Source organism: bacterium (genome assembly GCA_030693425.1).
Lineage (GTDB): Bacteria > Patescibacteriota > Minisyncoccia > Minisyncoccales > GWA2-46-15 > GWA2-46-15.
The window spans coordinates 226792-279938 of record JAUYAM010000002.1 but is presented as its reverse complement, the minus strand read 5'-3'; the positions used below and the strand labels follow the sequence as shown (position 1 = coordinate 279938).

The 53147-nt window shown below is 45.6% G+C and carries 74 protein-coding genes and 1 pseudogene (2 of these 75 only partly in view); 66 read left to right on the top strand and 9 right to left on the bottom strand.

Going from position 1 to position 53147, the window contains the following annotated elements; all coding sequences use genetic code 11:
- On the top strand, positions 1-29 hold the 3' end of the coding sequence (locus tag Q8N16_01975) for an EF-Tu/IF-2/RF-3 family GTPase (protein MDP3093508.1). Its footprint begins 229 nt before the window's first position; the window shows 29 of its 258 coding nt (coding positions 230-258); its start codon lies beyond the left edge, outside the window; its stop codon occupies positions 27-29.
- A 117-nt stretch (positions 30-146) separates the two neighbouring features.
- On the opposite strand, the gene Q8N16_01970 is transcribed toward Q8N16_01975, so the two are convergent.
- Genes Q8N16_01970 through Q8N16_01950 form a run of 5 tightly spaced genes read right to left on the bottom strand, consistent with a single transcriptional unit; the run spans position 147 to position 2974 of the window.
- Complete coding sequence (locus tag Q8N16_01970; protein MDP3093507.1) at positions 147-599, bottom strand: hypothetical protein; 453 nt, start codon at positions 597-599, stop codon at positions 147-149.
- Entirely contained in the window at positions 596-1252 is a 657-nt protein-coding gene (locus Q8N16_01965) for an orotidine 5'-phosphate decarboxylase / HUMPS family protein (GenBank protein MDP3093506.1), read from the bottom strand. Before Q8N16_01965 ends, Q8N16_01970 begins: the two co-directional genes overlap by 4 nt.
- A gap of 41 nt (positions 1253-1293) precedes the next feature.
- On the bottom strand, positions 1294-1968 hold the full coding sequence (locus Q8N16_01960; GenBank protein MDP3093505.1) for an orotidine 5'-phosphate decarboxylase / HUMPS family protein: 675 nt from the start codon (positions 1966-1968) through the stop codon (positions 1294-1296).
- The gene (locus Q8N16_01955; GenBank protein MDP3093504.1) at positions 1949-2536 is read right to left on the bottom strand and encodes a hypothetical protein; all 588 of its coding nucleotides are present in this window, start codon (positions 2534-2536) and stop codon (positions 1949-1951) included. The genes Q8N16_01960 and Q8N16_01955 overlap by 20 nt, the downstream gene beginning before the upstream one ends.
- Positions 2537-2545: 9 nt before the next feature.
- On the bottom strand, positions 2546-2974 hold the full coding sequence (locus tag Q8N16_01950) for a DUF4395 family protein (GenBank protein MDP3093503.1): 429 nt from the start codon (positions 2972-2974) through the stop codon (positions 2546-2548).
- Positions 2975-3557: 583 nt separating this feature from the next.
- Here Q8N16_01950 and Q8N16_01945 point away from each other — a divergent pair.
- From Q8N16_01945 to Q8N16_01900, 10 genes are all read left to right on the top strand, one after another.
- The gene (locus tag Q8N16_01945; protein MDP3093502.1) at positions 3558-4847 is read left to right on the top strand and encodes a hypothetical protein; all 1290 of its coding nucleotides are present in this window, start codon (positions 3558-3560) and stop codon (positions 4845-4847) included.
- A gap of 151 nt (positions 4848-4998) precedes the next feature.
- Positions 4999-5166 carry a DUF5679 domain-containing protein gene (locus Q8N16_01940; GenBank protein MDP3093501.1) on the top strand — a complete coding sequence of 56 codons (168 nt, stop codon included), beginning with the start codon at positions 4999-5001 and terminating at the stop codon, positions 5164-5166.
- A 315-nt stretch (positions 5167-5481) separates the two neighbouring features.
- On the top strand, positions 5482-5859 hold the full coding sequence (locus tag Q8N16_01935) for a type II toxin-antitoxin system RelE/ParE family toxin (GenBank protein ID MDP3093500.1): 378 nt from the start codon (positions 5482-5484) through the stop codon (positions 5857-5859).
- Positions 5852-6151, top strand: a complete 300-nt coding sequence (locus Q8N16_01930; protein ID MDP3093499.1) for a helix-turn-helix transcriptional regulator — start codon at positions 5852-5854, stop codon at positions 6149-6151. The genes Q8N16_01935 and Q8N16_01930 overlap by 8 nt, the downstream gene beginning before the upstream one ends.
- A gap of 285 nt (positions 6152-6436) precedes the next feature.
- The gene (locus Q8N16_01925; GenBank protein MDP3093498.1) at positions 6437-7003 is read left to right on the top strand and encodes an NYN domain-containing protein; all 567 of its coding nucleotides are present in this window, start codon (positions 6437-6439) and stop codon (positions 7001-7003) included.
- A gap of 184 nt (positions 7004-7187) precedes the next feature.
- A complete protein-coding gene (locus Q8N16_01920; GenBank protein ID MDP3093497.1) occupies positions 7188-8030 on the top strand; it encodes a formylglycine-generating enzyme family protein in 843 nt (280 codons plus the stop codon).
- Positions 8020-8895 carry a ComEC/Rec2 family competence protein gene (locus tag Q8N16_01915; GenBank protein ID MDP3093496.1) on the top strand — a complete coding sequence of 292 codons (876 nt, stop codon included), beginning with the start codon at positions 8020-8022 and terminating at the stop codon, positions 8893-8895. The genes Q8N16_01920 and Q8N16_01915 overlap by 11 nt, the downstream gene beginning before the upstream one ends.
- Before the next feature lie 80 nt (positions 8896-8975).
- Positions 8976-10043 carry a nucleoside monophosphate kinase gene (locus tag Q8N16_01910; protein MDP3093495.1) on the top strand — a complete coding sequence of 356 codons (1068 nt, stop codon included), beginning with the start codon at positions 8976-8978 and terminating at the stop codon, positions 10041-10043.
- Positions 10044-10281: 238 nt separating this feature from the next.
- Complete coding sequence (locus Q8N16_01905) at positions 10282-11145, top strand: hypothetical protein (protein MDP3093494.1); 864 nt, start codon at positions 10282-10284, stop codon at positions 11143-11145.
- 141 nt (positions 11146-11286) lie between these two features.
- Positions 11287-11646, top strand: coding sequence for a hypothetical protein (locus tag Q8N16_01900; protein MDP3093493.1), 360 nt, complete (start codon positions 11287-11289; stop codon positions 11644-11646).
- Between the two features lie 283 nt (positions 11647-11929).
- Here the strand turns inward: Q8N16_01900 and Q8N16_01895 are convergent, their stop codons facing one another.
- From Q8N16_01895 to Q8N16_01885, 3 genes are read right to left on the bottom strand one after another with little or no spacing between them, the layout of a single operon-like run.
- A complete protein-coding gene (locus Q8N16_01895; protein MDP3093492.1) occupies positions 11930-12283 on the bottom strand; it encodes a Type 1 glutamine amidotransferase-like domain-containing protein in 354 nt (117 codons plus the stop codon).
- A gap of 31 nt (positions 12284-12314) precedes the next feature.
- Positions 12315-12494, bottom strand: a complete 180-nt coding sequence (locus tag Q8N16_01890; protein MDP3093491.1) for a hypothetical protein — start codon at positions 12492-12494, stop codon at positions 12315-12317.
- Between the two features lie 3 nt (positions 12495-12497).
- A complete protein-coding gene (locus Q8N16_01885; GenBank protein MDP3093490.1) occupies positions 12498-13370 on the bottom strand; it encodes a hypothetical protein in 873 nt (290 codons plus the stop codon).
- 505 nt (positions 13371-13875) lie between these two features.
- Here Q8N16_01885 and Q8N16_01880 point away from each other — a divergent pair.
- From Q8N16_01880 to Q8N16_01630, 51 genes and pseudogenes are all read left to right on the top strand, one after another.
- The gene (locus Q8N16_01880) at positions 13876-14475 is read left to right on the top strand and encodes a site-2 protease family protein (GenBank protein MDP3093489.1); all 600 of its coding nucleotides are present in this window, start codon (positions 13876-13878) and stop codon (positions 14473-14475) included.
- A 68-nt stretch (positions 14476-14543) separates the two neighbouring features.
- Positions 14544-14954 carry a 30S ribosomal protein S12 gene (gene rpsL, locus Q8N16_01875; protein MDP3093488.1) on the top strand — a complete coding sequence of 137 codons (411 nt, stop codon included), beginning with the start codon at positions 14544-14546 and terminating at the stop codon, positions 14952-14954.
- Between the two features lie 8 nt (positions 14955-14962).
- Positions 14963-15427, top strand: coding sequence for a 30S ribosomal protein S7 (rpsG, locus tag Q8N16_01870; GenBank protein MDP3093487.1), 465 nt, complete (start codon positions 14963-14965; stop codon positions 15425-15427).
- A gap of 96 nt (positions 15428-15523) precedes the next feature.
- Positions 15524-17632: an elongation factor G gene (gene fusA / locus Q8N16_01865; protein ID MDP3093486.1), complete on the top strand. Its 2109-nt coding sequence runs from the start codon at positions 15524-15526 to the stop codon at positions 17630-17632.
- A 75-nt stretch (positions 17633-17707) separates the two neighbouring features.
- Positions 17708-18907, top strand: coding sequence for an elongation factor Tu (gene tuf / locus Q8N16_01860; GenBank protein MDP3093485.1), 1200 nt, complete (start codon positions 17708-17710; stop codon positions 18905-18907).
- An 83-nt stretch (positions 18908-18990) separates the two neighbouring features.
- A complete protein-coding gene (gene rpsJ / locus Q8N16_01855; GenBank protein ID MDP3093484.1) occupies positions 18991-19299 on the top strand; it encodes a 30S ribosomal protein S10 in 309 nt (102 codons plus the stop codon).
- 443 nt (positions 19300-19742) lie between these two features.
- Positions 19743-20348, top strand: coding sequence for a 50S ribosomal protein L3 (gene rplC, locus Q8N16_01850; protein MDP3093483.1), 606 nt, complete (start codon positions 19743-19745; stop codon positions 20346-20348).
- A 22-nt stretch (positions 20349-20370) separates the two neighbouring features.
- The gene (gene rplD / locus Q8N16_01845; GenBank protein ID MDP3093482.1) at positions 20371-21030 is read left to right on the top strand and encodes a 50S ribosomal protein L4; all 660 of its coding nucleotides are present in this window, start codon (positions 20371-20373) and stop codon (positions 21028-21030) included.
- Between the two features lie 5 nt (positions 21031-21035).
- On the top strand, positions 21036-21440 hold the full coding sequence (gene rplW / locus Q8N16_01840; protein MDP3093481.1) for a 50S ribosomal protein L23: 405 nt from the start codon (positions 21036-21038) through the stop codon (positions 21438-21440).
- Positions 21441-21443: 3 nt separating this feature from the next.
- Positions 21444-22220 carry a 50S ribosomal protein L2 gene (gene rplB, locus Q8N16_01835; GenBank protein ID MDP3093480.1) on the top strand — a complete coding sequence of 259 codons (777 nt, stop codon included), beginning with the start codon at positions 21444-21446 and terminating at the stop codon, positions 22218-22220.
- 12 nt (positions 22221-22232) lie between these two features.
- Positions 22233-22592 carry a 30S ribosomal protein S19 gene (rpsS, locus tag Q8N16_01830; GenBank protein MDP3093479.1) on the top strand — a complete coding sequence of 120 codons (360 nt, stop codon included), beginning with the start codon at positions 22233-22235 and terminating at the stop codon, positions 22590-22592.
- Between the two features lie 20 nt (positions 22593-22612).
- Positions 22613-22933, top strand: a pseudogene (rplV, locus tag Q8N16_01825) (50S ribosomal protein L22).
- A 197-nt stretch (positions 22934-23130) separates the two neighbouring features.
- Positions 23131-23796 carry a 30S ribosomal protein S3 gene (gene rpsC / locus Q8N16_01820; GenBank protein MDP3093478.1) on the top strand — a complete coding sequence of 222 codons (666 nt, stop codon included), beginning with the start codon at positions 23131-23133 and terminating at the stop codon, positions 23794-23796.
- A gap of 113 nt (positions 23797-23909) precedes the next feature.
- Entirely contained in the window at positions 23910-24317 is a 408-nt protein-coding gene (rplP, locus tag Q8N16_01815) for a 50S ribosomal protein L16 (protein MDP3093477.1), read from the top strand.
- Positions 24318-24436: 119 nt separating this feature from the next.
- Positions 24437-24646: a 50S ribosomal protein L29 gene (rpmC, locus tag Q8N16_01810; GenBank protein ID MDP3093476.1), complete on the top strand. Its 210-nt coding sequence runs from the start codon at positions 24437-24439 to the stop codon at positions 24644-24646.
- A gap of 4 nt (positions 24647-24650) precedes the next feature.
- The gene (rpsQ, locus tag Q8N16_01805; GenBank protein MDP3093475.1) at positions 24651-24887 is read left to right on the top strand and encodes a 30S ribosomal protein S17; all 237 of its coding nucleotides are present in this window, start codon (positions 24651-24653) and stop codon (positions 24885-24887) included.
- A 73-nt stretch (positions 24888-24960) separates the two neighbouring features.
- Entirely contained in the window at positions 24961-25332 is a 372-nt protein-coding gene (gene rplN, locus Q8N16_01800) for a 50S ribosomal protein L14 (GenBank protein MDP3093474.1), read from the top strand.
- A 128-nt stretch (positions 25333-25460) separates the two neighbouring features.
- A complete protein-coding gene (rplX, locus tag Q8N16_01795; GenBank protein ID MDP3093473.1) occupies positions 25461-25766 on the top strand; it encodes a 50S ribosomal protein L24 in 306 nt (101 codons plus the stop codon).
- Between the two features lie 79 nt (positions 25767-25845).
- On the top strand, positions 25846-26400 hold the full coding sequence (rplE, locus tag Q8N16_01790) for a 50S ribosomal protein L5 (GenBank protein ID MDP3093472.1): 555 nt from the start codon (positions 25846-25848) through the stop codon (positions 26398-26400).
- A 2-nt stretch (positions 26401-26402) separates the two neighbouring features.
- The gene (locus tag Q8N16_01785; protein MDP3093471.1) at positions 26403-26588 is read left to right on the top strand and encodes a type Z 30S ribosomal protein S14; all 186 of its coding nucleotides are present in this window, start codon (positions 26403-26405) and stop codon (positions 26586-26588) included.
- A gap of 82 nt (positions 26589-26670) precedes the next feature.
- The gene (gene rpsH / locus Q8N16_01780) at positions 26671-27057 is read left to right on the top strand and encodes a 30S ribosomal protein S8 (GenBank protein ID MDP3093470.1); all 387 of its coding nucleotides are present in this window, start codon (positions 26671-26673) and stop codon (positions 27055-27057) included.
- A 122-nt stretch (positions 27058-27179) separates the two neighbouring features.
- Complete coding sequence (gene rplF, locus Q8N16_01775) at positions 27180-27743, top strand: 50S ribosomal protein L6 (protein MDP3093469.1); 564 nt, start codon at positions 27180-27182, stop codon at positions 27741-27743.
- A gap of 28 nt (positions 27744-27771) precedes the next feature.
- The gene (gene rplR, locus Q8N16_01770; protein ID MDP3093468.1) at positions 27772-28122 is read left to right on the top strand and encodes a 50S ribosomal protein L18; all 351 of its coding nucleotides are present in this window, start codon (positions 27772-27774) and stop codon (positions 28120-28122) included.
- 12 nt (positions 28123-28134) lie between these two features.
- A complete protein-coding gene (locus tag Q8N16_01765) occupies positions 28135-28671 on the top strand; it encodes a 30S ribosomal protein S5 (GenBank protein ID MDP3093467.1) in 537 nt (178 codons plus the stop codon).
- A complete protein-coding gene (rplO, locus tag Q8N16_01760; protein MDP3093466.1) occupies positions 28640-29077 on the top strand; it encodes a 50S ribosomal protein L15 in 438 nt (145 codons plus the stop codon). The genes Q8N16_01765 and rplO overlap by 32 nt, the downstream gene beginning before the upstream one ends.
- Before the next feature lie 8 nt (positions 29078-29085).
- A complete protein-coding gene (gene secY / locus Q8N16_01755; protein ID MDP3093465.1) occupies positions 29086-30363 on the top strand; it encodes a preprotein translocase subunit SecY in 1278 nt (425 codons plus the stop codon).
- Positions 30364-30488: 125 nt separating this feature from the next.
- A complete protein-coding gene (locus tag Q8N16_01750) occupies positions 30489-31199 on the top strand; it encodes a nucleoside monophosphate kinase (protein ID MDP3093464.1) in 711 nt (236 codons plus the stop codon).
- Between the two features lie 28 nt (positions 31200-31227).
- Positions 31228-32040: a M24 family metallopeptidase gene (locus tag Q8N16_01745; GenBank protein ID MDP3093463.1), complete on the top strand. Its 813-nt coding sequence runs from the start codon at positions 31228-31230 to the stop codon at positions 32038-32040.
- Between the two features lie 63 nt (positions 32041-32103).
- Positions 32104-32358, top strand: a complete 255-nt coding sequence (locus Q8N16_01740) for a hypothetical protein (protein ID MDP3093462.1) — start codon at positions 32104-32106, stop codon at positions 32356-32358.
- A 91-nt stretch (positions 32359-32449) separates the two neighbouring features.
- Positions 32450-33166 (top strand): glycosyltransferase family 2 protein, encoded by a 717-nt coding sequence (locus Q8N16_01735; GenBank protein MDP3093461.1) that lies wholly within the window; start codon positions 32450-32452, stop codon positions 33164-33166.
- A 19-nt stretch (positions 33167-33185) separates the two neighbouring features.
- On the top strand, positions 33186-34259 hold the full coding sequence (galT, locus tag Q8N16_01730) for a galactose-1-phosphate uridylyltransferase (GenBank protein ID MDP3093460.1): 1074 nt from the start codon (positions 33186-33188) through the stop codon (positions 34257-34259).
- A complete protein-coding gene (locus Q8N16_01725; protein MDP3093459.1) occupies positions 34256-34702 on the top strand; it encodes a small multi-drug export protein in 447 nt (148 codons plus the stop codon). The genes galT and Q8N16_01725 overlap by 4 nt, the downstream gene beginning before the upstream one ends.
- A gap of 29 nt (positions 34703-34731) precedes the next feature.
- Positions 34732-35475 carry a triose-phosphate isomerase family protein gene (locus Q8N16_01720; protein ID MDP3093458.1) on the top strand — a complete coding sequence of 248 codons (744 nt, stop codon included), beginning with the start codon at positions 34732-34734 and terminating at the stop codon, positions 35473-35475.
- A 100-nt stretch (positions 35476-35575) separates the two neighbouring features.
- Positions 35576-36508 (top strand): hypothetical protein, encoded by a 933-nt coding sequence (locus Q8N16_01715; GenBank protein ID MDP3093457.1) that lies wholly within the window; start codon positions 35576-35578, stop codon positions 36506-36508.
- Between the two features lie 71 nt (positions 36509-36579).
- The gene (locus tag Q8N16_01710) at positions 36580-37080 is read left to right on the top strand and encodes a ribonuclease H-like YkuK family protein (protein MDP3093456.1); all 501 of its coding nucleotides are present in this window, start codon (positions 36580-36582) and stop codon (positions 37078-37080) included.
- A 44-nt stretch (positions 37081-37124) separates the two neighbouring features.
- Positions 37125-38357 (top strand): tRNA 2-thiouridine(34) synthase MnmA, encoded by a 1233-nt coding sequence (mnmA, locus tag Q8N16_01705; protein MDP3093455.1) that lies wholly within the window; start codon positions 37125-37127, stop codon positions 38355-38357.
- Between the two features lie 74 nt (positions 38358-38431).
- Positions 38432-38584, top strand: a complete 153-nt coding sequence (locus Q8N16_01700; GenBank protein ID MDP3093454.1) for a type II toxin-antitoxin system HicB family antitoxin — start codon at positions 38432-38434, stop codon at positions 38582-38584.
- Positions 38585-38978: 394 nt separating this feature from the next.
- The gene (locus Q8N16_01695) at positions 38979-39332 is read left to right on the top strand and encodes a hypothetical protein (protein MDP3093453.1); all 354 of its coding nucleotides are present in this window, start codon (positions 38979-38981) and stop codon (positions 39330-39332) included.
- A 297-nt stretch (positions 39333-39629) separates the two neighbouring features.
- On the top strand, positions 39630-41480 hold the full coding sequence (locus Q8N16_01690; GenBank protein MDP3093452.1) for an alanine--tRNA ligase: 1851 nt from the start codon (positions 39630-39632) through the stop codon (positions 41478-41480).
- Between the two features lie 82 nt (positions 41481-41562).
- The gene (locus tag Q8N16_01685; protein ID MDP3093451.1) at positions 41563-42888 is read left to right on the top strand and encodes a hypothetical protein; all 1326 of its coding nucleotides are present in this window, start codon (positions 41563-41565) and stop codon (positions 42886-42888) included.
- Positions 42889-42942: 54 nt separating this feature from the next.
- The gene (gene infA / locus Q8N16_01680; GenBank protein ID MDP3093450.1) at positions 42943-43179 is read left to right on the top strand and encodes a translation initiation factor IF-1; all 237 of its coding nucleotides are present in this window, start codon (positions 42943-42945) and stop codon (positions 43177-43179) included.
- 219 nt (positions 43180-43398) lie between these two features.
- On the top strand, positions 43399-43512 hold the full coding sequence (rpmJ, locus tag Q8N16_01675; GenBank protein MDP3093449.1) for a 50S ribosomal protein L36: 114 nt from the start codon (positions 43399-43401) through the stop codon (positions 43510-43512).
- A 95-nt stretch (positions 43513-43607) separates the two neighbouring features.
- On the top strand, positions 43608-43997 hold the full coding sequence (rpsM, locus tag Q8N16_01670; protein ID MDP3093448.1) for a 30S ribosomal protein S13: 390 nt from the start codon (positions 43608-43610) through the stop codon (positions 43995-43997).
- Between the two features lie 128 nt (positions 43998-44125).
- A complete protein-coding gene (rpsK, locus tag Q8N16_01665) occupies positions 44126-44572 on the top strand; it encodes a 30S ribosomal protein S11 (protein ID MDP3093447.1) in 447 nt (148 codons plus the stop codon).
- Between the two features lie 4 nt (positions 44573-44576).
- Positions 44577-45224, top strand: coding sequence for a 30S ribosomal protein S4 (rpsD, locus tag Q8N16_01660; GenBank protein MDP3093446.1), 648 nt, complete (start codon positions 44577-44579; stop codon positions 45222-45224).
- A 79-nt stretch (positions 45225-45303) separates the two neighbouring features.
- Positions 45304-46083 (top strand): DNA-directed RNA polymerase subunit alpha, encoded by a 780-nt coding sequence (locus Q8N16_01655; protein ID MDP3093445.1) that lies wholly within the window; start codon positions 45304-45306, stop codon positions 46081-46083.
- Positions 46084-46091: 8 nt separating this feature from the next.
- Positions 46092-46439 (top strand): 50S ribosomal protein L17, encoded by a 348-nt coding sequence (rplQ, locus tag Q8N16_01650; protein MDP3093444.1) that lies wholly within the window; start codon positions 46092-46094, stop codon positions 46437-46439.
- 3 nt (positions 46440-46442) lie between these two features.
- The gene (gene rplM, locus Q8N16_01645) at positions 46443-46790 is read left to right on the top strand and encodes a 50S ribosomal protein L13 (protein MDP3093443.1); all 348 of its coding nucleotides are present in this window, start codon (positions 46443-46445) and stop codon (positions 46788-46790) included.
- Positions 46787-47272, top strand: a complete 486-nt coding sequence (gene rpsI / locus Q8N16_01640; protein ID MDP3093442.1) for a 30S ribosomal protein S9 — start codon at positions 46787-46789, stop codon at positions 47270-47272. The genes rplM and rpsI overlap by 4 nt, the downstream gene beginning before the upstream one ends.
- A gap of 10 nt (positions 47273-47282) precedes the next feature.
- Entirely contained in the window at positions 47283-47459 is a 177-nt protein-coding gene (locus Q8N16_01635) for a hypothetical protein (GenBank protein ID MDP3093441.1), read from the top strand.
- The gene (locus tag Q8N16_01630; GenBank protein ID MDP3093440.1) at positions 47460-48155 is read left to right on the top strand and encodes a PD-(D/E)XK nuclease family protein; all 696 of its coding nucleotides are present in this window, start codon (positions 47460-47462) and stop codon (positions 48153-48155) included.
- On the opposite strand, the gene Q8N16_01625 is transcribed toward Q8N16_01630, so the two are convergent.
- Positions 48152-49531: a hypothetical protein gene (locus tag Q8N16_01625; protein ID MDP3093439.1), complete on the bottom strand. Its 1380-nt coding sequence runs from the start codon at positions 49529-49531 to the stop codon at positions 48152-48154. The genes Q8N16_01630 and Q8N16_01625 overlap by 4 nt on opposite strands.
- A gap of 260 nt (positions 49532-49791) precedes the next feature.
- Here Q8N16_01625 and Q8N16_01620 point away from each other — a divergent pair, with 260 nt between their 5' ends.
- From Q8N16_01620 to Q8N16_01605, 4 genes are all read left to right on the top strand, one after another.
- Complete coding sequence (locus Q8N16_01620) at positions 49792-50802, top strand: rod shape-determining protein (protein MDP3093438.1); 1011 nt, start codon at positions 49792-49794, stop codon at positions 50800-50802.
- 163 nt (positions 50803-50965) lie between these two features.
- Positions 50966-51940, top strand: coding sequence for a hypothetical protein (locus tag Q8N16_01615; protein MDP3093437.1), 975 nt, complete (start codon positions 50966-50968; stop codon positions 51938-51940).
- 16 nt (positions 51941-51956) lie between these two features.
- Positions 51957-52514: a ribosome-recycling factor gene (locus Q8N16_01610; GenBank protein MDP3093436.1), complete on the top strand. Its 558-nt coding sequence runs from the start codon at positions 51957-51959 to the stop codon at positions 52512-52514.
- Between the two features lie 159 nt (positions 52515-52673).
- Positions 52674-53147 carry the beginning of a M50 family metallopeptidase gene (locus Q8N16_01605; GenBank protein MDP3093435.1) on the top strand. It continues 597 nt past the right edge of the window, so 474 of the gene's 1071 nt are visible here — the first part of the coding sequence; the start codon lies at positions 52674-52676; the stop codon falls past the right edge of the window.

The following is a 53147-nucleotide window of genomic DNA, read 5'->3' as shown; positions in this document are numbered from 1 at the left end:
AAAGGGAAACTGTTCTGAATTTCATCTGACTTTGCTCAAAGCATTTTAAGCGGAAAACAGGGGGGCTCAAATTCTCTGTTTTTGGGCGGCAGAGTTAGTTTTAAATTCTTCTGAAGCCGTGATTTTATCTTGGCTAAACGAAGAAACTAGAGAGCGTTGAGAAGACTATAAAGCGGCTGGATGGCAGTGATGGAGAAAAAACCGATCATCGCCCCCAGAACAATCATGAATATCGGTTCGATCAGGGTGAGATAGCGGTCTTCTCTGTTGCTGATTTCTATCAGTTTGTCTTTAAGCGTCTGGTCTTCCGGGTTTTCCAGAAGGGCTTGTTTGATCCTGTTTTCTTGCCAAGTCAATTTATTGATGAGATTCCAGGAATAAAAGTTAATCAGAAGAATAAAGGCCGAAAACGCGATCGTGGCATAAAGAAGCTTGGCCTCTATTGTTTTCACTTGCTCTGGAATTATCTCAATCAGCGTCTTTTTCATCTCGGGAAAAATAACGAAGTTGAATAATAAAATAACAGCGAGGGTACCGATGCTTGTCAGGAGCAGGCGAGCTTTCAATAAATGTCTTGAAGGCATTTCTCTTCTGATCATTTGATCTCTTTAAGGAATTCTCTGGCCAGATCGGTGGTCTTGGCCGTCGGCTGGTAGAACTCTTTCCAAACGACGACAATGTCGGCGTCGTTGAAAATGGCTCGCTGGACTTCTCTGATGGTGTCTCCGCCGGCCACCGCCACCAAACAGCCATAGTTTCCTTTCAGTTGCTTTATCTGGTAATAGGGGATTTGTCTTTCTTTGGAAAACTCGGTTTCGTCGACCCCTCGATGCAGGACAACGACATCCGGGGGCGTTTTTAATTTCCGCAAAGTAAGGACAGGATTTTCAACATTCATCATGTCAACCATCGAGTCGACTCCGACTTTGCGGCATTCATCAATAAACAGGTCTATTGTTTCAATTGGAGAAACTCCGAGGCAGGTGATTCCCGAGGCTCCGGCCGCCGAGGCCATTTTCACTTCTCTGGGGGCCAGATCGGCGGTTTTTAAGTCGGCGACAACGTAAGTCCCCGGCCCCGCCCAGGCTTTGATTTTGGAGATTGCCTTGGCGCCGTAGATTTTAATCAGGGGGGTGCCGGCCTCGACCAGAATTCTTTCTGAGGCGGGCAATTGCCTGATGATTTCTTCCGCTTCCTCGAGAGTGCTGTTTAGGGCAATCTGGAGATATTTTTGCTTTTTATCGAGAATCATTTTATAAGCGAAGCTTGAAAACTACGTTTTAAAGCAAGCTTTCAAACTTTGTTTATAAGCTCTAAAAATTCTTTGGCTAACTCGGCCGTTTTTTCAGGAGCTTCGTAAAAAGCCCGCCAGACAATCGTTATATTGGCATCGTTGAAAAACGAGCTGGTGACTTCTCTGACGGTTTCTCCTCCGGCCACGGAAACCAGGATGTTATTGTAGGTTCCCTTGACTCGGCGGATGTTGCGGAGGGGAAGCTGTCTTTCCCGGTTTAGATCGGCCTCGTCAACGCCGCGGTGAAAGACGACGATTTTCGGCAGCTTTCTCAATTTTTGCAGGACCTCAAATGGAAACTCGACATTCATCATGTCAACCATTGAATCAATATTGGCCATTTTGCATTTATTAATAAATTCAGAAATGGTTTCAATTGGCGCTAGTCCCAAACAGGTAGCTGCTGAAGCTCCGGCCAAAGAAACCGCCTCAACTTCAGTTGAGCCTCTGTCCATGCATTTGAGGTCGGCCACAATATAGCCCGGCTTTTGCAGTTTTTGTTCCCAGCAATCTTTTAAAAAAGTGATTCCTTTGACACCGTACCTTTTAATTAAAGGAGTGCCAGCTTCAATTAAAATTCTATCGGAAACAGGCAAAAAATTAATCATATGCCTGACTTCGGGCAAGGAGCGGTTAAAGGCGATTTGCAGATATTTAAATCTTGGATTTAGCATTTGTTTTTGCTTTTTCCAACTCTTCTTCTAGTTTTCTGATTTTCTCCTTGAGCTCAATCATCCTTAATTCCCGGCCAACAGCCAGTCTATTAATCTTTTCCAGCTCTTCTAGTTTTTCTTCCAACTCTGTGGTTCGTATATCAACTTTCTGGCCAAGATTTTTGGTCAAATTCTCCAATTCCTTAGTTCTTTCTTTGATTTTCCCTTCAAGAGAGGCTTTGGCCTCCTCCAGAGCGATTCTTGCTAGTTTTTCGGCAAAATTCGCTTCGATGATCTTTTCCGTAGTTCGGGTCGTGAAATAACCGTAAGCTAAAACTAAGATAAAAACAATAAAGACATGGGCGCGAGTGATTTTGCCATCTATCAAAAAAGCAAGAACAAAAGAAATAAGCGCTAACAGTAAACTGATGCCTAGGTACTGGGCAAAAGGACACTGGCGGAATCTTAACTCGCAAAACCAGCAGCGTTTAGCCGGCGGATACCCAAGCGTAGTTGCTAACCAGCAGTTCTTATTAATATAGGTTGGAGTACCGATCGTTTTCGGGGTCGGCTGTTTTAGCTTTTCCATAGTTTTTTTTCACTTTCTCAAAGCCTTTTTGATAGTAGCGTACATTATTGAAGCAACGCAAGCTCCGGTGATTCCGGCGAGGAGCATTAAAAACGAATTGAGCAAAACCATTGCCCAACCAAAAGACACCCATTTATCAAGTCCAAAGAGCAGAGCCGGGATAAGCAAGAACGAGGCGCCCAAGCCACAGGCAAGAGAAAGTTCAGCCGAGTCTTTGGCAACCGGCTCTTCTTCTTTGCTCTTCAGGAGTTTTTTGAGGAAATTGAGGTGGAGCTGATAGACGATATTATACTTTAAAGAAATCGCTGCCATGGCCATAATAATTCCCAGAACAAAGACCAGCCACTGGTTTTGAAGGAAGTAGGCAAGCAAAGCAACAATGCCGAAAAAGCTCCTGGCAAACCTAAGAGAACTATTATACGCAAAACAAGGATTCATATTATTATAATTTTACTTTTTAATTATGATGACCTTTTTATATTGTATCACACCCGCGTCTTTGGGTCATGCAAGACTTTACAAACAAAGACTTTTCTGATTTGATGATGATGAGAGGAGGCTAATATGCCTAGAGGAGTCGGAGTGGGCGGAGTATGGGAGTCGCCCCTAATAGTAGTCCTTATATGCAGTGGACAGGAGGGAGGAGAGCGCCACTATTGGACAGAAGACCGTACGAAAACTGGATGGGGGCAAATAGGAGGCGTTATCTGTCCGAGATGCGGCGCGACAGCAAAGGGCATAATGTTTGGCGAAGGCGATGAAGAAAGCTTTAAAGCCTACATGGCCAATCTTCGACAAACGCCAATCTTGTACGTTGCGATGAATATAGAGTAGTCATCTACGCTGTAAAGTCTGCCAAGTGGGAAAATTCACGAGGCAGATTTTATTTCCTGTCCGTGAAAATCACGGCTTTGGCCGTGGATGAAGCGGCGGGAAAGAACTCGCCGAAGGCGAAGCCTGAGGATACCACGGGCTTGCCCGTGATAGTTCATTTATCGGAAAATATGCTAGAATCGAAGATATGATTCGGAAGAAGATTTCAGTTATTCTATTTTTGTCAGTTTTACTTGCCGGCGCTTTTCTCGCCAGCCAGGTTTTAGCGGATAACGATATTTCCCCACGCACCAGAGAGCCAAAAACTTTAGCAATCGGCGAAGGGCTCTCGGTGCGGGGTTCCGCCACGCTCACAAGGGTTGATGCTAATTTGCCAAACAATAGTGATTCCTCCTTGCGAGCGCGGCTTCATTTTTTCTACGGTTCCACCTGTCCTCGTTGCCAGGATGCCGAGGCTTTCCTTAAAACCCTGAAAGCAGGTTATCCGGATCTAAATATAGTTTCCTATGAGGTTTTCGGCAGCCAGGAAAACGCCAGACTTTTTGAGAAATTTTTGAAAGCGGCCGGCGAAGAAGAAACTCTTAGGGTGCCGACGATTTTTATCGGCGGGAAAACCGTCATTGGCTACGGCGGAGATCAGACTACCGGCAAGGAGATTGAAGAGGCGGTCAGGTTTTGCCTGGAGAATTCTTGCCCTGACCCTCTGGACAAAATCGAGAAAGAAGAGCCAAAGGTTTTTAAACTGCCTTTGATCGGCGAGTTCGACCCCAAAAAGATTTCTCTGCCGGTATTGGCAGTAGTCGTTGGTGTAATGGACGGATTCAATCCTTGCGCTATGTGGGTTTTGCTTCTTTTAATCTCTTTGCTTCTGACGGTCAACTCCAAGAAAAAGATTTGGCTGGTTGGCGGCACCTTTATTTTAGCTTCCGGCATTCTCTACTTTCTTTTTATGACCGTCTGGCTGAACCTGTTTTTATTCCTCGGCTATATTAATTTTATCAGGATTATTATCGGGGTTGTCGCCGTTGCCGTCGGTTTCTGGAGAATTAGAGATTTCTTTTCCTGGAAGCCGGGAGTATGCAAGGTTACGGACGAAAAGTCTCACAGCAAAATTGAAGCAAAAATCAGGAAGATTTTGGTTCCGGCGGCCTTGCCTGCGACTTTTCTGGGGATAGTGGCTCTGGCTTTCTCGGTAAACCTGGTTGAGCTTTTCTGTTCGGCCGGCTTTCCGGCCATTTTTACCCAAGTCCTGGCTATCCAGAAGATCGGCGCCTTCCAGAAGTACCTTTATATCCTGGTTTATGATTTCTTTTACATGCTCGACGACCTAATTGTTTTTTCTTTGGCGGCAATGACCTTGCAGAAAATCGGTTTTACCGACAAATACAGCCGCTGGAGCGCCTTGATCGGCGGGGTTTTACTGCTTTTGCTGGGGCTGGCTTTAACTTTTAAACCAGAGTTATTGATGTTTGCTTAAAGGTTTTACCCCTTGACGAACAAACTTGCTTAAACTAAGGTAAATTAAGGCAAACTTACGAACAAATCCCGCCCGAAGGCAAAATGATGAGGCGGAAAATAAAAGGTCGGTAGGGTTTTCCCAACAATTAAATTAAACTTTTCTTAAAAATATGGCAGAAACAGCAACAGCATATTGCGTAAAGTGCAAGGCAAAGAGAGAAATGAATGACCCCAAGGAAATCACCATGAAGGGAAAGGGCGGGACTAAGAGACGGGCTATGACCGGCATTTGTCCGAAGTGCGGAACCAAGATGTTCAGAATTCTCGGCAAAGCCTAGAAACAGCGCTGTTTTTAAAAAAACAGATTTTACCCAAGACCGCAGTTGATGCGGTCTTGGCTTTTCATTACGCGCGGGTTCGCCCTATCATTCGATAGAGCGCCATGTCGGATGACATGGCGAATCCCGTCCCCTGGCAAACTAGTTAATTAGCGCCTAGGGAATTAGCGTCTAGAGAATCGCCAGAGGGGCGGCTTTTTGATTAAAATATGATATAATCTAATAATCTAATTCAAAAGATGGACGAGCACGCACGGTAGATTCAAAGTATTTTAACATAATTTTTGACACGCACTACTTGACAGCATATCATCTATGATATACCCTGATAATATAGAGTATAAAGTAAAGTTTTATAGGAATTCTCAAACCAGCAAAAGTCCTGTTTTAGAGTATATAGAAAATCTTGGTTATAAAGAAAGAGCAAAAATCTTAAAATACATTGAATTCCTGAGAGGGCATAAAGGATATTTAGACGAACCGTATTCAAAACATATAAAAGGGAAAATCAGGGAATTAAGAGTAAATTTTAGCAAAAATAGATTCAGAATTTTCTACTTTATATTTATCAGGAAAACAATAGTTTTACTTCACGCGTTCTTGAAGAAAACCGAAAGAACGCCAGTTCAGGAAATCAAAAAAGCTGAAGAAAATTATTACGACGTCATAAATAACCCGAAATTATATGAATAGAACAAAAAAAATGCAAAAAGCAGTTGATTTCCAAGAATACTTGAAAAATCAATTGAAAAACCCTGAGATGAAGGAACACTATGACGAATATGGCAAGCGCCTAGAAATCGCTTACCAGATTTTAAGATTGCGTAAACAAAACAAAATGTCGCAAGCGGAATTGGCAAAAAGGATCGGCACTAGACAAAGCAATGTGGCTCGTCTAGAAACGGGTCAACAGAATTTTACTACCGAAACCCTCCAAAAAATAGCTTTGGTTTTTGACCGCGATCTCAAAATAGAATTTGTTTAACCAACCAAGCAGGCCATTCGGCTCCCTCGGGACTGAGTCCTCGGGACGAACGTCTGAGAGTCTCAGATCTTCTGATTCAGAGAATCATCCCGTTCAGGGTCTGAGACCCTTCAGGGTCGAATGACAGATTCGATGAACTCGAAGAGCAGGATTAATGGTTTCAGGTTCCGTCGGTTTCAGGCCTTGACATAAATGTATATGAGCGTATGATGAAACTACTATGAACACTACCTCTGCTTCGGCAAGGGTAGTTTTTTATTTCAAGCGATGCTATAATTATTTTATATGGATAATCTCAACCCAAAAGAAAAAGTTGCTGTCTATATAGACGGAAGCAATTTTTATGGCTATCTAAAAGATAAAGAGGTAAATTTTCCCAAAGGCGTTAAGTTTGATTTTAAGTCGTTTGTAGATTTTTTGGTCGGCGATAGAATATGCGTTTCAAAAAGGTATTATACGGGTGTTTTTAGAAATCTTGACGGGACTGAAAAAAGTCAGCAATTAGTATATGGACAACAAAAATTCTTTACCAATCTTGGAAAAGACGGTTTTACGATCAAGCGCGGTAGGATCATGCCGATCGGCAAAATATATAAAGAAAAGGGCACTGATGTGAAAATCGCGGTTGATTTAATAGTAGGGGCCATTGATAACGTATACGACACGGCAATTTTAGTCAGCTCCGATACAGATTTAATTCCGGCTATCCGTTATATCAAATATAAAGAAAGGAAATTAGAATATGTCGGTTTTTCCCACGCTCCATCTCTGGGAATGCAAAAATACGCAAATTTTTCTCGGCTTTTACTACCAGAGGATATAGAAAAATTCAAAGAAAAAACTCTTCTATAGGTTTACTAGATAGGTTCTAACCCCAGTACAACAGCAAAGCTGTATGCGGGGCAGGCGTCGTCCCGTAGGCAGGATAAACGAGTTTATAGCTTTTAGTTATTAGTTTTTAGACCTGATCGCCATTGCCCGCCGGAGTTTAACAACGGAGGTGGGCAAAGAGGCGGTTTTTTGATAAAATAACAGTATGATTGAGCCAGAATTAGTAAAAATTCCTGAAGGGGAATCCATGATGGGATCAACCAAAGAACAAATAGAAGATTTGTTTAAAAGGTTTCCCGAGATAGACAAAAGATTGCTTGAAAGAGAATTACCCCAGCACAAAGTTTTCCTTAAAGAATACTATATTGGTAAAACTCCCATCAGCAACAGAGAGTTTTTAGCTTTTATTAAAGATACGAGTTATGTCACTACTGCAGAAAAAGAAGGAACTGGAATGGTTTTTACTCCAGGATTTAATGAGATAAAAGGGGCCGACTGGAAACATCCCCAAGGGTCAGCTTCTGGCATTGATGAAAAGATGGACCATCCGGTTGTTCAGGTTTCCTGGCATGACGCTATTGAGTATTGCCGGTGGCTATCCAAAGAAACCGGAAAAAAATATCGGCTTCCCACAGAAGCTGAGTGGGAAAAAGCGGCCAGGGGGACAGAAGCAAGAATCTTTCCCTGGGGAAATAGCTGGGATCCTGATATCTGCAACGCTGAATACAGAATCAAGGATACGACTCCAATAAAGAGATTTTCGCCTGACTCAGACAGTCCCTATGGCTGCGCTGACATGTGCGGGAATGTTTTTGAGTGGACCTCGACCACTATTGGGAGCATTGAGCCATGGCCGTCAAAATATAAATATCCTTATAACCCGAAAGACGGCAGAGAAGATCTGGCTGTTAATACAAGAAGGGTGGGAAGAGGAGGTTCTTATTCCCGGGGCGAGGTTTTCTGCAGAGCGGCTTTTAGGTTTGCGGATCTTCCAGATGACCGGTATTCGACTCAGGGATTCAGGCCTGTCTTAGAATATGAACATTAGATCCAGAAAACTTATCATTGGCATTATAGCGATTCTTTTTTGTTTTAATGTTTTGGCCTGGACAGCTGTTTTTCAAGCCAGCGGGCAATCTCTAAAAGTAGTTTTCTTTGATGTTGGCCAGGGAGACGCTATCTTCATTGAGACTCCGAAAAAGACCCAGATTCTGATTGACGGCGGTCCTTCAAAAAAGATTGTTGAAAAACTTGGTAAAGAATTGCCTTTCTTTGACAGGTCACTTGATTTTATCATTGCCACTCATCCTGATTCAGACCACATAAGCGGGTTAGTCGAGGTATTGAAGAGTTATAAGGTAGGTTTGGTCGGCTGGACAGGGGTCAAGGGTTTGACGTTAGAATTCCAGGAGCTTAGCAATGAAATCGAGGAAAACAAATCAAGCAAAGTTGTCTTAAAGAAAGGCCAAAAAATCCTTGTCGGCAGAAACCTTTTCTTTGAAGTCTTGGCGCCTCTGGAGGATTTTGAAGGAAAGGCAGTCAAAGACTATAATACTTCCTCTTTGGTTTTGAGAATGGTTTACGGTAAAAACACTTTTCTCTTTACCGGAGACGCTCCCGTATCTATTGAAAAGAAACTAATAGAAGAGGGGACCGATATTTCAAGCCAGGTTCTCAAAATCGGCCACCACGGCTCTTCAAGTTCGACCGGAGAATCTTTTCTTGAGAAGGTTAACCCAGAAATTGCCGTCATTCAGGTCGGTAAAGATAATAGGTACGGCCACCCGGCTCCAGAAGTCTTGGGAAGATTAGAAAAATATGGTATCAAAGTGATGAGAACAGACGAGCGGGGGAATATCAAGGCTTTTTCTGATGGCGCAAAAATAATAATTAATACGGAGAAAAGAGATTAACTCGGGTTTTTGCATCTAGTATCTTGTATCTGGTATTTCGTATACTAGATACTAAATACAAAATACTAAATACAAGGAATATGGATTTTCCTTTTTTTAAAACCAAAGTTGAAGGATTGAGCAAAAAGCTTAATTTATCAGACCCATCCGAACGATGGGAATATTTTCATTTAAAGGCGGGCCCGGAAATCGAAAAGATAAAAACTTATCTTGAGAAAAACAGTTTTATCGCCTACCTTTTAGGGAAAAAGAATTCAGGCAAGGGCACTTATTCAAAATTGTTGATTGAGATTTTTGGAGAAGACAGAATGGCCCAGATTTCAATTGGAGATCTGGTCAGATCTGTTCATAAAGCGGTTGAGGCTAGCGAGGAGGAGAAAAAGTCATTGATTGAGTTTTTAGAGAAAAACTATCGTGGCTATTTGCCCATAGAAAAAGCCATTGATGCTTTATTGGGCCGCGATCTTAAAACGCTTTTGCCTACCGAATTTATTTTAGCTCTTTTAAAAAGGGAAATTTCCAAAGTTAGCAAAAAAGCATTGTTTTTAGACGGCTTTCCGAGAAACTTGGATCAGGTTTCCTATTCTTTATTCTTTAGGGAGTTGATTGGCTATCGGGATGATCCGGACTTTTTTGTTTTAATTGATCTGCCGGAAAAGGTTATTGAAGAAAGAATGAAGTATAGAAGAGTTTGTCCCAAATGTCAGACTTCAAGAAATCTAAAATTATTGCCAACTACTAAAATTGACTATCACCAAGACAAAAAAGAGTTTTATTTGTCTTGCGATAACCCGACTTGCAGCGGAGCTGAAATGATAAGTAAAGAAGGGGGCGATTTGGGCATGGAAGGGATCCGTGACAGGCTAAACATCGATGCCAACCTGATTAATAAAGCCAATTCACTTTACGGCATTCCCAAGATTCTTTTAAGGAATTCCATACCCGCTGACCAGGCAAAGAATTTGGCTGACGATTATGAGATTACTCCGGAATACAGCTATAAATGGAATGAGGCGGAAAAGAAAGTTGTTGTTATTGAAAAGCCCTGGGTTTTTGCTGATGACGAGGGCGTGCCTTCGGTCAGCCTGCTGGCGCCGGCAGTAGTCGTTTCTTTGATAAAGCAACTAGTCAAGGTTTTGGGCATTTAGTTAAAATTAAATTGCCGGGGTAAATCCATTGACATTGAAATATCGATAAACCTACGATCGTAGGTTTATCGATTGTTTTTGTTCTAGGTTTGAGAATCAAAAAAGGCCGGGAAAGGCCGGGCGTTTTTGGCGTGAGGTTTGACAAAAGTTGATAATCATTTTATAATCTAGATTAAGTTCTTTGCCAATCAGTCCGCAAGTCCAATCCATTAGTTTTATGCCCTGAAAGGAGGGCAAAATGAAAAGCTCAAAGACAATCGCGATTCTTATTATTATGGTTTTGGTGGCGCTCATCGCGGGCGCCTGCGGTCCCAAACCATCTGAATCCATCTGGCCGGAAAATGAGTACGCCCCCGGCGTGCCCCTTCCGCCTGAGCCGCCGGTCCTCACCCCACAAGATTTCATCATTGACGCCAATCTTTGGGTTGAGGATCATGGCATCCCCACTGGCCTGCTCCCGCAAGAATGCCAGGAATCAGATCAGACCGTTCCTCTCGCCGGAGATGAGAGAATGATCATCTGCGGCGACTATAATCAAGAGGACATTCTGGAAGGTGTCGCGATCGGCGCGGTTGCCCTTACTATTACCACACTTTCTCCTATTCTTGGGGACGAGGTGGTGGCGGCGATCGTGGTCAGCAACGAAGTCAAGTTGCTGATCGTTATTGCCGCGTCTGTATGGTTGATAAATTACATGGCCTCTGGCGTGTATGCGCCGGTTCATTCAAATCCGGCGCACGATCCGTATACGCCAGGGGCTTGGGCAAATGTAGAGCTCAACTGGTTTCTGGCGAATTACGCCGGAATCATAGCGTCTACCAGGTATGGCGGGCCTCGTTGTGGCGCCTGGGTAGACGCTAATGGGAAGGTCAAACGCTGGCAGTGGTGGATTCCGGTCGCTGAAACGGTCGGGACCCTGTTTTGGGCCTACGTCACTAACGGCGTAGCGTCCAACTGGGGCGGGGTTTATCCCAGAAAGCTGTTAAGCAGTTTACGGGAATCTCCCCTCAGCCATATGTACGATAACTGGACGTTCAAGCCCTGTCCAAAGGGACAGATGCCAAATCCCTTTGACTTTACCCCGCCGCCGGCTATGCCTTAGCCGGTCGGCATTCAAGGACTGATTGGAAAAACATAGTGGCGGCGAGCAATCGTGGCCACTTTTGTTTTGACAAAAACAATTTATTTTGGTAATAAAGATTAAACTGTTTGTCCTTTCAATCTTTTTGGTGAGGAGGATCATATGTTCAAGATCTTTGTGGTTCTGGATAGTATGTTGGCGACGGGGGTTGGTACTGAGCAGTTGAGAAATATTGTTTTGGGAACTGCCAATCGTTTTGGCCGGAACAATACCTGCGAGGTTTTGGCTTCAACGCGGGTGTTTGAGCCTGAGGAACATGTCAGGATTCTGGCCATCCACTATGGCTCAACCGGCGACGTGCTGAAGCGAGAAGAAGTGAGTCGTTTCCAGAACGAGATTCTGGGCGGAGTGGGAGTTTTTCTTTATCCCAAGACAAAGTTCATTTCTCTCGAATTTGTCAACGCCGGATGGTCTTTATTCGAGACATGGGATATAGAGGAGCAGATTAAAGAGACCGAATAGTTGTTTCTAAAAGAATCGGCTGCGCGCTTTTTGCCAGCCGATTTTTGCTTGACCAGTGATTTTGCTTTGCGGTACAATATAAGCGGTCCTGTTCCTTCTTAGTTAGATTCGGCAATACATTTTTTTAGGGAGTCTTTATTTCCGCCGCCCGTGGGCGGCGGAAGCGGACACCCACCAGTGAATTTTCACCGGATTATTCTACTAGGAGGGAATTGGGCCATCAAAGACCGTCCCGCTTTTAGCGGGGCGTTTTTTGGTCGAGGGTCTTTTTTGAGACGAGAAGTTATTTATAAATTACTACCCATTTGTAATTGGGGAGAGTGAGGATGGGCAAACTCTTTTTATGGGCGATGAGTTTTTTCAGCCACTTGCCGTATGTTTTTTGGTCATAATGGCAAAAGGTTTTGATATTGAGAATTCCTAATCCCTTACCGAGTTTTGGCGGGAAATTCGTGCAAAAATATTTCGATAGAACATAAACACCGGACGAAGAGGCAACGACAATTTTATTTTTGAAGGACCGTTCGAGATCGGGAAATTTAGAAAGTTTTTTGACGAGCCGAAACGTCTTGCCGCCGGCAAGGAAAATTATGTCAGCATTTCTTACTTGTTCAGCAAAATCATTTTCGCTAGCCAAAACAAATTCTAATCTTTTATTTTTACTGTGTTTAATTATTCTGTTTTTGTCTCTTCGAAAGAGCGCGGGGGGTTTCTTCACTTTTTCTGGCAAAATAACAAAGCAAAATTTGTGCCCCGTTTTTAGCATCGGCAGTGATTTCGGTGAAGAATGAATCGTTATCTCGATTTATTTCTTTGGTATAGCCGCCGTGGAGAATGTATTTGGTCATATTTTAAGCTAGTAATTGTTTGGATAAAACTCTATTGAGGTTTTTAATAGGAAACAGGTCACGGGGATAAATTTCTATAAGGGGGATTTTCGATTTTGTAGATATCTTTCTTTTCTCTAAGATAATATTATCATAATTTTTCATTTCTCCAGCTAATCCAAAAAATTCTATCAATTTCCCATTGATGGCAAAATCAGCAGTATAGGGACTTTCGGGGTAGGCGACATTTCTTTGGTGGATGATTTTTCTGGCAGACAACCAGTTATCGATTATCTTTTCGGCGACGGAATCGCAAATATGACCATCGTTGGCAATCTGTTTTTCCGAAAACATCACCGGATTCGGTTTAAAGCCAGACGCCTTTACCGCATTATTCCAGTTACCGAATAAGTATCTCGCTGTTTTATAAATGCCGTACATCTCTCGCTTAACCGGTATTCTTTTCCGCTTTCGATAGAAATCTTTGATCCGATTAATAATCTGCTCTCTGTGTAAATCTTCCGGTATCTTTTTTGGGTTAATGCGGTGAGCTGATGAGCAGTATTTCCTTCCACGCGGTATCGGTTTTCTGCATAAAGGGTTAGCGCATAGATTTGGCGGCAGGTTCTTATAGCGTTCGCGGTTGTTAAAAACGGCGGTGCAGGATGAAGAACAAAAAGATCTTTTAACTATCTTTATTTGCGAAATCTCTCGATAGAATTTTTGCCCACAAGTTGGATTGGCGCATGTTAAAAATTGTCTCGTAGTCCTAAGGCGAGATAGGCACCGTGGAGAGCAAAATTGTTTCCAACCAGATTTTTTAGATTCGTTAATTCTGCCAATCGAGCGATAAAACTTTTTTCCACAGAAATTACATTTAACCGGCAGAAGTTTCATACGGTTTTTGTTTAGATGTCGGGCTGCCCGGAGGTGCGCCGGGACCGCCACTACCCCAAAGTGGTATACTACTGTTATACTACAGCCCGTAAATATTAAATTCCAAGCACCAAGCATCAAATCCCAAACAATATCCAATGACCAAAGTTTAAATATTTAAACGGTTTAGAATTTTGGAATTTGGAATTTATTTGTAATTTGGATTTTGAAATTTGGATTTTAAGACCGTTATGTTTTAGCCATTGCCTTGATGCATTTTGTACACGCTCGAACTCTTTTCCCATTATTCAAACGAACCCATTGCAAATTGGGATACTTTCTTCTTTTGATGGTGGGGTTGTATTTTCCCCGGAGCTTTCTCAGCTTCCAGGTTACGGTTGAAGTTTTTTTGCAGATTGAGCAGATATTCGCCATGACGTTTATTAATGCTGGTTAATGTTTTAGTTCGGGTTTAATGTTACACTAAAACCTGTATTTTTACAACCTTTTGTGGTAAGATAATTTCATGTTTACGATTTTCACTTTAGTTGTTCTGCTTTTTTCCCTGGTCATCCACGAGGTTTCTCACGGATTGGCCGCAGAAGCTCTGGGCGACAACACTGCCAAGGACCAGGGCCGGTTGTCTTTAAACCCCTTAAAGCACCTGGATCCTTTTGGTTCGGTTTTGGTACCTTTGCTTCTATTCATGGTGACAGCCGGCCGGGGGCCTCTTTTCGGTTGGGCAAAGCCGGTGCCGGTCAATCCTTATAATTTTAAAGATCAAAAGTGGGGCCTGTTGAAAGTTTCCCTGGCCGGGCCGGCAGCCAATTTCCTGGTGGCGGTTTTTTTCAGCATCATCATCAGGGTTTTCCCGTTGCCTGGGCTAATGATCCAGCTCTTAGGGACGATTATTTTGTACAATCTCTTGTGGGGATTTTTCAACCTGGTGCCTTTTCCTCCGCTCGACGGTTCGTCGATCCTTTTTTCTTTGCTGCCGGAAAAGTTTTCCAGAGTCAGGCTTTTTTTTCATCAGTACGGCCCGTTTCTGCTGGTGTTTTTCGTTCTCTTTGGTTTTCGCTTCCTCAATACCCTTGTTTTTTCAGTCTTTAAGTTTTTGGTCGGGTAATCGCGTTGACAGTAAAAAAATCATTTGCTATCCTTAACTTTGACTTTTAATTTTTGATTCCGGATCCTATGCCAACAATCCATCAGCTCGTAAAAAGGGGCAGAAAAAAGATTGCCAAAAAGGACAAGACGCCGGCTCTGACCTACGGTTTTAATGTTTTGAAAAATCGTCCCCAGGATTATTTTTCCCCCTTCAAAAGAGGCGTTTGCCTGAAGGTTTTCACGACGACTCCGAAAAAGCCAAACTCCGCTCTGAGAAAAGTGGCCAGAGTCCGCCTGACCAACGGCATGGAGGTCACCGCTTATATTCCCGGTGAAGGCCACAATCTTCAGGAGCACTCGGTCGTCGTCATCAGAGGCGGCCGGGTCAAAGACCTGCCCGGAGTCAGATATCACATAGTCAGGGGAATTTTGGACGCCGGCGGAGTGGAAAACCGCAAACAGGAAAGATCTAAATACGGAACAAAAACGCCTAAATAATTTTTATTATGAGAGGAAAAGTAACTAAACGCGAAATCGAGCCGGATCTCAGCTACAACAACGTTCTGGTTGCAAAATTGATCAACCAGGTGATGCGTCGGGGAAAAAAGACGGTGGCGGTTAAAATCGTCTACCGGGCCTTCGAGATCATAAAAGAAAAGACGAAAAAGGAGCCCCTCGAGGTTTTTGAAGAAGCTCTGAAAAACGCCGCTCCTTTATTGGAAGTCAAGCCCAAAAGAGTGGGAGGAGCGACCTATCAGGTTCCAGTCGAGGTCAAGGGCGACAGAAAAATCACTTTGGCGATGCGCTGGATCATCAAAGCGGCCAAGTCCAAGAAAGGAAAGCCGATGGCGGAAAAACTGTCCGAAGAGCTAATTTTAGCAGCCAACAACGAAGGCGCCGCCGTCAAAAAGAAGATTGATACTCACCGGATGGCCGAGGCCAACCGAGCTTTTGCCCATTTTGCCCGATAACTAACCTAGTATTTAGTATCTAGTATTTTGTATTTAGTATTATTTAATATTCGGATACTAGATACTAGATACCAAATACAAGATACAAGTTTTGAAATGCCTAGACTCTATCCTTTAGAAAGAATCCGCAACATCGGTATTATCGCCCATATTGATGCCGGCAAGACTACCACCACCGAGACGCTTTTGTATTACACCGGCAAAACCCACAAAATCGGTAATATCGACGAGGGCTCGACGCAAATGGACTGGATGGCTCAAGAAAGGGAAAGGGGGATCACCATCACCTCGGCGGCGACCACCTGTTTTTGGAAAACAAAGATTCTGAACTTCGGCCCCTTAGGCAAAGACGACTTTCGGATCAATATTATCGATACTCCCGGACACATTGATTTTACGGCCGAGGTCCAGAGATCTTTGAGAGTTTTGGACGGAGCCGTGGTCGTTTTTGACGGCAAAGAAGGAGTCCAGCCCCAGTCGGAAACGGTCTGGAGGCAGGCAGACAGATACAACGTTTCCAGGATGTGCTATATCAACAAACTCAATCTGACCGGCGGTAATTTCTACGAGAGCGTCGATTCCATCCGTAACAGATTAACGCCCAGCGCCTCGCCGATCCAGCTGCCGATCGGGTCGGAGGGGAATCTTTGTGGGGTCGTCGATCTGATAACGAGAAAAGCTTTTGTCTATGCGGACGACCAGGGATTGGAAATGAAAGAAGTGCCCATCCCAGAAGACATGAAAAAGCTGGTTGAAAAATACCGAGCCGAACTGATAGAAAGAACGGTTGAAGCTGACGACGAACTGGTTGAGAAATTCCTTTCAGACAATATTCTGACCGAAGAAGAGCTTCTTTTAGCCATCAGGAAGTCGACTCTGTCTGGGAAGTTTTTTCCGATTTTAGGAGGAGACGGCCGCAAAATTATGGCAGAGACTATTTTGGACGCCGTTATCCAGTTTCTGCCTTCTCCCTTGGATCTGCCACCGGTAAAAGGCATAGATCCTAAAACCGGCCAGGAAGTAGAAAGAAAAGCTTCTGACGAGGAGCCTTTTGCCGCCCTGGCTTTTAAGATCGCAAATGACCCTTACGTCGGCACCCTGACGTTTTTCAGAGTCTATTCGGGAAAACTGACCAGGGGATCCTATGTTTTAAATACCAGCACCAGGGACAAGGAAAGAATCGGCAGAATTTTAAGAATGCACGCCAATGAAAGGGAGGAAGTCGAGGAAATCTATGCCGGCGAGATCGGGGCCACCGTCGGCCTGAAAACTACCTCCACCGGCCACACTCTTTGCGACGAAGATCACCCGATAGTTCTGGAGAATATCACGTTTCCAGAACCTGTTATTTCCGTCAGGATTGAGCCGAAAACAAAAGCTGACCAGGAGAAAATGGGCACGGCCCTGAAACGCCTGTCAGACGAGGACCCGACCTTTAAAGTCAAGGGAGATATGGAAACAGGGGAGACTATCATTTCCGGCATGGGAGAGTTGCACCTTGAGATTATCGTCGACAGGATGAAGCGGGAGTTTAGCGTCGAGGCCAACGTCGGCCGCCCCCAAGTCGCTTACCGGGAAACGATCAGGATTGAGGCTGAAGCTGAGGGTAGGTACATCAAGCAGTCTGGCGGCCGTGGCCAGTACGGCCACGTCTGGCTGAAAGCCAAGCCCAGAGAGTCCGGTCAAGGATTCGAGTTTATCAACGACATCAGAGGCGGAATCATTCCTCAGGAATACATTCCGGCGGTTGAAAAAGGAGTCAAGGAAGCCATGGAAAAAGGAGTCGTCGCCGGCTACCCGATGGTTGATCTGGAAGTCAGCCTTTACGATGGTTCTTTTCACGAAGTCGATTCTTCGGAGCTCGCTTTTAAGATCGCTTCGATCCAGGCTTTCCAAGAAGTTGCCAAAAGGGCAAAGCCGGTCCTTTTGGAGCCGATCATGAAAATCGAGATAATCTGTCCCAAAAACTTTTTCAGCGAGGTCATCGGCAATTTCAATTCCAAGAGAGGCCAGATTAAGGAAACTTCGGATCGCCTTGAATCAAAGATTATCGACGGCGAGGTTCCCTTGTCGGAAATGTTCGGCTACGCCACTTCTTTGAGGTCTCTGACCGAGGGCCGGGGAACTTTCACCATGGAATTCTTCCATTACCAGGAAATGCCCCAGAACATCGCTCGGGAGATTATTGAGGGGAAGAGACGGTAGAAGTTCTTGCCAGTCCTTGACTATTTTGTTAAAGTTAATAAAATAATAACAGCATAACTAATTCATAAAAAAATCATGGCAGAAAAAGAAAAGTTTGAGAGGTCAAAGCCTCACGTAAACGTCGGCACCATCGGTCACGTCGACCATGGGAAAACGACATTAACGGCCGCCATCCTCAAGGTGCTGAACCTCAAGGGTTTTAAGGCGACCAAGAAAGGCGTCAACGAAATTGACTCGGCTCCGGAAGAAAGAGCCAGAGGCGTTACGATCAATGTTTGTCACGTTGAATACGAGTCTGATATCCGTCATTATGCCCACATTGACTGTCCGGGCCATGCAGACTACATCAAGAATATGATCACCGGGGCGGCCCAGATGGACGGCGCCATTCTGGTGGTTTCGGCTCCCGATGGCCCCATGCCTCAGACGAGAGAGCACATTCTTTTGGCCCGCCAGGTAGGATTGCCGGCTTTGGTCGTTTTTCTGAACAAGGTTGACGCTGTCGATGAGCCGGAGATCATTGATTTGGTGGAATCTGAAGTCAGAGAACTGTTGAACAAATACGGTTATCCTGGAGACAAGGTTCCGATTATCAGGGGGTCGGCCTTAAAAGCTCTTGACGTCACTTCTGTCGACGACCAGTGGGCCAAAGGGATCTTGGACCTGGTCAAAGCTCTTGACGAAGCGATTCCAGAACCGGTTAGAGAAACCAGCAAGCCTTTCCTGATGTCTATTGAAGACGTCTTTACGATTGAAGGAAGAGGAACCGTGGCCACCGGCAGAATTGAAAGAGGCAAAGTCAAGGCTAACGACGAAGTCGAGCTGCTGGGATTGAAGCCGACTATCAAGACCACGGCCGTCAGCGTCGAGATGTTTCAGAAGATTCTTGACGAGGGCATTGCCGGAGACAACGTCGGCGTCCTTTTGAGAGGCTTGAAAAAAGAGGAAGTCCAGAGAGGCCAGGTTTTGGCAGCTCCAGGAACGATCACTCCCCATACCGATTTTGACGCAGAAGTTTACATTTTAACCAAGGAAGAAGGCGGCCGCCACACCCCGTTCTTTACCGGCTATAAGCCCCAATTCTTTTTTAGGACCACCGATGTCACCGGCGACGTCACCTTGCCCGAGGGAACGGAAATGGTTATGCCCGGAGACACCGTCAACGTTAAGGTTAAGCTGATTACGGCCGTCGCCATGGAAGAGAAACAACGGTTTGCCATCAGAGAAGGAGGACATACGGTCGGCGCTGGCGTCATCACCAAAATTACGAAGTAAACTTTCAGTCCAGAGAATTACCTTAACAACAGTTTTATCCGGTAATGGCAACCAAAACCAAAGCTTCAGAAAAAACGGAAACTATTGAAGTGCCGAGATTGCGCATCAGGCTGCGCGCTTACGATCACAAGATACTCGACGCCAGCTGCCGTCAGATTGTTGAAACTGCCCAGAGATTCGAGGTCAAGATAAGGGGCCCGATTCCTTTGCCAACCGAGATCAGAAAATACACCGTCAACCGCTCGACTTTCGTCCACAAGGACAGCCGGGAACAGTTTGAAATGAGAGTCCACAAAAGGCTGATTGACATCTTAGAGCCGGGACAGAAAGTGATCGATGCCCTGACAAATCTCAATCTGCCCACCGGAGTGGATATCGAGATAAAAATGTAAAGTCCGCTGAACTAACGCTGAACTAGACGCGGAACGACGCTGAACCGCGTGCGCGAGAAACTCTTTACTTAAAAAGATTTTTGTTTTATGATGGTAAAACAAATTGAAACAGCATTTTAAAGAAAAGCGTAAATAAACTAGTCTGCGGAAAGCTGGGCTAGCGCCCAGTTTTTCGTTGCCCCGTAGGAAATGATTATGTTTTCGTTGTTTCTCGAACCAGAGATTTAGAGATAATTGACTTTAATCTTTCGGAGTAACCAAGAGAGATTATTTCAAAAACATAATAAATAAATATTTTCTTTTCAATCTAATTCTTATCAAATGAAACAAACCTTGCTTTATACAAACAGTCGGTTAAGAAATTTAACGGAAAATATTTAATTTCCTACGGGGTTGCCAGTTTCAGCGTTAATCAGCGTTTAGATCAGCGAAAATCAGCGGTTATGAAATTCATTCTCGGAAAGAAAATCGACATGACCCAGATATTCGACGAAGGAAAAGTGGTTCCGGTGACTTTGATTGAAGCAGGCCCCTGCCAGATACTCCAGGTTAAAAGCAGAGACAAAGACGGATATTCATCTTTTCAGCTGGGTTTTGAGAAAATCACTAAAGCAAAGAAGATTAAAAAAACGATGAAAGGAAAAGAGTTCAGGCACATCCGTGAGTTCAGGGTCCCTGAAGCAGAAATTAAGAATTACAAGACAGGAGACAGTTTAGAAGCAGGAATTTTCAGCGAAGGCGACAAAGTCAGGGTTTCCGGAATCTCCAAAGGCAAAGGAACAGCCGGAGCCGTCAAAATGTGGGGATTCAAAGGCAGACTGTCTGCCACTCACGGGACCAAGCACGAGTTAAGAACTTTGGGATCTACCGGATCCAGCGGTGCCGGCCGGGTTGTCAAGGGCAGGAAAATGCCGGGAAGAATGGGAGCAGAAAGAGTGACCGTCAAAAACCTGAAAATCGTCAAGATTGATAAAGAGAATAATATCATAGCGGTCAAGGGAGCGGTTCCGGGAAGAAGAGGCACTTTGTTAGAAATAAAAGGAGTATAAAAACAGACCATTACGTAAAGTTATGTTCGTCAAAGTCTACAACCAGAGCGGAGAAGAGACTGGAAAGACCTTACTGCCCAAAGGCGTTTTTGACGTCAAGCTTAATTCTGATTTGCTGTGGCAGGTGGCGAGGTCCCAAAGCGCAAATAAAAGACAGGGGTCGGCCCACACTAAAACCAAGGGCGAGGTCAGGGGCGGCGGCAGAAAACCCTGGCGGCAGAAAGGAACTGGCAGGTCCCGCCACAGCTCAATCAGATCTCCTTTGTGGCGCGGCGGAGGCGTAATCTTTGGCCCGAGGAACGACAAGGTCTGGAAGCAGAAGATTAACAAAAAGATGGCCAGGAAAGCCGTTCTGATGGCTCTTTCGACAAAGGCCAGGCAGGGAGATTTGATCGTTCTGGAAAGTTTGAATATCAGCGGGCCCAAAACCAGAGAAGTTTCCAAAATAATTTCTGATTTGAGGGGAAGAATCGCCGATTTCCACAAGGGGAAAGTTCTGGTCGTTCTGCCTGTATTAGACAAGAATTTCATCCGGGCTTCCAGGAACATTCCGGGATTGGAGACGGTCGGTCTTGGCAACCTCAGCGCCCTGAAAATCCTTTCTTTTAAATATTTGCTGGCGACGAAAGAGTCAATATCGGCATTTAAAAGGGCGTTTTCAAAAAAGGATGAAGCTGAATAACCAATATGATATTCGAAAGATTTTTTAAAAAACTAAAAAGGGCAAAAAAGGCGGAAAAACCTTTGCCGAAGAAAACACTGGAGCCAGAAAAACCCAAAGAGCAGTCGGCTGTTTCCAAGATGAGAGTTTTCGACGGCTCAGCGATTTTGTTCTCGCCCCACGTCACCGAGAAAGCCACTCTTCTTTCAAAAGACAATCAGTACGTTTTCAAAGTCTTTCCCGCAGCCAACAAAATCGAGATCAGGAAAGCGGTCGAGTCTCTGTACAAAGTCAAGGTAATCGGAGTAAGGATTATCAAGGTGGGCGCCAAGAAAAGAAGGCTGGGCAAGGTTCAGGGCTGGAAAAAAGGCTACAAGAAAGCGATTATCCAGGTGAAACCGGGCCAAAAGATCGAGGCGGCCACGGTCTAAACTATGTATAAAGAATTAGATAAAAAAGAACCGGAAAAGAGACTGCTGAAGTTTCTAAGAAGGAGAGGCGGACGCGGCTACGGCGGCAGGATTTGCGTCCGCCACCGGGGCGGCGGAGCAAAAAGGCTTTACCGAATTTTGGATTTCGGCCAGGAAAAAATCGGTCTTTCGGCCAAAGTTTTGTCTCTGGAATACGATCCTTTCAGAACTGCTTTTATCGCCCTTTTGGAGTATGAGGACAAGGACAAGAGGTACGTGATCGCTCCCCAGGGCTTGAAAGTTGGAGACGAAGTGCTTATAAAAGACAATGCCGAGATAAAATCGGGCAACCGCTTGCGGCTTAAGAACGTTCCGGTCGGAATCACGGTTTTTAACATTGAACTGGAGCCGGGCAGGGGCGGGAAACTGGTCAGGTCCGCGGGTAATAATGCCACCGTCTTAGCCCAGGAAGGCGGGTTGACCCATTTGGTTATGCCTTCGAGAGAAACCAGGAAGATTCTCGACGACTGTTTTGCCACCGTGGGAGCTGTTTCCCACGGAGAGCATATGTTTAAAAATGTTGGCAAGGCAGGCACTAATCGTAGAAAAGGAATTAGGCCGACGGTCAGAGGATCAGCCATGAATCCGCCCGACCATCCCCACGGCGGCGGCGAGGGCAAAACCCCGATCGGCTTGAAATATCCGAAAACTCCTTGGGGAAAACCGGCAAAAGGAGTCAAGACCAGGAAAGGAAAGAAGAGATCTGACAGATTTATTATCGAAAGAAGAAAGAAAAAATAATATAATATAAAAATGTCGCGCAGTTTAAAAAAAGGTCCATATATCGATGAAAAGCTGCTGGCCAAGATCAAGGCTTTAAAGCCCGAGGCCAGAGAGATAATCAAAACTTGGTCGAGGAGAGCGACTATTTGCCCGGAGATGATCGGTTTTACCTTCGGAGTCCACAACGGCAAAGAATTCATTCCGATTCAGATTACCGAGGAAATGGTCGGCCATCATCTTGGCGAGTTTTCTCCAAGCACGAAGTTTTCCCGCCACGGCGGCAGGATGCAGAGAGAGCTGGAGGCCAAAGCAACAGAAACAGAAGCGGCTAAGGTGCAGGCAGCGAAGGAAACGGAAGCCAAGCCAGCAGCAGGGAAACCGACTAAGTAATAAAACTTGTTAAATACAACGTGCAGGTCATCGCCAAACTAAAACATTTGAGAATAGCTCCGCGCAAGCTCAGGCTGGTTGCCGATTTAATCCGTGGAAAAGAAGTCGTCAAAGCCCAGGCAGAGCTTTCATTTCTGAACAAGAGGGGCGCCAGGCCTTTTCTCGGCCTTTTGAACTCGGCCGTTGCCAACGCCAGGAATAATTTTCAACTCGACGGAAAAAACCTTTATCTGGCCAAGGTTCTGGTTGACGAGGGTCCAAAATTAAAGAGGTGGCGGCCCAGAGCCCGCGGCCGGGCTTCCCCGATTCAGAAAAAAACCTCGCACCTGACGATCGTCCTTGACTTAAAGCGGGGAGTCGCAGAAAAGAAAGCCAGGAAACCAGAGGTCTTAAAAAAGGAAGAATTAAAAGCAAAGCCCAGAATAGCCAAAGAAAAAATAATGTCAGACAAGCCAAGGCTAAAAGCAGAGCCAGCAAAGCCCAAAACGCCGGCCGGAGCCAAAAGGTTTTTTAGAAGAAAAGCGTTTTAAATTTATACATGACGCATAAAACCCACCCTAAAGTTTTAAGGATAAGAGGCATTGACGGCTGGGAGTCCAAGGGATTTTACGGAAAGCGTTTCCCTAGATTTTTAGAGGAAGACTTTTTTATAAGGAAGTTTTTGGTAAAGAAGCTTGAAGAGGCCGGGATTGAGAGCGTCAAGATAGAAAGGTTTCCGGGCAAAGTCAACGTTATCGTCAAAAGTGCCAGGCCGGGCTTGATCATCGGCCGGGGCGGCAGCGGCGCCGAAGAGCTAAAAAAGGAATTGAAACAAAAACTAATCGCCCTGAAAAAAAGGAAAAGAGAGAAAGCCGAGATCGCCGACATCAGAATCGAGATCCAGGAGGTGAAGAATCCCTGGACCTCGGCTCCTCTGATCGGGCAGGCGATTGCCAGGCAGATTATCAAAAGGGTTCCGTTCAGGAGAGTAATGAAGCAGGCTTTGGGAAACGTCATGGAGAACAAGGAAATCAAGGGGGCAAAAATTGAGATGGCCGGGCGTCTTGACGGCAACGAGATCGCCAGGAGAGAATGGCTCAAGAAAGGAAAATTGCCGCGCCAGACCTTGAGAGCCGACATTGACTATGCCCACACTTCGGCTTTCTGTACCTACGGAGCCATCGGCATAAAGGTCTGGCTTTATAAGGGAGAAAGATTTGAGTGATTTAGATTAGCGTCTGTTTTGCGTTTTGTTTCGCGTCGGTTCTGCGTCCATAACAACTGTTTCGCGAAACTGACGCAGAACTTCACGCAGAACTGACGCAAAATAAAAAAGCAATGCTACTACCTAAAAAAGTAAAACATCGCAAATGGCATAGGGGCAGATCTCGGGGGATAGAAAACAGGGCGACCGAGCTGGCCTTCGGATCCTATGGCTTAAAAAGCCTTGGTACCTGCTGGATTTCCAGCCGCCAGATAGAAGCTGGCAGAAGGGCCATTTTGCGCTATTTTAAAAAAGGTGGCAAGATGTGGATAAGGATATTTCCCGACAAACCGGTGACCACTAAGGGAAACGAAGTTTCTTTGGGAGGCGGCAAAGGCGGAGTCGACCACTATGTTTTTCCGATCAGGCCGGGCCGCTTGATTTTCGAGATTGACGGCATTGACGAGGAAGCCGCCCGCAAAGCCCTGAAAACTGCCGGAGACAAATTGCCGATCAAGACAAAGTTTGTTAAGAAGACATAAAACAAAATAAGATTTTTTCGCGTCAATTCGCTTTCTTATTTGTGTAATTTTGCGTAAAAACTGTTCCACGCGAATCAACGCGAAAAAGAACACGAATAAACGCGAAAATTGTCGTCATAATGAAAGCATCACAGAAAATAAATGAATGGAGCCATACTCCGGACGAAGCCCTGAAAGCCGATCTCCGGAGTCTGAAAGAAAAACAGCGGTCCCTGCGGTTTTTGCTGGTTTCCGGCAAGCTGAAAAACGTCTGCGAGGTCAGAGAGTTGAGAAAAGACATTGCGAGGATCTCAACGGTTTTGAAACAGAAGTCTAAAAAAGAGGAGTAATTTCATGCCAAAACGCCAACTAACAGGAAAAATTGTTTCCGATAAAATGTCAAAGACCATCGTAGTTCGAGTTGAGCGGCAGAAGTTATACCCGAAATACAAAGCGAGATACAGAGTGTCAAAAAAATACAAAGCCCACGTAGATAACAAAGACTACCGGGTCGGCGACAGGGTCGTTATTGAGGAAACCCGGCCGATGTCTAAAGATAAAAGATGGAGAGTTATTAAGAAAATCATTTAAACATATTAACATTTAAACATTCTAACAATCAGAAATGTTAAAATGTTAGGATGCTAGAATGTTAAAATGAAGTATGATTCAACTGTTAACCAATTTAAAAGTGGCCGACAACAGCGGCGCCAAAGTCATCGAATGTATCCAGGTCAGGGGCGGCTCAAAGCGAAAGTGCGGAGCCATCGGCGACGTCATCGTCGCCGTCGTCAAGGAAGCCGAGCCCCGGAGGCTGGTGAAAAAGCACGAAATCGTCAAAGCGGTGATCGTCAGGCAGAAAAAGGCTTTTCGCCGGAAGGACGGCAGCTACGTTCGTTTTGACGAGAACTCGGCGGTCATTCTTGAAGGCGCGACCAAGGATCCCAAGGGCGGTAGGATTTTCGGGCCTATCCCTAAGGAAATAAAGGAAAGAGGCTATGATAAAATCGCCAACATGGCAGAAGAGATAGTTTGAAACGATTTTTGCGTCAGTTTTGCGTGAGGTTCTGCGTCAGTTTCGCGAGAAATGCTTTGCTACGCCGCAGAACTGACGCGAAACAAAGACGCAGAACAGACGCGAAATATAAGCGATAATTAAACTCAATGAGAATAAAGAAAGGAGATCAAGTCATTATTATTTCCGGCAAGGACAGATCGAAGAAAGGCAAAGTTCTCAAGGTTTTCCCAAAAGAAAATCGGGTTTTGGTCGAGGGCCTGAACCTGAGGAAAAAGCATTTAAAGCCGAAGAAGTCCGGGGAAAAGGGGGAAACGATCCAGGTTTCTGTTCCCCTGGATGCTTCTAATGTGAAATTCGTCTGCCCGAAGTGCAGCCAGCCGGCCAGGCTGGGCTATAAATTAACGGAGAAAAAGAAATTTAGAGTTTGTAAAAAGTGCAATCAGGAAATATGATTTAGCGTCTAGTGAGTTAGCGTCTAGGGGATAGTAATTAAACTAGACGCTAGAAACTAGACCCTAAAAAACTAAACATATGCGTTTCAAAGAAAGATATCAAAAGGAAGTAATTCCTAAAATGATGGAAAAATTCGGCTATCAAAATAAGATGGCTGTTCCTAGAATTGAAAAGGCGGTGGTCAATACCGGTTTCGGCAAGCAGGTGGCCGGCCTTTCCGGCGAAGAAAATAAGAAGTTTTGCCAGGCGGTCCTGGACGACTTGGCTTCGATCTGCGGCCAGAAAGGGGTTCTGACCTTTTCCAAGAAGTCGATTGCTTCTTTTAAATTGAGGGAAGGAGTCGCCATCGGCGCCAAGGTGACTTTGAGGGGAGAGAAGCTGGCAGATTTTATCGACCGCCTGATCAGGGTCGCGTTGCCGAGATCGCGGGATTTCCGGGGCATTGATCCGAAAAGCCTGGACAAAGAGGGAAATTTGAGCCTCGGTCTAAAGGAACAGATCATTTTTCCCGAAGTTTCTCCGGAAAGCGCCAAAAAGATTTTCGGCTTGGAAATCGCCATTGCGACCACGGCCAAAACAAGAGAAGAGAGTCTCGAGCTGTTAAGATTATTGGGGTTTCCAATTAAGTCATAAATATGGCAACCGAAGCCCAAATCGCAAAATCTAACAAAAAGCCAAAGTTTAAGACCCGGATTGTCAGGAGGTGTTGGCGGTGCGGCAGGAAAAGGGGATTTATGAGGGATTTTGGCCTTTGCCGGATTTGTTTTCGGGAAGCGGCCAGCCTCGGACAAATCCCCGGAATTACAAAGTCATCGTGGTGAAAAAATGGCGTCTAGGGATTAGCGTCTAGGGACTAGTTGAAACTAGACGCTAGAAGCTAGCCGCTGAATAACTGCAAAAAATATGGATCCTATTGCCCAAATGTTAAACGGAATCAAGAACGCCCAGGCGGCTTCCAGAGAGACGGTTTCTTTTGCTTTTTCCAATTTTAAGCACGAACTTTTGAAAATTTTGGAGAAATTCCATTTTGTCGGCAAGGTGGAAAAGAAAGGGAGAGGCGCAAAAAAGACGCTCGAAGTCGCTTTAAAATATGAAAACGGCTTGCCCGCGGTTTCTGGATTTAAAAAGATTTCTAAATCCAGCCAGCGGATTTATCTTGGAGCAAAGAGAATAAAGTCGACGAAAAGGGGATCGGGCATCGTCGTTGTTTCAACTTCAAAGGGGCTGATGCCGGTTTTTGAGGCAAAGAAAAAGAATCTCGGCGGAGAAGTTATCTGCGAGATATGGTAATAAAAAACCAGTTAATTTTGCGTAGTTCTGCGTACGGTTCTGCGTCAGTTCTGCGATAAGGGCACTGTTTTCACGCAAAACTGACGCGAAACAAAACGCTAAACAGACGCAGAAAAACTTATATGTCCAGGGTAGGCAAAAAATTAATTCTAATTCCTGCTGGAGTGAAGGTAGAAATAAAAGGCCAGGACGTTTCGGTGGCCGGCCCAAAAGGCCAGCTCGGCTTTAAGGTTCCGGACGGCGTCATCGCCGAAATCAAAGACGGCAGCCTTTCATTTTCTTTGGAGAGCAAGATCGAGAAAAGGAGGCTAAAAAAGATTCCGGCTCTTTGGGGATTAGCCAGGAATCATATCGCCAACCTGATCGAAGGCGTGGTCAATGGCTACCAAAAGGCTTTGGAATTCGAGGGCTTGGGCTACCGGGCTCAGATAGAGAATGGCGATCTTGTCTTGTGGGTCGGTTTCAGTCATCCTTTAAGAGTCAAAAAGGCAGAGGGGATCGAATTCAGCGTCGAGAAGAACGTCATTAGGATTTCCGGCATTGACAAAAGCCTGGTCGGCCAGACGGCGGCTAAAATCCGCAAGCTCCGCCCGCCCGACGCCTATAAAGCCAAGGGCATTCGCTATTTTGGCGAGGTAATTAAGAAAAAGGCTGGCAAGAAAGCAACCACCGCCACGACGAAGTAGCGAGTAGCTAGTATTTAGTATCTAGTATATGGATATAAAAGAAACGAGGCAAAAACGAATAAGGAGAAAATTACGAGTAAGGGCGAAAGTTTTTGGGACATCGGAACGGCCGCGGCTTTCGGTTTTCCGGTCGATCGCCCACATTTATGCCCAACTAGTTGACGATGAAAAGGGCAAGACTGTTGTTTCTGCTTCCGATTTTGGACTGGGCAAGAAGGCGGGCAAAACCCTGCAGGCAGGAGAAGTCGGCAGACTGATCGCCAAAAAGGCTCTAGGTAAGAAAATCAAGAAAGTCGTTTTCGACAGGGGCGGTTTCAAGTATCACGGCCGGGTGAAAGCCTTGGCCGAAGGCGCCAGGAAAGCCGGTTTAAAGTTTTAACCCTTAAAACCAATGATTGTTCCAAACAGAGGAGAAAGAAGAACGGGATTTGCCAGAGGCTCTTTTTCAAAGCCGGTTTCCGAATTCGACTCAAAACTCCTGGACCTGGCTAGAGTCACCAGGGTGACGGCCGGAGGCAAGCACATGAGATTCAGGGCGGTGGTCGTGGCCGGCAACAAGAAAGGAAAGGTCGGGGTCGGGGTTTCAAAAGGTTCTGACGTCCAGCAGGCGGTAGAAAAAGCCACCAGGATTGCCCGCAAACATCTGATCGAGGTTCCGATAGTCAACGACACCATTCCCCACGAAGTTTTTGCCAAATACGGGCCGGCCAGGATTCTGCTCAAGCCTCAGCGCCAGGGGCGGGGATTAGTTGCCGGAGGAACAATCCGGACGATCTGTCTTTTGGCCGGGATCAAGAACATTTCTTCAAAGATTTTAGGAAGAACCGGAAACAAGTTGAATAACGCCAGGGCGACGATCGAGGCCCTGGAAAAGCTGAGAATTAAGAAAACCAAAAATGCAACTGCACCAGCTGAAGCCAAATCATAAACCAAAAAGGGGGAAAAGAATCGGCCGGGGCGGGAAAAAAGGCACTTATTCGGGAAAAGGCATCAAAGGGCAAAATTCCCGTTCTGGCAGGCTCTTGAAACCGCTCATCAGGGATGTCATCAAGAGGTATCCAAAACTCAGGGGCCACAGATCGATAGTCAGGCCCAGATTTAGGATTTCCTTGAATTTGAGCGAGATCGACAAGTCTTTTAAAGACGGCGAGGCGGTCACTTTGAAAGCCCTGGCTCAAAAAGGGCTGGTTTCGTTTTTAGGGAAGAAAACTCCGGAAATTAAGATTCTGGGGCAGGGCGAGCTGACCAGAACTTTGAATTTTGAAGGTTTTCGGTTTTCCAGGTCTGCCCAAGAAAAAATCAAGAAAGCCGGAGGCAGCATTGAAACTAAGTAAAAGCTTTTATGTGGTACAGAAAGGTTTTGCAAATATTCAAGGTGCCCGAGCTTCGCAATAAGGTCCTTTTTGTCTTGGGCATTTTCGCCATTTTTAGGATTATGGCCAATATCCCGATTCCGGGCATTGAAGCGGAAAAGCTCCGCCAGTTTTTCGAGGGCAACCAGTTCTTCGGGCTTTTGAATATCTTTTCCGGAGGCGCTTTAGACAACCTGTCGATCGTCATGCTCGGCTTGGGACCCTACATCACCGGCACCATCATCCTCCAGCTTCTGACGATGATCTTTCCGGCCTTAGAAAAGCTTTACAAGGAAGAAGGGGAAAGGGGCCGCCAGAAATTCAATCAGTACGGCAGGATTCTGACCATTCCCCTGGCCGTGCTTCAGGGCTATGCCATGCTTTCAATATTCCATCAGCAGGGGATTGTCGGCAAGCTTGAGCCCTTGGCTCTTTTGACTTCGCTTTTGACGATCAGCGCCGGTACGATGATGCTGGTCTGGTTGGGCGAGCTGATTTCCGAAAAGAAGATTGGCAACGGCGTTTCCCTGCTGATTTTTGCCGGCATTATCGCCGAGTTCCCAAACAACATTCGCCAGATGGCCGCCACTTACGATCCGACTCGGCTTTTCTCCTACATTCTTTTCTTCGTTTCTTCTCTGGCGATCATCGGCGGAGTCGTTTTGATCACTGAAGCTCGAAGGAATATTCCGGTTTCCTACGCTAAAAGAGTCAGAGGCACCAAGCTCTACGGCGGAGTCTCCACCTATCTGCCTTTAAATATTAATCCGGCCGGCGTCATTCCGATTATCTTTGCCATATCTTTCCTGCTATTCCCGACGATGCTGGCCAATTTTTTCGGCGGCCTGGCCGGCCCGGTCGGCAGCTTTTTCAAGCAAATGGGAGTTTTTTTTCAGAACCAAGTGGTTTACGGCATCCTCTATTTTGTCCTGGTTTTCGTCTTCACTTTTTTCTATACGATGGTCACCTTTGATCCAAAGAGTATTGCCAACAATTTACAGAAAATGGGCGGTTTTGTTCCCGGGATCAGACCGGGCGCCTCTACCGCCACTTTTATTTCTATGATTTTAAACCGGGTGCTGGTCGTGGGAGCGTTCTTTTTGGGCTTAATCGCGGTCATGCCTTCAATCGTCCAAGGGATAACCGGAGTCCAGGCGTTCCAATTTTTGGTCGGCGGCACCTCACTTTTGATCGTCGTCTCGGTCGTTCTGGAGACGATCCGCGCCGTCAACTCCCAGCTGGAGATGAGAGAGTACGACACCTTCTAACCAGTATTTGGTATTTAGTATCTAGTATTTAGTATCGGCTGTAAATACAAAATACGAAATACAAGATACAAAATACAAAGACAAAACACCCTCATTTTAAGAATAAAAATTGAAATCAAAGTAAAATGACAAAAAATGTAAAGCGGGTGGTGATAGTCATGGGGCCGCCCGGAAGCGGCAAAGGCACCCAGGCCAGTCTTTTATCGGACAAGCTCAATTTGTATTATCTGGAAACGAGCAAAGTGCTTGAGGCGAGAATAATGAATGCCCGAAAGGGAGAGTTTACGGTTGTTGGCGGCAAGAAATATTTTCTCAGTGACGAGAAAAAAAGATGGCAAACAGGACTTTTAAACAGCGACCCCTTCACTAATTTTCTGATGAGAGAAAAGATTTCCGAGTTTTTTGCCAAAGGCGAGAGCTTGCTTTTGGCGGGCAGCCCCCGATCGGTTGACCAGGCAAAAGATTTGCTGCCTTTCTTAAAAAAGCTTTACGGCGCCAAAAATATCAAAGTTATTCTGCTTGAGGTTTCTGCCAAGGAAAGCATTTTCCGCAACTCTCACCGGAAAATCTGCGAGCTTATGCGCCACCCGATCCTTTATTCAAAAGAAACGCTTAAATTGAAGCGCTGCCCGCTTGATGGCTCAAAATTATTGAAAAGAAAGAAATTGGACGATCCAAAAACCATCAGGGCTCGCCTCGAGGTTTATAAAAATACGACTTTGCCTATGGTTGGTTATTTCAAAAAACAAGGGATTTCCGTCAAAAGAATCAACGGCTCTCCGGCGCCGGCCATTGTTTTTAAAAACATTCTAAAGGTTCTAGGCGAAAAAGCGTAGGAGGTCCGACCTCCTTTATCTTGAGCTTATGATTTTAATTAAAACTTCAGAGGAAATTAAGATAATGGCTGAAGGCGGTAAGATCCTGGCTAAAATAATGGCAGAGCTGGAAAAAGCGATAGGGCCCGGAATCGCCACCAAAGAGTTAAACAGGCTCGCCGAGGGCCTGATTTTTGAGTTTGGAGGAAAACCTTCTTTCAAGGACTATGACGGTTTTCCCGCCAGCCTTTGCGTTTCTATAAACGAGCAGGTTGTCCATGCCTTGCCCGGCTCCAGGATTATCAAACAGGGCGATCTGGTTTCTTTAGACCTCGGGATTTTATACAAGGGGCTTCATACCGACATGGCGAGAACATTTGCCGTAGGCAAAGCCAGCCCTTTGGCGGAAAAACTGATCGTTGTCACCAAAAAGGCGCTGGAAATTGCCAAAAAAACGGCAAAGCCGGGAATTAAGCTAGAAGACATCAGCCGGGCAATCCAGCAATATGTTGAATCTCAAGTCTATTCGGTCCAAGGGACCGACGACCCGTCCCAAGCGAAGCTTGGGAATAGGGGTTTTAATGTTATCAGAGAGCTTTGCGGCCATGGTATAGGCCGGGAATTACACGAAGAGCCCCAGATCCTGAACTTTGTCGGCGAGGACTATGGCGGAGACGAAGAAGTTATTTTAAAAGAGGGCATGGTTTTTTGCGTCGAGCCGATGGTGGCGGCAGGACACTGGAAACTGAAAAAATCTTCAGACAGCTTTGGCTACGAGACTAAAGACGGCAGTTTATCCTGCCATTTTGAGGACACGGTAGCCTTGACCGTCAAAGGGCTTGAGGTCTTGACCAGGTTGTAAAATCGTGGTTTATTAAAGGCAAATTTCAATTTTTCATATCCCACTTTCAAGAAGGAGGAAGAAATGGCTGTTCCAGAGGGTTTTTCGACCTTCCACGACTTTTCAAAAGCCAGAAGCCTTAGGGGGAAAACAGTCATTGTTGACAAGGGCGTCCCCCCTCAGGGAGTTCATTTGACAGAGCCGATGAGGGTTATTCAGGTTAAGCGCTCATCGCTAAGGGGGATAATCTGTATACTCGTGTTGGCCATGGACCAAAAGGACTCAATAGAACTGCTGGTTTGGGAGGACACGCCGATCAAAATCGTTCAGCAGCGATAACAACGGCCGGCCAGCGCGTCGGCCCACGTAAGTAAAAACACTCCTTCGGGAGTGTTTTTCGTTTTCTTTGGAGTGTGGTAAAATTAAATTGATGAAACTTTCAGTCATAATTCCGGCTTACAATGAGGAAAGGCGATTACCCAAGACTTTGGGGGAAATTGACGTTTATCTAAAGCGGCAGACTTTTGATTATGAAATCATTGTTGTCAGTGATGGCTCAAAAGACGGCACAGCCGCAGTTGTCAGGGGCCTGGCCTCTGTAATTCAAAATTTGCGGTTGATTGATAATAAAGAAAATCATGGCAAGGGCTATGTCGTCAGGCAGGGATTATTGGGGGCAGGGGGGGATTATCGGCTTTTTACGGACGCTGACAACTCTACTGCCATCAGCGAAATTGAAAAAATGTGGCCTGAATTGGAAAAAGGCATTGAAATAGTGATCGGCTCGAGGGATATTAAGGGAGCGATAATTGAGCCGCCCCAGCCGTTTTACCGGGTAATGCTGGGAAATATATTTAATTTGATTGTTCAAGCAATTTTGGGGCTTTGGGGTATTTGGGATACCCAATGCGGTTTTAAAATCATGTCCGCCAGCGCTTGCCAAAAAATCCTGCCTAAGTGTCGAATTGACCGTTGGGCGTTTGACCCGGAGATTTTGGTTCTCGCCAAAAAAATGGGATATAAGATCGGCCAGACTCCGGTGCGCTGGGCCAATGATCCGGAGAGCAAGGTGAAATTCAAGGGCATGGTCAGGATGCTGTTAGAAGTGTTGCAGATTAGATGGAACATGATAAGGGGCAGATACTAAAAACGTAAAGCTTAAAGCTATGCCGTTTTCGAAAGAACAATCGGGAGTTAACGCTAATAAACAAAAGTTTCCATCCGAGCTTCGTTTTGATTTGGCTTCTCGGGATTGGGTAGTGATTGCTACGGGCCGGGCAAAACGGCCGGAAATGTTCAAGGGAGAAAAAAAGGCGGAGGCGAAAATGTCGGAAAAGGATTGCCCTTTTTGCCAGATTGGAACCCAGGAAAGGCCGGTGGCTGTTTATTACAAGGGGAAGGGGATCAGCGTTTTGGAAGAATGGCCAATGGCAAAGCCGTATAAGAATTGGACAACGATAATAATTCCCAACAAATACCCGGCGTTTTTGCCGCATCCTCATTTAGACGAAACAATTGAAGGCGGGCTTTATCAGCGTTTGAATGCGGTTGGCTATCACGAGTTGATCATCACCGCTGATCATGAGAAATCATTGGCTTTGTTGCCAGAAAGCCATATTAAGGAGGTAATTGACGCTTATCAGGAAAGGTTTTCTGAATTGAAAAGAGAGGATTTTGTCAGCTATGTTTCCATTTTTCATAATCACGGCAAAGAAGCGGGAGCCAGCCAGCCGCATCCTCATTCGCAATTAATCACTACGCCTTTGTTGGACGTTGATTTGATTCAGGCCCTGGTGAATTCAGAGCGGTTTTTCAAAAAGCATAATAAATGCCTTTACTGCGAGATGACAGCTTGGGAATTGAAAACAAGGAAAAGGATTGTCTTTGAAAATGAAGAGTTTGTTGTTCTTTGCCCGTTTGCTTCAAAAACCGCCTTTGAAATGATCATTTCTCCGAAAAAACATTCTTCGCAATTTGAAGAGGCAAAAGAATCGCAGAAGGAGCATTTGGCCGAGGCATTCAAAAAAGCGCTCGCTAAGCTTTATTACGGTTTGGGCAATCCGGCTTATAATTTTTATCTGCACACCGCGCCTTGCGACGGCAAGGATTATAGCTATTACCATTGGCACTGGACTATTTTACCGAAAACCAATATTTCTGCCGGCTTTGAGATCGGTACCAGGATTGAGATATCAACAATTGAGCCGGAAAAAGCGGCGGAGTATTTAAGAAAACAATGATTCCTGAAATCAAGGTATTCCTTGTGGCGATGTCGCCGATAGTGGAATTGCGGGGCGCCATTCCTCTGGCTTTAAAGGTTTACGGCTTGTCTCTATGGGAAGCGTATATTTTGTCGGTAGCTGGGAATCTGGTGCCCTTGTTAGGCATTGTTATTTTCGGCAGGCCCATCGCCAAGTTTTTATCAAGAATGCACCCGAGTTTTCAAAAGTTTTTTGATTGGCTTTTTAACGCCGTCGGGAAAAAGGCATCTGTCTTGCTAGGGAAAATAGGCAGCGATTTGACGGTATTAGTACTGACGGCTCTTCCCATACCATTTGTTGGCGGCTGGACAGGAGCGATTGCCGCCATGCTGTTAGATGTACCCAAGAAAAGAGGGGCTATTTTGGTGGTCTTGGGGGCAATGATTAGCGGGCTAATAGTCGCTTTTGTATCTAGTATTTAGCATTTTGTATTTAGTATGCGAGACAAAAAATGAAAAAATACATTATTTTTAACTGGAAGTGCAACCCGTCCGATTGGCAGGAAGCCAAGAACCTTTTGACTGTTATTAAATCCAAGCCGAAGTTTTTGAAAAAGTACGATGTTTTTGTGGCTACCCCCTTTGTTTATTTGGAGAAGCTGGCCAAAGAAAAAGGGATTAAAACTTGCGCCCAGGATTGCTTTTGGGAACAAGAAGGACCTTTTACGGGCGAGGTTTCGCCTCTGATGATTAAAAACCTTGACTGCGATTATGTCCTTTTAGGCCATTCTGAAAGAAAACGGATTTTCGGCGAAACCGAAAGAACTATTAATAAAAAACTTAAAGCTGTGCTGGACGTGGGATTATGCCCTATTTTGTTCTTTGGCGAATTAAAACAAATGTCCCAGGCTGCGGCAAAAAAGGAAATTGTCAGCCAGCTAGGGAAGCTTTTGGCCGGGGTGGAGAAAAAGTTTTTATCGCGGATTTTATTTGTTTACGAGCCGGCTTTTGCCGTCAGCACCCAGGGCAATAAGGTCTTGAGCTCTCGGAGAGTCAAAGAAAAAACTGGCTTTATCCGCCGCTTTCTCAGGCAAAAGTTTCCTTTTATGCCGGAAATTCTTTATGGCGGCAGCGTAGACGGCAGTAATATAAAGGATTACTTGAGTCGGGGCGGGGTAGAGGGCGTTGTTGTCGGCCAGGCGTCATTGAATTTAAAGCAGGTGAAAAAAATCATTTCTGCGGGTTTGAAAGAATGAGTTTAACAAGATTTTTCTCACGGGCCAGTCGGGAAAAAGACGATCTTTAATATCGTTTCGCATTGTCACTCTACTGCTACGTAGCAGTAGAGTGAGGAAAATGAAACTTAATCTCTTAAAGTTAATAATTTTTTTTGTTGCCGGATTGTTTCTATTCGGTTTTTGTTTTTTTGCTTTTAGCCAGACTCTAAATGCCGGTTTTGCCAGCAGCCTTTGGTATTCCAAAGATCCTTTTTTTGTTGGAGAAAGAATCAGGATTTACACTGCTTTCCAGAACCATTCGGGTTATGATCTGACAGGCAAAATTAGCTTTTTTGACGAACAAAACCTGATCGGAGAAACGGATTTTACCGCTGTGAACAACAGCTTGGTGGAAAAATGGGTTGACTGGCAAGCCAGTTTTGGCGACCACAGCTTTACCGTTAAGCTTTCTGACGTTAAAAAATCAGAGCCGGGTAAGGCGGCAGAATCAGTCAGTCTGAGCTTGCAAGTTTCCCTGCCCGATCGGAAATTCGTTGACTACGACAGCGACCAAGACGGTTTATCCGACGAACAAGAATTATTGTTTAAAACTGATCCCAGGGAGCTCGACACAGACAAAGACGGCTTATCTGACGGCCAAGAAATAAATCAAGGAACCGATCCTTTGGTTCAAGAAAAGAATTTAGCGCAGAAGGAAAATGCTCTGCCCGAGCAGGTCCAGGAAGCGACGGTCAAGACTTTGAATTTCGTGGAAAAACAAAGGCAAAAAGCCATTGTTGAACTAGACAGGATTTTGGTTGAGCAAAAACAGAAAACCGGCCAGGCGGCTGGCGAAAAAGCTTGGCTTGAGCCGCAAATTAAGCTACTGAATCAGAACCTTCCTTTTATGAAAATTCCCGAAGATATGCTGACCCGAAGCAATCTGTTCGTTGCCGGCATCTCCCTGCTGATAACCGTACTCAAGGTTGACTGGTTGTTCTGGCCGCTTTTGATTGTTTTGGCTTTGTTTTGTTTCAAGGCGATAAGGTTTTTTTTGAGAAGAAGAAGCTAGGATTTAGCTTTTGGATTTTATAACGCCTTTCCGTTGATTTTTTCATCTTTTTCTGGTATTTTAAGATAATTATGCGAGAAGACTTGTTCTACAATCCGAGTCGCGGCTATCTCTCATTCGGTCAGGTCATTGGAGAGATTATCCGCTATATTCAGGAGATTCCGGACAGATTTTACGATGTCATTGTCGGCTGCGACTCTTCTTCTTCCGATTCGCCGGAGTTTCCTTTGGTCGTCGTTGTCCTAAGGAAAGGTGAGGGCGGAAGATTCTTCCTGAAAAGAATCCATTACCAGAACAAAAAGTTCTATAACTGGAAAACCAGGATATTAGAAGAGGTTTTGCTTTCTTGCGATTTGGCTTTGGATTTAAGAGAGGAGCTTGAGAAAGAGATAAAAAACATCGGAGAACCATTGTCCTACGAGTTCCGCTATATCCACGCCGACATCGGCGAGGCCGGCCAGACTAGAGAAATGATCAGGGAGGTAGCCGGGATTATCAGGGGCAACGGTTTTGAGCCAAAGCTAAAACCCGAGGCTTTTGCCGCCTCGAACGTGGCCGACCGCTACACCTAAACTTGTATCTAGTATATAGTATTTGGTATTTAGTATTTGTTTTAATGGATACAAGATACAAGATACAAGATACGAGATACAAGGCGCATAGGGTGTTCGTTGCTTTGTCTGGCGGCGTCGACTCTTCTGTGACCGCCTTTTTGTTGAAAAAAGCAGGCTATGATATTTCCTGCGTTTTTATGAGATTCTGGAGAAATCCCCGTTTTCCGGAGGAGAATCCCTGCTGCTCTCTGGAGTCTGAGACAAGAGCCAGGATCTTGGCCAAGAGCCTTAAAGCCCCTTTTTTTATCTTTGATTTTGAGAAAGAGTTCAAGGAAGAAGTTGTCGATTATTTCTTAGAACGGACAGGACAAGGTTTTACGCCAAACCCATGCGTTGTCTGCAACCAGGAGATAAAATTCGGCTTATTCTTGAAAAAATCCCTGAAAATGGGTGCTGATTTTGTCGCCACCGGGCACTACGCGAGAATCGCTCGACATCAAGGCTTTCAGACACCAGATGTCCAAATCCCGGCGAGATTTGGCATCCTACGCGCTCGCCCCGTCACCGAGCACAAAAGCGTTTTGTGCTCGGACCATGCTGACGGGGCTGCGCGAGTTGTCTGCCAGCCTTATGTCTCGCTGCTTAAGGCAAAAGACAGGGAGAAAGACCAGTCTTATTTTTTGTGGCGGCTGAGCCAAAAGCAGTTAAGCCGGACTTTGTTTCCCGTCGGCGATTACACGAAAACAGAAGTGAGAAAACTTGCCTCAAGGCACAAACTGGCTGCCGCCAGGACTAAAGACAGCCAGAATCTCTGCTTTCTGGCCGGAGAGACAGCAGAGTTTCTCAAAAATTATTTAAAAGGCAAAGCCGGCGCCATTGTTGATAGTAAAAGCAAGATTATCGGTCGGCATCCGGGACTGGGATTTTTTACCATCGGTCAGAGGCAGGGGATAGTCGCTAATCTCTTCCCAAAAGAGCAGAGTCGAGGTCCCTTTTATGTTTTGAAAAAGGATTTAAAGAGGAATACCTTGATAGTGACAACAAAGGAAAAGGATTTGTTTAAAAAAGAGCTTATAGCGGCAAGGATTAACTGGATCTTCGGGAGACCTCCAAAACTGCCCTTAAAAGTAAAAGCAAGGATTCGTTCTCGGCAAAAAGAGGTTGAGGCTCTAATCTCTGAAGCAGGAAAGAGAATCAGAGTTAATTTCAAAAAGCCGGAAAGAGCCATCACTCCCGGCCAATCAATTGTTTTTTACAAAGGAGAAGAATTATTGGGAGGGGGAGTCATTCTTTGAATGAAGCCAAGTTTTCCACAAAGATCTATTTTAAAAATTTGACGCAGTCGTTGAAAACCGTATAATGAGAATATATGGCAAAACAATTCACCGCAATATATAAAAAAAGTGGGAAATGGCATTTGGGCTGGATAGAAGAAATTCCCGGCGTTAATACTCAAGGAAGAACGCTTCAAGAAGCAAAAGAAAATCTTAAAGAGGCGCTTTTGTTGATTTTAGTTTTTTAACCTCGTTGATTAATTATTTGGCATACCCCGCAGCCCCTCGGGCTCTTTGGATCTTAACTGTTTAACCCCTCGGGTTAAACATCGGAAGATGACAGATTTAGTTCAAAAGTCCCGCCTTATCATTGCTATAGCAACGGTAAGACGGGGTTTTGGCAATAGTATTGACAGGTGGAGAAATGTATGCTATAATTTAGACAGAATAAAGGATGTTCTTTGAAAGATAAATAGGGATTGAAATGAAACTCCCCGGGAGTTAATCAGCAGCAATTTGGTTGAAACTAGGTTTTAGCCAAATTGCTGCTTGAGTAGTTTTCCTGGGGACGGACAGGATAGCGTGTCAGGTAGCCCGACACAAAGAACGTCGGAAACTGTTATAGTATCTGGAGGTGGAAAAATGGAAACCTTAAAAAAGATTGCTCGATTTTGCATTTTGACAGCCCTGCCCTGTTGGGCCGTGGTGTTCACGGTGGGGATTTTTTTCCCCGACCATGCAAATGATTGGTGGAATGGCGCCTGCGCGATCGTCGGCGCTCTCACCGCTCTAATAGGCGCGGGTATCCATTTATCCATTTGCCTGTTCTGGCTTTTCGCTGGGACGGCAGTGTTTTTGGTGGAGGCACACTGTTTGTACCTCTATATCCGCCAGCTCTTTTCTCGTTCTGAATTCGAATGGAAGGAATTCGAACGTAAGATCAAGGAGGAGTGGTATCAGATCGACATCATGTCGTTTGCTATAAGTGATCTCTAGTTCATTAATCAAAAAAGCGGGTTCGGAGGAAACCCGCTTTTTGATTTTGTCAGCGTCTGCTTTTTTAATAGCTGTTTTTTTGTTCCACAGAGTTGCTTAGCTTAGCTAAGCAACTACCCTTTTTCATTGGAGAAGAAAAGTGTCCCGAGGTCAGACCTCGGGACACTAGGCACCCAGGTCTTGTTGATGAGTTGCGGTTCAGCTACGATCGTAGCTGAAGTTCTATTGCCATGCGATTGAACTTGATCCGAGGACTCCATTTTACCAAGGTTGGTTTTTTTGTTATCATTAACTATTATGACCTCTCGAGAGATTCGTCAAAAGTTTTTGGAGTTTTTTGAGAAAAGAGGGCACAAAATTATTCCGCCCTCTCCCTTGGTATTGGCCAATGACCCGACCACGCTTTTTACTTCTTCGGGAATGCAGCCTTTAGTACCGTATTTATTAGGCGAGCCGCATCCTTCGGGAAGCAAGCGTTTGGCAGATTCGCAACCTTCAATACGCGTTAGCGACATTGAAGAAGTGGGCGATAATCGGCACGACACTTTTTTTGAGATGCTGGGCAACTGGTCGCTCGGCGATTACTTTAAGGCTGAACAATTGCCTTGGGTTTTTGAATTTTTGACAAAAGAGTTAGGGTTTTCAAAAAATAATCTTTGGGTTTCTGTTTTTAAGGGCGACAAGGCTACGAGCGTGCCTCGGGACGAAGAGTCTTTTGCTATTTGGAAAAAACTAGGAATACCGGAGGAAAGAATCTTTTTTTACGGGGTGAAAAATAACTGGTGGTCAAGGTCAGGCGAGCCCAAAAGCATGCCTTTGGGAGAAATCGGGGGTCCGGATTCCGAGGTTTTCTTTGAGTTTACCGACGTTCCCCACGATCCTAAATACGGATTGAGTTGCCATCCTAATTGCGACTGCGGCCGGTTTTTGGAGATAGGGAATTCGGTTTTTATTCAGTACCAGAAGCAAGCGGACGGCTCCTTGAAAGAACTGCCTCAAAAGAATGTTGATTTCGGCGGGGGGTTGGAAAGAATCACCGCGGCGGTCAATCATACTCCCGACATTTTCCAGACCGATCTTTTTTGGCCGATCATTAAAAAACTAGAGCAGATTTCAGGCAAGATCTATGGGAAAGACGTTTTAGAAACCAGAGCGATGCGCTTAATTAGCGACCATTTGAAAGCCGCCGCCATGATTGCCCATAGCGGCGTTTTTCCCTCAAATAAGACTCAGGGCTATATCTTGAGGCGGCTTTTGCGCCGGGCTTTGCTAGCGCTAAAAAAACTTGATTTGAGCATGACAAGTTTTCCTTTTGAGGAGATTATTGGGGAGGTTGCCGCAATCTACAACGATGTTTTCCCGGAACTAGGCATAACTGCAAAAGAAATAGCCCAGGTTTTTAGCGAGGAAGCCGGCCGCTTTGAAAAAGCCTTGAGTCAGGGAATAAAAGAATTGGGCAAATCCGCAGAGATTGACGCCAGAACCGCTTTTTACGTCTTTGAGACTTTCGGCTTGCCTTATGAGGTGATTGAAGAAATTGCCAAAGCCCGGGGGCAGAAAATAGAAAAACTGGAGTTTGAGGAAGAATTGGAAAAGCACCAACAGCTCTCAAAAGGCGCCAGCGAGCACGTTTTCCGCGGCGGCCTGGCAGACCAGAGCTACGAGGTAACAAAATACCATACCGCCACCCATATTCTGCACCAGGCTCTAAGGCTGGTTTTGGGAGAAAGCGTACGGCAGGAAGGTAGCAACATTACCGCCAAGCGCTTGAGATTTGACTTCAGCCATCACCAGAAACTGACATCAGAGCAGATTAAACAGATTGAAGAGCTGGTCAACCAGAAGATTCAAGAAAATCTGCCGGTGGTCTGTGAAATCATAGACAGAGACTTGGCTTTTAAAATGGGAGCCCTCGGGTTTTTTAGGGAAAAATACGGAGACAAGGTCAAAGTCTATTCTATCAGCGACCCTTCGACAAGGAGTTCGACTGAGGCTCACTCGAAGTCCTCAGGGCCTCCTTTCAGTCGGGAGATCTGCGGCGGTCCGCATGTTAAGGAAACTGGCGAGCTGGGCCGTTTTAAAATCGTCAAGGAAGAAGCGGTCAGCGCGGGAGTTCGGAGGATCAAGGCCATTCTGGCGCCCATTTAAACGTCTTAACACCCTAACAATTTAACAAAATTCACCGGTTGTGTTTGTATGTTTAAATGTTAAAATGCTAGAATGATTTAACATGGTTAAAAAAATCTTTGACATTATTCCTCCAGATAAGATAGATATTTCCGAAAAGAAGCCAGAAATTCTGCCGGCTGAGGTTTTGCCGGAGATGAAAGAAAAGTTGGAACCAAAGAAGGTCGTCAGAAACAGGCCAGTTGACGACATCAAGCCAGTCCCGTCGCAGCGGGATTTTCCGAGTAAAAAGATTTTGCTTTGGCTGATTTCCTTCACCCTGTTGGTCGGCGGAATAGCTTTGGCTTACTTTTTCCTTCCGGTAGTCAAGATCGATGTCTGGCTGAAAACGGAAACCCTGACTGCAAAAGAAAAGATTGAAATCAGCGAGGCTCAGAAAACGGTTGATCCTTTAACCCGCGTCCTCCCGGGCAGGGTCATTGCCGAAGAACAGACTCTTTCCCAAGAGTTTTTAGCTACTGGCAAAGCTTTTAAAGAAATGAAGGCCGAGGGAGTGGTCACTATTTTCAATGATTACTCGACTGCCAGCCAGTCTTTGATGGCCACCACCAGGTTTGTTTCCAGCGACGGCAAGCTCTTCAGGCTGGTTGAAAGAGCGGTTGTTCCCGGCCAGGCAACCGAAAAAGGCAAGCTCGTTCCCGGAACGGTCGAGGCCAAGGTCAGAGCCGATGCTTCCGGACCTGATTACAATATTGGGCCTTCGACTTTCTCGATACCGGGATTTGCCGGAACCCCGAAATACACCGCTTTTCACGCTAAATCTTCTTCAGCCATGAAAGGAGGCTTTAAAGGAGAAACTGCAGTCGTTTCAGCCGAAGATTTGAATAAAGCCAAAGAGGCGGTCAGGTCCAGGCTCGGGGCAAAGATTGACAGCATTCTTCAAAGCAAGGCGGTGGCCGGTTTGGTTCTGGCGAAAGAAAGCGTTCCTCTGATTGTTGCTGACGAAGGATCAATGGCAAAAGCCGGCGATCCGGTCAAGACTTTCAGCTATCAGGTCAAGGCAAGGACAAGAGCGGTCCTTTTGGCTCAAGAGGATCTGGACGAGCTGGCTCAGAATTACCTTTTCTCAAAGCTGGCGGCTGATCAAAAATCCTTGCCAGAGACTATCAAAATCCTGCCTTTAGTTCAGACAATTGATGAGAAGTCCGGGAAAGCGGCCCTGAATCTTGAGGTTTCCGGAAAGGTCTACTTAGAGCTGAAAGAAGAGTTTCTCAGAGAACAGCTGAAGGAAAAATCCATCCAGGAAGTTGAAAAGACTTTCCAGAACCTGACCCAGGTTGCCCGGGCCAAGATAAAGATTTCCCCTTCTTTTGTCAAAAGACTGCCGAAAGATTCCGGCAAAATAGAAATTATGATTAACTTTGATTAGAGGGGTTGACCCTAATCAGCATTTTTGCTATCTTAAAATCATTCCAACAAATTGATGCCACAAGATAAAAAGATTAGGAAGAGAGGCCTTGTTGTTGAAGCTTTGCGGAGTGCGACTTTTAGGGTGAAGCTCGACGAAGGACCGGAAGCAATCGCCCATCTTTCGGGAAAGCTGAGGATGTACCGGATCAAGATTTTAGCCGGCGATTATGTCCAGGTTGAACTTAGCCCTTACGACGAAAGCCGGGGAAGAATTGTTTACCGAGAATCGACCTTCAGAGCGTCATCTTAAAGACAGCCATATTTGGAAGGTAGCCTGAGACGGAAGATTCTTGTGGTCTGCCCCGCACTAATTTTACGCCTGACGCTTCACGCGAAGCGCGAGTGGCGAATAGCCACATCCCGCTTCTGGGGCGCAGCGCTTCGCTCCAGTTCGGGGTGCAGTTATTCGCTGCGCGCACTGCGCTTAAATTATTCAGAAGTAAAATTAGTGCGGGGTTTGTTACGAAATATGAAGATTAAGGCATCAATAAAGAAAATCTGCAATCACTGTAAGATCGTCCGCAGGAAAAGGCGGGTTTATTTGATCTGCACCAATAGAAAACATAAAATGAGACAAGGCTAACGCAGTATCTTGTATCTAGTAGTTTGTATTTAGTATACGACAGAAGAGAGATTTTAATACTAAATACTAGATACTGAATACTAAATACTAAACATATGCCTCGTATTGTCGGAATCAACATTCCCGAACAGAAACGCCTGGAAGTCGCTTTGACCTATATCTACGGCATCGGCAGGCCTTTGAGCAGGCGGATTTTAACAGCGGCCAATATTTCTTTTGACAAGAAGGCGGCGGATTTGTCGCCGGCGGAAACCAATCTCTTGAAGGAAATCATTGAGAAGAAATATAAGACAGAAGGCGACCTCCGCAGGCAAGTAATGATGGACATCAAAAGGCTGAAGGACGTCGGCGCCTGGCGGGGCATCAGGCATATCAAGAAACTGCCGGTCAGGGGCCAGAGAACGAAAACCAATACCAGGACGGTCAGAGGTAACGTCAGGAAGACGGTCGGATCGGGAAGAAAGCCGGCCGCAGAACCAACCTAAAATTATAAAGTATTTGTCCTCCTCCGCTAAAGCTACGGAAGGACATCCTTCGCTACTCGAGAAATTAGTAATCGAGTATCGTTGGATGGCCTGCCATCCGTAGCCACGAGCGAAGCGAGGGGCGAAGGATGGGGAAAAAAAGAATCATTACAAAATCCGAACCCAGTTCGAATCTCGAGGCCGGGGCCAAAAAAGCAGAAGAAGCTTTGTCTAAGAAAGCCAATTTGGGCATTGACGAAGGCTGCGTTTACATCAACTCCACCTACAACAACACCATTATCAGTTTGACCGATCTCAAGGGCAATGTTCTGACCTGGGTCAGCGCCGGCAACATGGGCTTTAAAGGAACCAGAAAATCGACTCCGTTCGCCGCTTCAAAGGTGGCCGAGGCTTTATCCGACCGGGCCAAGAAGATCGGCGTCAACAGAGTCTGGGTGATTATCAAGGGGATTGGATCGGGCAGGGAATCGGCTCTGAGGTCTTTGGCCGGCCGCGGCCTGGAGATCCTGTCGATCAAGGACGCCACTCCGGTTCCTCACAACGGCTGCCGGCCGCCCAAAGTGAGAAGAGTCTAATCAAATGCTGATCAATTCGAAGTGCAAAATTTGCCGAAGACAGGGAACCAAGCTCTTTTTAAGAGGAGAGCGTTGTTTTTCGCAGAAATGCGCTATGATCAAAAGGCCTTACGCTCCGGGCCTGAGAGGAAAAAGAAGGAAGAAGACGCCCTCAGAATACGCCAAGGAGCTGGCAGAAAAGCAGAAATTGAAGAGATGGTACGGCTTGGGAGAGAGACAGTTCAAAAAATACGTCAAAGAAATCCTGGAAAAGGCCAGAAAGGCGACCTCTGCCAACGCTGAAGACGCCAGCATTCTTTTGGTCAAGAGGCTGGAATCTCGGCTCGACAACGTCATTTTCCGCCTGGGGGTAGTCAGCTCCAGGGCATTGGCCAGGCAATTGGTGTCGCACGGGTTTTTCAAAGTCAACAACCGCCCGGTCGATATCCCGTCCTATCGGGTGAAAAAAGGGGACGAAATCAAGATAAAGCCGGAAAAGCTGAAAAAGAAAGTCTTTCAAAACCTTCTCCAGCTTGCCAAAAAACACAAGCTGCCCGACTGGCTCGAGTTCAAGGCCCAGGCTTTTGAGGCAAAAGTGGTTTCAGATCCAATTTTGGATCAAGAAAGTCTGCCCGCAGAAATTTCCGCCGTCTTTGAATTTTATTCCAGATAAATATATTAGCGTCTAGCGTCTAGTTAATTAGCGTCTAGTACTAGACGCTAGAAGCTAGCCGCTAGTTAACTAAAATAATATGATACCTCTATTCTCAAAACCAAAAGTCGTTTCCGAAAAAGACAACCGGGCCGTATTTGAGATTGAAGCCCTTTACCCCGGCTACGGGGTTACCGTCGGCAACAGCTTAAGAAGGGTCCTGATTTCGTCTCTGCCGGGAGCGGCGGTGGCCAAGATGAGGATCAAAGGGGTTGCCCACGAGTTTTCAACCATCCCCGGAGTTTTTGAGGACGTCATCCAGATTATGCTGAACTTAAAAAAACTGAGATTCAAGATGTTTTCCGACGAACCTCAAAAGGCCATCCTGAAAGTCAGAGGCGAAAAAGACGTCAAGGGAAAGGATGTCGAAATCCCTTCGCAGATGGAGCTGGTCAACAAGGAGGAGCACATCGCCAGCCTGACCGCGAAATCAGCCGAACTGGAAATGGAAATCGAAGTCGAAAAAGGCATAGGTTATCTGCCCAGAGAAAAAAGAAAAAGGGAGAAGCTGAACGTCGGCGAGATCCTAGTCGATTCAATCTTCACCCCGGTTGTCAAAGTCGGCTTTCAGGTGGAGAATATGCGAGTCGGAGAAAGAACCGATTTTGACAAATTAATTCTGGACGTTCAGACCGACGGCACCATCTCCCCGCAACAAGCTTTGTTTCAGGCAAGCCAAATCCTAGTCGACCATTTTTCCCTGATCAACCAGAGTTTTAAAGCCGAAGACGAAAAGCCGAAGGCAAAGAAGCCGGGAAAACCGGTTTCTAAGAAAGCCAAGAAGGCGTCTAAACCAAAGAAGAAACCCAAGAAGAAATAATTTTTGCCATGAGAAAGCTCAAGAAAGGCCGAAAACTGTCGAGAAAAACAGGCCAGCGTCAGGCGCTGCTGAGAACTTTGGCTACCAGCCTGATTTTCAAAGAAAAGATCAGGACGACTAAGGCCAAAGCCAAAGAACTGTCCTCTTTTATGGAAAAGGCGGTTACTATCGCCAAAAAACAGGATTTAAAATCTAAGAGGATTCTGTCAGAGATTTTTACGGACAGGGCGGTTGCCAAGATTTCAAAAACCATCGCTCCGCGCTATCAGCAGAGGCAGGGAGGCTACACCAGAATTCTTAAATTGGGACCTAGAAATTCTGACGGCGCCGAAATGGCGATAATCGAGCTAGTCTAAGTCATGAACAAAATCCACACTATCGATGCCAGCGGCAAGCCTTTGGGAAGACTGGCCAGCCAGATCGCCCTGCTTTTGAGGGGCAAACAAGAGGCAAGCTTCCTTCCCTACAAAGAGAGCGGGAACGTTGTCATTGTCAAAAACGCTGACAAGATCTTGATTACCGGAAAAAAGAAAGACCAGAAAACCTATTTTTCCCATTCGGGCTACCCCGGCGGGGAAAAACATACTTCTCTGAAGAAGGTTTTTGAAACAAGGCCCGAAGACGTTTTGCAGAGAGCAGTCATCGGCATGCTTCCCGGCAACAAACTGAGCCAAAAAATCATTAAGAACCTAAAGTTTGAGAAATGACAGCCAAGGACAAGGTAAAAACCAAAGCCCCGGTTAAAAAAAAGGCGGTGGCGAAAAGAGTTAAGGCTAAAAATGAGCCTGCCAAAGCTCCTGATGAATATTTTGAAGGGATCGGCAGAAGAAAAACCGCCGTCGCCAGAGTCAGACTTTATCCGGGGACAAAGGATGGGATGTCAGTCAACGGCAAAGACTTCCGGCAGTATTTTCCGACTTTGGCTTTGCAGAAACTGGCTCAAAGCAGTTTAGCCAGCATAAAGTATCCAAAGAGTTTGAGAGCCGAAATCCGGGTTGGCGGCGGCGGCATCAAGGCCCAGGCAGAAGCAATCAGGCTGGGATCGGGCCGAGCTCTTGTAAAATTGACCGATCAAGCTTATAAAATACTAAGGAAGCTCGGATACCTGACTAGGGACCCGAGAATGCGCGAGCGCAAGAAGTTCGGTTTAAAAAGAGCCAGGAGAGCTCCCCAATGGAGAAAAAGATAATCTTCCCAATATGTTTGGACCAATCTTCGTTGTCGTCGCCTTCTTCATCTGCCTATTTTTGGGCTGGCTCGTTTGCAATGTTGGAGGCAGATGTAAACCGATTGAGTTTGGCTTAGCCGCCACTATCGGGGTGATAGTTTTCATTATCCTGGTCAAGATACTGCAGTCTCAAACCCTCTTTCCTTAAATGTTAAAAGAGCTCATCGATAAATTCTACTTGGATCGGGAAAGATCCAAGAATAAAGATCAAACCAGGTTCTATATCACCGATGCCGGCAAATGCCCCCGGTCGATTTTTTTTAAGTTCAAGAAAGCTCCCAAAGAAGACATTGACGCTCGGGTTTTAAGGATGTTTGACCACGGCGACTACATCCACCGCCTGATACTGAACACTCTTTTTAGTTTGGGGCTGGTTAGGTCTGCAGAGATCGGCACCCCGCCGCAAAAAGTCATTTCCGGGAGGGCCGACGCGATTTTGAGCTGGGAAAATGAGCTTTACGTCTTGGATATAAAATCGATCAACAGCTTTCTTTTCAAGAATTTAAACCAGCCCAAGGATGACAATGTCAATCAGCTTCAGCTCTACCTGCACTTTTTCAGCATCAAAAAGGGGATTCTCCTTTACGTCAACAAGGATACCCAGGAGCTGAAAGAGTTCATCGTCATCTACGACCGCCAGAGATCGGAAAAGCTTTTGAAAGAGTTAGATCTTCTCAAAGACAAGATCGACAAAAACATTATTCCTAAGAGGCTCTCGGATTTTCCGTCAGACAAGGAATGCCAATTCTGCCAGTTCAAGGAAATTTGCAAACAGGCTCTCGCCAGCGAGATGCCCTGGAAAGAGTTTAAAAGGAAATTGGAGTCTCAGCAAAGCTTCCTCTAGGGCAGGATTGCAGAAGAGATATAGAGATTGCCTTCGGTCAGCACTAAAGCTTTTTTACTATTGCTATTAAAAAATATCTCCGGGTTATTGAATTCGCCGATGTCTGCGAAGTTGGTTTGGTCGCGGTTATCGATTTCAATGACTCTTAATTTGTTTCCGGCAGAGAACAAGACGTGGTCGTTGTCTAGCCAGAGAACCTGACCGATCTGATCTTTCATCCTTGCCAGCAAAAAACTGTCTTTGTATTTTCGAGCCGGCTGATCGGCTTTATCTTTCAGGAAGTAAACCCAGGCTTCAGAATTGTTGTAGAAAATAAGTTTCGTTTCATCCTGGGAAACCGCAAAACCCTTTATATTGGCGCCGACTTCGGCAAAGTTTCTCGTTTTTTCGTCAAACCAGAAAAGGCGGTCTTCTTGTCCAAGAAAGACGTTTTTTCTGGAAACTTCGAGGCTATAGGGAGTTTCGAGTTTTATCTCAAAAGGAGTTTCCTGGAGAACCTGTTTTTTTGGAATAGCGAGGTTGTCGATCTCAAAAACAAAACCGGTGTTTTCTAAGATGTAGAGTTTTCTCTGGCCGGATTCAAAATCAACGACTTTTTTGGCAATTTCTAAAGTTTCTTTCGAGGCTAGACCCCCCGAAAAAAGACTTTCCTGCCTCAGAAAGATGAATCGGCGGCTGTCCTGCGGGTCAAAACCGATTTTGTCAAAACTTCCCAAATAGTCGAGGGAAATCGGGCTGGCCGGTTTTTTTTCGGTATCGACAAAGAAAAACTTTTCCTGCTCGCCCAGAGAGGCCTTGATAATCAGGGCTCTAGAATCGTTAGACCATTCTAGATTAAGGAAATCGGTTTTCTTCCGGAGATCTTTTTCCCGAATAAGGAGTTCTTCGAAATTGCTTTCGAGGTTAAGAACGGTCAGATACCAACCCTGAGAATCTCTTTTTTTAAGAATAGTTTTTCTGGCTGACGGAGCTGAGAAAATACTTTCTGTGCCGGTTGTCAGGATCTGAAAACTGATGTTTTCCGGGAAGAGAACGATATTCTTTGCTTCGGTCGTCATCGTCGCCTCAACGTCGAGATTCTTCTTCCAAGGAAGATAGCCTCCTTTTTTGATCTCGACAGGATATCTTCCAGGCAGCAGGTTTTCGACGAGAATCGTTCCGAAAAGGAAATCTGTTTTTTCCTTGATTGGTTTACCATTGATAAAAACCTCGCAGCTTTTGGGCTGGGTTTTGAAATAAAAGGCTCCGGTTTTGGTCAGCTTTCTACTTTTGAAATCAAAGCGATAACCCTGGCTGTAGAAGATAACAGCGGGGGAAACAACCAGAAAAATGGCCAGGCAAATCAGAAAAAGGAAAGTTCTCGTTCTTTTGGTCATACCCCGTATGAGAATTTCGAATAATATTTTTTTGGCATTATATTGATGTAATCTTTTTGGCAGATTTTGCGTGTAGCCAACATAGAAATTTTTGTCTTTTAGGCCTTGAAAAATATAAGCATAATGCCGTTTCGAAAATCCTCTACGGGGCATATTATATTATTCTAAGACGAAACAGCTTTTCTGCCAAGTATGTTTGACCAAAACTCGTTTTTTGGTTAAGATGAATAAGCATTATTCTTAAAAAAACCTGGGTTAATATGTTTCTGGCAAGGAAAATCGGCATTGATCTTGGCACCTGCAACTCGGTGGTTTTTGCTCCCCCAAAAGGAGTGATTTTACAGGAGCCTTCGGTGGTGGCGGTTTCTCTTTTAGAGAACAAAATTATGGCTGTCGGCAGGGAAGCTAAGGAAATGCTCGGCAAGACTCCGGACACCCTCAAGGTTTACCGGCCCTTGAAAGACGGAGTCATCGCTGATTTCAGAGTGACTCAGGCAATGCTCAGATATTTCATTGAAAGGACCAGCAAGCTGGCCAAGTTTTTCAAACCAGAGTTGATTATCGGCGTCCCGGCTGGGATCACCTCGACCGAAAGAAGAGCCGTCATTGAAGCCGGGATCAACGCCGGAGCCAAAGCCGTCTATATCGTCAAGGAACCGATTCTGGCTGCCATAGGAGCCGGCATTCCCATTAATACTTCTTCCGGGCACATGATCGTTGACATCGGCGGGGGAACCGCTGAAATGGCGGTCATTTCCCTGGGGGGAATAGTTAACTGGGGATCGATCAGGGTGGCCGGAGACAAGATAGACGAAGCCATTGCCAATTACATCAAAGAAAAGCACAATCTGGCCATCGGCGAGCAGACGGCCGAACAGATAAAAATGAACATCGGCACGGCCCTGCCCGAAAAAGAGGAAAAAATCATGCAGGTCCGGGGACGGGACCTGCTCCTGGGGCTGCCAAAAACAGTAAAAGTTTCTTCCAACGAGGTTTGTGCCGCCATCAGCGACGTCCTGATGGAAATAATTCAGACTATTAAGCAGGTTTTGAGAGACACCCCGCCGGAACTGTCTGCCGACGTTATCGACGGAGGTATCGTTCTGTCCGGAGGCGGAGCCCTTTTAAGAAACTTCGACCAGCTGATAGAAAAATCCATAGGAGTTCCTTGTTTTGTCGCCGACGAGCCTCTGTTGTGCGTCGCCAAGGGAACTGGAGTTGTCGCCGAAAACCTCGACGTTTATAAAAAGACTCTTATGAGCAAGAGGTAAAATTGGGGCATGCCCCGTAGGAAAACACAGGGGTTTTCGTGGAATTTTCAGGAAGCGAAATATCTTCATCTTAAAACCCCTTTAACTATTTTCAAACAACGCCTTATGATATATGAAAGCTTAAACATTTTAACTACAGAAGATATTTAATTTCCTACGGGGCATGGCGAATTTTTTTGGTCATCAGAAACAATGGTTGCTCTTGAAGAAATCAGAAAGTTTAGGAAAGCTCTCCCACGCCTATTTGTTTTCGGGAAAATCCCAGCTGGGCAAAAAAGAAATAGCTTTTGAGCTGGCAAGGCTGGCAAACTGCAAAGCCGAGAATTCCGGCGGAAGGCCTTGCGGAAAATGCCTTTGCTGCCAGGAAACGGAAAAGAACTGCCATCCAGATTTTCTCTATCTCGAGGCAAAGCCGAGCGATGAGGAAAGCGGCATCAATTCGGTCAGAGATTTGACAAAATGGCTGAGCTTTAAGCCCGGCCTAGGGGGTTTCAAGGTAGCCGTCATTGACCAGTTCCAAAAGTTTTCTCTGGCAGCCCAGTCGGCTCTCTTGAAAACCTTGGAAGAGCCGAGGGGCGACGCTCTCTTGATTCTGATCAGCGATTATCCGGAGTTTTTGCTGCCGACAATCGCTTCGAGGCTGCAGGAGATAAGGTTCTACCCGTTGTCGGAAAAGGAGATAGTCGGCCTTTTGACAGCCAAGGGAGCGAGCCAGGCGCTGGCCAAGAAAATAAGCTTTTTTTCTTTCGGCAGGCCGTTGAAGGCTCTGGATCTCTTGGCGAAGGAAAAGCTGGCCGCAGAAGAGGAGAAGCTCGAGAGCTTTGGAAACCTGCTTGCCAGAGATCTGGCCCCCTGGTTTAAAAAGATCGGAGAGATCGCCGGAGACGGCGGAAACGTCACCGAGGCTTTGGAAGCCTGGCTGAACCCGCTTAGATTAGTTCTTTTGGCGAGAATGGGAGTCGTGAGAGAGGAAGCGATGACCGAAGCAGGAAAGAAGTTTTTTCAGAAGGCCAGCCATATCCCTTTAGCCAAGATCAGGAACTTTATTGATTCTCTAGACAAGGCGAATTACCTTTTGCTGAGAACCAACGCCAACGCCAGATTGGTTATGGAGAATTCGGTTTTAGAACTATTTTAAAACAAATCTTTTCAAAATGACCAGCCAAGAAATCTTAAAAAGAGTGACTCCCGAGCTCGACCAGATAGTCAGTTATCTCGCAGAGGAGATGAGCAAAATAAGAACCGGAAGAGCTGATCCGTCCTTGGTCGCCGATCTGAAGGTCGGCTGCTTTGGCCAGGAGTTTTCCATAAAGCAGCTGGCGGTCGTTTCGGCTGCCAGTCCAAAAGAGATCATTATCCAGCCCTGGGACATATCTTACGTAGATCCGATCCTGGCCGCTTTGGCAAAATCTTCCATAGGATCGGGGGTTCTGGCTGAGAGAACATTGATCCGGATTTCGCTGCCGCCCCTGACCGAAGAATCGCGGGAAAACTTTATAAAGATGCTTTCTGAGAAAATGGAAGAGCGGAGAATCATGATTAGAAAGATCAGGGACCGCATTTGGAAGGAAATCCAGGAAGGCGAAAGAGAGGGCTTAATAAGAGAGGATGACAAATTCAGAGGCAAGGAAGAGCTGGACAAATTGGTCAAAAAGCACAACGAAAAGATCGAGGAAATGGGCGAAAGGAAGAAAAAGGAAGTGATGGAGTAATCGCTCGGCAACGAAGTTTTTCAGACACCGATAGTTCCCTCATCCAGCGATTCGGGACTATCTACATTCTCGGCGACTTATCCTTCGCTTTGCTCAGGAACCGTGCTAAGTCGCCTGCGAAAGTTGTCTGAAAACTTGTCGCCTCGCTTCTTAACTAACATGTTTATCACTATTTTTATTTCTTTTATTAGTCTAATTATTCTCGTTTCCCTGCACGAACTGGGCCATTTTTTGACTGCCAGGAAGTTTGGCGTCAGGGTCGAAGAGTTCGGCTTTGGTTATCCGCCCAGGATTTTCGGTAAGAAAATAGGGGAGACTGTCTATTCTCTGAACCTTTTGCCCTTCGGCGCTTTCGTCAGGATATCCGAACAAGACCGAACCGACCCCTCCTCGTTTTCTGCCAAGCCTTTGTGGCAAAGAGCTTTGATTATTTTCAACGGAGCCGCTTTTTTCTGGCTGGTGGCAGCAGTTTTGTTTTCAATAGTTTTCATGATCGGGGCTCCGACAGCGATCGGTGATTCGGAAACCGGGGTTCCCGAAACAAAAGTCCAAATTACTTCGGTTTCGGCCGGGAGCCCGGCCAGTCAAGCCGGCCTCAAAGCCGGAGACATTATCCTCGGCCTCAAATCAGAG

Coding starts and splice junctions, on each gene's coding strand:
- rpsD (MDP3093446.1), top strand. CDS start 44,577: ATGCTGATCAATTCGAAGTGCAAAATTTGCCGAAGACAGGGAACCAAG.
- rplP (MDP3093477.1), top strand. CDS start 23,910: ATGCTACTACCTAAAAAAGTAAAACATCGCAAATGGCATAGGGGCAGA.
- Q8N16_01960 (MDP3093505.1), bottom strand. CDS start 1,968: ATGCTAAATCCAAGATTTAAATATCTGCAAATCGCCTTTAACCGCTCC.
- Q8N16_01970 (MDP3093507.1), bottom strand. CDS start 599: ATGATCAGAAGAGAAATGCCTTCAAGACATTTATTGAAAGCTCGCCTG.
- rpsI (MDP3093442.1), top strand. CDS start 46,787: ATGACAGCCAAGGACAAGGTAAAAACCAAAGCCCCGGTTAAAAAAAAG.
- rplE (MDP3093472.1), top strand. CDS start 25,846: ATGCGTTTCAAAGAAAGATATCAAAAGGAAGTAATTCCTAAAATGATG.
- Q8N16_01925 (MDP3093498.1), top strand. CDS start 6,437: ATGGATAATCTCAACCCAAAAGAAAAAGTTGCTGTCTATATAGACGGA.
- Q8N16_01950 (MDP3093503.1), bottom strand. CDS start 2,974: ATGAATCCTTGTTTTGCGTATAATAGTTCTCTTAGGTTTGCCAGGAGC.
- rplB (MDP3093480.1), top strand. CDS start 21,444: ATGTATAAAGAATTAGATAAAAAAGAACCGGAAAAGAGACTGCTGAAG.
- Q8N16_01655 (MDP3093445.1), top strand. CDS start 45,304: ATGATACCTCTATTCTCAAAACCAAAAGTCGTTTCCGAAAAAGACAAC.
- Q8N16_01690 (MDP3093452.1), top strand. CDS start 39,630: ATGACCTCTCGAGAGATTCGTCAAAAGTTTTTGGAGTTTTTTGAGAAA.
- rplC (MDP3093483.1), top strand. CDS start 19,743: ATGAAATTCATTCTCGGAAAGAAAATCGACATGACCCAGATATTCGAC.
- rplD (MDP3093482.1), top strand. CDS start 20,371: ATGTTCGTCAAAGTCTACAACCAGAGCGGAGAAGAGACTGGAAAGACC.
- Q8N16_01890 (MDP3093491.1), bottom strand. CDS start 12,494: ATGACCAAATACATTCTCCACGGCGGCTATACCAAAGAAATAAATCGA.
- rpsS (MDP3093479.1), top strand. CDS start 22,233: ATGTCGCGCAGTTTAAAAAAAGGTCCATATATCGATGAAAAGCTGCTG.
- rpsM (MDP3093448.1), top strand. CDS start 43,608: ATGCCTCGTATTGTCGGAATCAACATTCCCGAACAGAAACGCCTGGAA.
- Q8N16_01935 (MDP3093500.1), top strand. CDS start 5,482: ATGATATACCCTGATAATATAGAGTATAAAGTAAAGTTTTATAGGAAT.
- rplM (MDP3093443.1), top strand. CDS start 46,443: ATGAACAAAATCCACACTATCGATGCCAGCGGCAAGCCTTTGGGAAGA.
- Q8N16_01885 (MDP3093490.1), bottom strand. CDS start 13,370: ATGAAACTTCTGCCGGTTAAATGTAATTTCTGTGGAAAAAAGTTTTAT.
- Q8N16_01965 (MDP3093506.1), bottom strand. CDS start 1,252: ATGATTCTCGATAAAAAGCAAAAATATCTCCAGATTGCCCTAAACAGC.
- rpsH (MDP3093470.1), top strand. CDS start 26,671: ATGGATCCTATTGCCCAAATGTTAAACGGAATCAAGAACGCCCAGGCG.
- Q8N16_01955 (MDP3093504.1), bottom strand. CDS start 2,536: ATGGAAAAGCTAAAACAGCCGACCCCGAAAACGATCGGTACTCCAACC.
- rplF (MDP3093469.1), top strand. CDS start 27,180: ATGTCCAGGGTAGGCAAAAAATTAATTCTAATTCCTGCTGGAGTGAAG.
- Q8N16_01710 (MDP3093456.1), top strand. CDS start 36,580: ATGCGAGAAGACTTGTTCTACAATCCGAGTCGCGGCTATCTCTCATTC.
- Q8N16_01765 (MDP3093467.1), top strand. CDS start 28,135: ATGATTGTTCCAAACAGAGGAGAAAGAAGAACGGGATTTGCCAGAGGC.
- Q8N16_01920 (MDP3093497.1), top strand. CDS start 7,188: ATGATTGAGCCAGAATTAGTAAAAATTCCTGAAGGGGAATCCATGATG.
- Q8N16_01905 (MDP3093494.1), top strand. CDS start 10,282: ATGAAAAGCTCAAAGACAATCGCGATTCTTATTATTATGGTTTTGGTG.
- Q8N16_01785 (MDP3093471.1), top strand. CDS start 26,403: ATGGCAACCGAAGCCCAAATCGCAAAATCTAACAAAAAGCCAAAGTTT.
- Q8N16_01880 (MDP3093489.1), top strand. CDS start 13,876: ATGTTTACGATTTTCACTTTAGTTGTTCTGCTTTTTTCCCTGGTCATC.
- rpsG (MDP3093487.1), top strand. CDS start 14,963: ATGAGAGGAAAAGTAACTAAACGCGAAATCGAGCCGGATCTCAGCTAC.
- Q8N16_01625 (MDP3093439.1), bottom strand. CDS start 49,531: ATGACCAAAAGAACGAGAACTTTCCTTTTTCTGATTTGCCTGGCCATT.
- rplQ (MDP3093444.1), top strand. CDS start 46,092: ATGAGAAAGCTCAAGAAAGGCCGAAAACTGTCGAGAAAAACAGGCCAG.
- rplN (MDP3093474.1), top strand. CDS start 24,961: ATGATTCAACTGTTAACCAATTTAAAAGTGGCCGACAACAGCGGCGCC.
- Q8N16_01940 (MDP3093501.1), top strand. CDS start 4,999: ATGGCAGAAACAGCAACAGCATATTGCGTAAAGTGCAAGGCAAAGAGA.
- rpsL (MDP3093488.1), top strand. CDS start 14,544: ATGCCAACAATCCATCAGCTCGTAAAAAGGGGCAGAAAAAAGATTGCC.
- Q8N16_01910 (MDP3093495.1), top strand. CDS start 8,976: ATGGATTTTCCTTTTTTTAAAACCAAAGTTGAAGGATTGAGCAAAAAG.
- rpsQ (MDP3093475.1), top strand. CDS start 24,651: ATGCCAAAACGCCAACTAACAGGAAAAATTGTTTCCGATAAAATGTCA.
- rpmC (MDP3093476.1), top strand. CDS start 24,437: ATGAAAGCATCACAGAAAATAAATGAATGGAGCCATACTCCGGACGAA.
- rpmJ (MDP3093449.1), top strand. CDS start 43,399: ATGAAGATTAAGGCATCAATAAAGAAAATCTGCAATCACTGTAAGATC.
- Q8N16_01720 (MDP3093458.1), top strand. CDS start 34,732: ATGAAAAAATACATTATTTTTAACTGGAAGTGCAACCCGTCCGATTGG.
- fusA (MDP3093486.1), top strand. CDS start 15,524: ATGCCTAGACTCTATCCTTTAGAAAGAATCCGCAACATCGGTATTATC.
- tuf (MDP3093485.1), top strand. CDS start 17,708: ATGGCAGAAAAAGAAAAGTTTGAGAGGTCAAAGCCTCACGTAAACGTC.
- Q8N16_01900 (MDP3093493.1), top strand. CDS start 11,287: ATGTTCAAGATCTTTGTGGTTCTGGATAGTATGTTGGCGACGGGGGTT.
- Q8N16_01630 (MDP3093440.1), top strand. CDS start 47,460: ATGTTAAAAGAGCTCATCGATAAATTCTACTTGGATCGGGAAAGATCC.
- rpsC (MDP3093478.1), top strand. CDS start 23,131: ATGACGCATAAAACCCACCCTAAAGTTTTAAGGATAAGAGGCATTGAC.
- secY (MDP3093465.1), top strand. CDS start 29,086: ATGTGGTACAGAAAGGTTTTGCAAATATTCAAGGTGCCCGAGCTTCGC.
- infA (MDP3093450.1), top strand. CDS start 42,943: ATGCCACAAGATAAAAAGATTAGGAAGAGAGGCCTTGTTGTTGAAGCT.
- rpsK (MDP3093447.1), top strand. CDS start 44,126: ATGGGGAAAAAAAGAATCATTACAAAATCCGAACCCAGTTCGAATCTC.
- Q8N16_01635 (MDP3093441.1), top strand. CDS start 47,283: ATGTTTGGACCAATCTTCGTTGTCGTCGCCTTCTTCATCTGCCTATTT.
- mnmA (MDP3093455.1), top strand. CDS start 37,125: ATGGATACAAGATACAAGATACAAGATACGAGATACAAGGCGCATAGG.
- rplR (MDP3093468.1), top strand. CDS start 27,772: ATGGATATAAAAGAAACGAGGCAAAAACGAATAAGGAGAAAATTACGA.
- Q8N16_01620 (MDP3093438.1), top strand. CDS start 49,792: ATGTTTCTGGCAAGGAAAATCGGCATTGATCTTGGCACCTGCAACTCG.
- Q8N16_01735 (MDP3093461.1), top strand. CDS start 32,450: ATGAAACTTTCAGTCATAATTCCGGCTTACAATGAGGAAAGGCGATTA.
- Q8N16_01610 (MDP3093436.1), top strand. CDS start 51,957: ATGACCAGCCAAGAAATCTTAAAAAGAGTGACTCCCGAGCTCGACCAG.
- Q8N16_01745 (MDP3093463.1), top strand. CDS start 31,228: ATGATTTTAATTAAAACTTCAGAGGAAATTAAGATAATGGCTGAAGGC.
- Q8N16_01700 (MDP3093454.1), top strand. CDS start 38,432: ATGGCAAAACAATTCACCGCAATATATAAAAAAAGTGGGAAATGGCAT.
- rplW (MDP3093481.1), top strand. CDS start 21,036: ATGATATTCGAAAGATTTTTTAAAAAACTAAAAAGGGCAAAAAAGGCG.
- rplO (MDP3093466.1), top strand. CDS start 28,640: ATGCAACTGCACCAGCTGAAGCCAAATCATAAACCAAAAAGGGGGAAA.
- Q8N16_01740 (MDP3093462.1), top strand. CDS start 32,104: ATGGCTGTTCCAGAGGGTTTTTCGACCTTCCACGACTTTTCAAAAGCC.
- Q8N16_01695 (MDP3093453.1), top strand. CDS start 38,979: ATGGAAACCTTAAAAAAGATTGCTCGATTTTGCATTTTGACAGCCCTG.
- Q8N16_01930 (MDP3093499.1), top strand. CDS start 5,852: ATGAATAGAACAAAAAAAATGCAAAAAGCAGTTGATTTCCAAGAATAC.
- Q8N16_01685 (MDP3093451.1), top strand. CDS start 41,563: ATGGTTAAAAAAATCTTTGACATTATTCCTCCAGATAAGATAGATATT.
- Q8N16_01725 (MDP3093459.1), top strand. CDS start 34,256: ATGATTCCTGAAATCAAGGTATTCCTTGTGGCGATGTCGCCGATAGTG.
- rplX (MDP3093473.1), top strand. CDS start 25,461: ATGAGAATAAAGAAAGGAGATCAAGTCATTATTATTTCCGGCAAGGAC.
- Q8N16_01945 (MDP3093502.1), top strand. CDS start 3,558: ATGATTCGGAAGAAGATTTCAGTTATTCTATTTTTGTCAGTTTTACTT.
- Q8N16_01750 (MDP3093464.1), top strand. CDS start 30,489: ATGACAAAAAATGTAAAGCGGGTGGTGATAGTCATGGGGCCGCCCGGA.
- galT (MDP3093460.1), top strand. CDS start 33,186: ATGCCGTTTTCGAAAGAACAATCGGGAGTTAACGCTAATAAACAAAAG.
- Q8N16_01915 (MDP3093496.1), top strand. CDS start 8,020: ATGAACATTAGATCCAGAAAACTTATCATTGGCATTATAGCGATTCTT.
- Q8N16_01615 (MDP3093437.1), top strand. CDS start 50,966: ATGGCGAATTTTTTTGGTCATCAGAAACAATGGTTGCTCTTGAAGAAA.
- Q8N16_01715 (MDP3093457.1), top strand. CDS start 35,576: ATGAAACTTAATCTCTTAAAGTTAATAATTTTTTTTGTTGCCGGATTG.